This window comes from Pedobacter alpinus (assembly GCF_042684645.1).
GTDB lineage: Bacteria > Bacteroidota > Bacteroidia > Sphingobacteriales > Sphingobacteriaceae > Pseudopedobacter > Pseudopedobacter alpinus.
Window position 1 is genome coordinate 57,672 of record NZ_JBHULV010000045.1, and the last position, 46,068, is coordinate 103,739.

The 46,068-nt window shown below is 34.8% G+C and carries 28 protein-coding genes and 1 tRNA gene (1 of these 29 cut by a window edge); 7 read left to right on the forward strand and 22 right to left on the reverse strand.

The window, feature by feature from the left end:
• The 6 genes from cysS to mutL form a co-directional block, all read right to left on the reverse strand.
• Positions 1 to 704 carry the 5' end (the start) of a cysteine--tRNA ligase gene (cysS, locus tag ACFSSE_RS12875; RefSeq protein WP_379047197.1) on the reverse strand. 757 nt of this gene lie to the left of the window's left edge, so 704 of the gene's 1,461 nt are visible here — the first part of the coding sequence; the start codon lies at positions 702 to 704; its stop codon lies off the left edge, out of view.
• Between the two features lie 131 nt (positions 705 to 835).
• The gene (locus ACFSSE_RS12880; RefSeq protein ID WP_379047200.1) at positions 836 to 1,366 is read right to left on the reverse strand and encodes a plastocyanin/azurin family copper-binding protein; all 531 of its coding nucleotides are present in this window, start codon (positions 1,364 to 1,366) and stop codon (positions 836 to 838) included.
• A gap of 264 nt (positions 1,367 to 1,630) precedes the next feature.
• Positions 1,631 to 2,743, reverse strand: coding sequence for an endonuclease/exonuclease/phosphatase family protein (locus tag ACFSSE_RS12885; RefSeq protein WP_379047203.1), 1,113 nt, complete (start codon positions 2,741 to 2,743; stop codon positions 1,631 to 1,633).
• Positions 2,724 to 3,608, reverse strand: coding sequence for a rhomboid family intramembrane serine protease (locus ACFSSE_RS12890; RefSeq protein WP_379047206.1), 885 nt, complete (start codon positions 3,606 to 3,608; stop codon positions 2,724 to 2,726). The genes ACFSSE_RS12885 and ACFSSE_RS12890 overlap by 20 nt, the downstream gene beginning before the upstream one ends.
• A gap of 12 nt (positions 3,609 to 3,620) precedes the next feature.
• On the reverse strand, positions 3,621 to 4,445 hold the full coding sequence (locus ACFSSE_RS12895) for a rhomboid family intramembrane serine protease (protein ID WP_379047209.1): 825 nt from the start codon (positions 4,443 to 4,445) through the stop codon (positions 3,621 to 3,623).
• A gap of 15 nt (positions 4,446 to 4,460) precedes the next feature.
• On the reverse strand, positions 4,461 to 6,323 hold the full coding sequence (gene mutL, locus ACFSSE_RS12900; protein WP_379047213.1) for a DNA mismatch repair endonuclease MutL: 1,863 nt from the start codon (positions 6,321 to 6,323) through the stop codon (positions 4,461 to 4,463).
• 125 nt (positions 6,324 to 6,448) lie between these two features.
• On the opposite strand from mutL, the gene ACFSSE_RS12905 reads away from it, so the two are divergent.
• The 5 genes from ACFSSE_RS12905 to upp all read left to right on the forward strand — a co-directional run bounded on the left by ACFSSE_RS12905 (position 6,449) and on the right by upp (position 12,974).
• Positions 6,449 to 8,083 (forward strand): amidohydrolase, encoded by a 1,635-nt coding sequence (locus ACFSSE_RS12905; protein ID WP_379047216.1) that lies wholly within the window; start codon positions 6,449 to 6,451, stop codon positions 8,081 to 8,083.
• Positions 8,080 to 9,888, forward strand: a complete 1,809-nt coding sequence (locus tag ACFSSE_RS12910; protein ID WP_379047219.1) for a serine hydrolase domain-containing protein — start codon at positions 8,080 to 8,082, stop codon at positions 9,886 to 9,888. Before ACFSSE_RS12905 ends, ACFSSE_RS12910 begins: the two co-directional genes overlap by 4 nt.
• Positions 9,889 to 9,975: 87 nt before the next feature.
• Positions 9,976 to 10,797 carry an N-acetylmuramoyl-L-alanine amidase gene (locus tag ACFSSE_RS12915; protein WP_379047223.1) on the forward strand — a complete coding sequence of 274 codons (822 nt, stop codon included), beginning with the start codon at positions 9,976 to 9,978 and terminating at the stop codon, positions 10,795 to 10,797.
• Positions 10,798 to 10,976: 179 nt separating this feature from the next.
• Positions 10,977 to 12,230, forward strand: a complete 1,254-nt coding sequence (locus ACFSSE_RS12920; protein WP_379047225.1) for a polysaccharide deacetylase family protein — start codon at positions 10,977 to 10,979, stop codon at positions 12,228 to 12,230.
• A 102-nt stretch (positions 12,231 to 12,332) separates the two neighbouring features.
• A complete protein-coding gene (gene upp / locus ACFSSE_RS12925) occupies positions 12,333 to 12,974 on the forward strand; it encodes a uracil phosphoribosyltransferase (protein WP_379047228.1) in 642 nt (213 codons plus the stop codon).
• Positions 12,975 to 13,080: 106 nt separating this feature from the next.
• Here upp and ACFSSE_RS12930 read toward each other — a convergent pair whose 3' ends face one another.
• The 16 genes from ACFSSE_RS12930 to ACFSSE_RS13005 all read right to left on the reverse strand — a co-directional run bounded on the left by ACFSSE_RS12930 (position 13,081) and on the right by ACFSSE_RS13005 (position 44,293).
• Positions 13,081 to 13,404 (reverse strand): hypothetical protein, encoded by a 324-nt coding sequence (locus tag ACFSSE_RS12930; RefSeq protein WP_379047231.1) that lies wholly within the window; start codon positions 13,402 to 13,404, stop codon positions 13,081 to 13,083.
• Positions 13,405 to 13,848: 444 nt separating this feature from the next.
• Positions 13,849 to 17,874 (reverse strand): hybrid sensor histidine kinase/response regulator transcription factor, encoded by a 4,026-nt coding sequence (locus tag ACFSSE_RS12935; RefSeq protein WP_379100968.1) that lies wholly within the window; start codon positions 17,872 to 17,874, stop codon positions 13,849 to 13,851.
• 244 nt (positions 17,875 to 18,118) lie between these two features.
• Positions 18,119 to 20,968, reverse strand: a complete 2,850-nt coding sequence (locus ACFSSE_RS12940) for a glycosyl hydrolase 115 family protein (RefSeq protein WP_379047237.1) — start codon at positions 20,966 to 20,968, stop codon at positions 18,119 to 18,121.
• The gene (locus tag ACFSSE_RS12945) at positions 20,969 to 22,060 is read right to left on the reverse strand and encodes an endo-1,4-beta-xylanase (RefSeq protein WP_379047240.1); all 1,092 of its coding nucleotides are present in this window, start codon (positions 22,058 to 22,060) and stop codon (positions 20,969 to 20,971) included.
• Positions 22,061 to 22,184: 124 nt separating this feature from the next.
• Entirely contained in the window at positions 22,185 to 23,330 is a 1,146-nt protein-coding gene (locus ACFSSE_RS12950; RefSeq protein ID WP_379047243.1) for a T9SS type A sorting domain-containing protein, read from the reverse strand.
• Positions 23,331 to 23,377: 47 nt separating this feature from the next.
• A complete protein-coding gene (locus ACFSSE_RS12955) occupies positions 23,378 to 25,036 on the reverse strand; it encodes a glycoside hydrolase family 43 protein (protein ID WP_379047246.1) in 1,659 nt (552 codons plus the stop codon).
• Positions 25,037 to 26,371, reverse strand: coding sequence for a glucuronyl esterase domain-containing protein (locus tag ACFSSE_RS12960; RefSeq protein ID WP_379047249.1), 1,335 nt, complete (start codon positions 26,369 to 26,371; stop codon positions 25,037 to 25,039).
• A 170-nt stretch (positions 26,372 to 26,541) separates the two neighbouring features.
• Positions 26,542 to 28,140 carry an endo-1,4-beta-xylanase gene (locus ACFSSE_RS12965; protein WP_379047252.1) on the reverse strand — a complete coding sequence of 533 codons (1,599 nt, stop codon included), beginning with the start codon at positions 28,138 to 28,140 and terminating at the stop codon, positions 26,542 to 26,544.
• Positions 28,141 to 28,175: 35 nt separating this feature from the next.
• A complete protein-coding gene (locus tag ACFSSE_RS12970) occupies positions 28,176 to 29,924 on the reverse strand; it encodes a RagB/SusD family nutrient uptake outer membrane protein (protein WP_379047254.1) in 1,749 nt (582 codons plus the stop codon).
• A gap of 11 nt (positions 29,925 to 29,935) precedes the next feature.
• Entirely contained in the window at positions 29,936 to 33,088 is a 3,153-nt protein-coding gene (locus ACFSSE_RS12975) for a SusC/RagA family TonB-linked outer membrane protein (protein WP_379100971.1), read from the reverse strand.
• A 326-nt stretch (positions 33,089 to 33,414) separates the two neighbouring features.
• Positions 33,415 to 35,514 (reverse strand): alpha-glucuronidase, encoded by a 2,100-nt coding sequence (locus ACFSSE_RS12980; protein ID WP_379047260.1) that lies wholly within the window; start codon positions 35,512 to 35,514, stop codon positions 33,415 to 33,417.
• A 15-nt stretch (positions 35,515 to 35,529) separates the two neighbouring features.
• Positions 35,530 to 38,163 carry a beta-glucosidase gene (locus tag ACFSSE_RS12985; protein WP_379047263.1) on the reverse strand — a complete coding sequence of 878 codons (2,634 nt, stop codon included), beginning with the start codon at positions 38,161 to 38,163 and terminating at the stop codon, positions 35,530 to 35,532.
• Between the two features lie 49 nt (positions 38,164 to 38,212).
• Entirely contained in the window at positions 38,213 to 39,319 is a 1,107-nt protein-coding gene (locus ACFSSE_RS12990; RefSeq protein ID WP_379047266.1) for a glycoside hydrolase family 43 protein, read from the reverse strand.
• Between the two features lie 474 nt (positions 39,320 to 39,793).
• Positions 39,794 to 41,080 carry a sugar MFS transporter gene (locus ACFSSE_RS12995; protein WP_379047269.1) on the reverse strand — a complete coding sequence of 429 codons (1,287 nt, stop codon included), beginning with the start codon at positions 41,078 to 41,080 and terminating at the stop codon, positions 39,794 to 39,796.
• Positions 41,081 to 41,107: 27 nt separating this feature from the next.
• Positions 41,108 to 43,027, reverse strand: coding sequence for a glucosamine-6-phosphate deaminase (gene nagB / locus ACFSSE_RS13000; protein ID WP_379047272.1), 1,920 nt, complete (start codon positions 43,025 to 43,027; stop codon positions 41,108 to 41,110).
• A 147-nt stretch (positions 43,028 to 43,174) separates the two neighbouring features.
• Positions 43,175 to 44,293: an ROK family protein gene (locus ACFSSE_RS13005; RefSeq protein ID WP_379047275.1), complete on the reverse strand. Its 1,119-nt coding sequence runs from the start codon at positions 44,291 to 44,293 to the stop codon at positions 43,175 to 43,177.
• A gap of 351 nt (positions 44,294 to 44,644) precedes the next feature.
• Between ACFSSE_RS13005 and ACFSSE_RS13010 the strand changes: the two genes are divergently transcribed.
• Together ACFSSE_RS13010 and ACFSSE_RS13015 are read left to right on the forward strand one after the other, a co-directional pair.
• Complete coding sequence (locus ACFSSE_RS13010; RefSeq protein ID WP_379047278.1) at positions 44,645 to 45,481, forward strand: N-acetylglucosamine kinase; 837 nt, start codon at positions 44,645 to 44,647, stop codon at positions 45,479 to 45,481.
• 89 nt (positions 45,482 to 45,570) lie between these two features.
• A tRNA-Asp gene (locus ACFSSE_RS13015) sits at positions 45,571 to 45,647 on the forward strand.
• Positions 45,648 to 46,068 lie beyond the last annotated feature (421 nt).

Consider the following 46,068-nt stretch of genomic DNA (forward strand, 5'->3'; position numbering starts at 1 on the left):
CCTAAATATTTATTGCTCATGGCAGAGCATTCTAAATGCCAACCCGGAAAACCATTACCCCACGGAGAAGGCCATTGCATTAAATGTTCTGGTTTTGCTTTAATCCAAAGCGCAAAATCTAAAGGACCGCGTTTTTCATTTTGCCCGCCTAAATCGCGAGTATTGTTTAGTAAATCTTCTAATTTACGATTACTTAAAGCTCCGTAATTTTCTTTCTGATTGTACTTTTCTACATCAAAATAAACAGTTCCATTAACCTCATAAGCTAAACCAGTTGCTAAAATGGTTTTCACCATTTCTATTTGTTCTATAATATGGCCGGTTGCGGTAGGCTCAATACTTGGTGGCAAAGCATTAAATATTTGCATTACCTGATGAAAATCTACACTATACTTTTGCACAATTTCCATGGGCTCAACTTCTGCCAATTTTGCTTTCTTAGAAATTTTGTCCTCACCTACATCACCATCACTTTCTAAATGCCCGGCATCAGTAATGTTTCTTACATAGCGCACTTTATAACCCAAATAAGTGAGGTAGCGATAGATGATATCAAAAGAAATAAAAGTACGGCAATTACCTAAATGCACATCGCTGTAAACCGTTGGTCCGCAGACATACATACCCACAAATGGGGCGTTAATTGCTTTAAATTCTTCTTTTTTACGACTAAGTGTATTATATAATGATAATGTTTGTGACATGGCTGCAAATTATGAAATTTGATGCTATTAGAATAATTTGTTTAATACAATTTGCAAAAACCATTTACGCAAAAAAGGCAAGCTATTAAAACCTACCTTTTTAAAAATATTTGAAATTAAAATTGATGAACTTATTCTGCAATAATTCTACCCTTCATTACTCCGTAATGGCCAGGAAAGCTACAAAGGAAATTATGAGAACCTGGATTATTGATAGTAAAAGTAATTTCATCACTTTCGCCTGGTCCTAACAACTTTGTATGTTCTATTATAGAATTAACTAATGAAGCTGGAATGTAATCAGTATCCTGAGCAGACATAGCTTCAGTTGCGAAATTGGCAACATCTACATTTGATTTTAGCAATACGAAGTTATGGCCCATTGAACTTTTTGGCAACTTACCAACGTTTGACATCTTTAACGTTACCACCTCTCCCGCTTTTACCTTAAATAGGGTATCGCTATACTTCATTAAATCATTTCCAGTAATACTGATTTGATTGTTTGCCGCTAATGCAGCCACAGCTGGACTTTCTACAGCTAATTCTTCAGTTTGTGTTTCTGTTGTTTCTGATGTAGCTTGATTGGAAGTACTATCAGTTCCGCCGCAAGAAGCTAAAAATATAGATGCTGCAGCAATTGTTAATGTTAAAAATTTCATGATTTTTTTTATAAAGTTAACTATTGAATTATTTTAAAAAAATGACACTTGTCATAATACTAAAACAACAAAAAGATTTTAGAATAGTTTCTCGAAAATGATTTTTATTGTAATGATTTAGTCATGTTATAACGCCTTAAAAAGCTTTAAGCTAAACCGATTGACACCACTTACATTTGAGTTTAATAATGATTATAATTGTGAGTTTGAACTAGAAAACTACACAGATTAAATTTGTTTGGAGCACTTAGAGCCTGTTTAAACCTAATTACCTAAAACCACATTTGCCCTAACTGGGTAGTGATCTGATAAATCTTTTTTGATGATTTTATAAGAACTAAAATCTAAAGTTGGTGATGCTAAAATATAATCTATTTGAAAATTAGGGAATGCGCCATTATAAGTAACACCCAAGCCCGAACCTTTATCTTGAAAAGCATTTTTTAAGCCTTTGGTCATTTCTGCTAAAGCAAAAGAAACTGGAGTATCATTAAAATCGCCCATGATGATATAAGGCGTTGTACAACTTTCAATATGTTCTTTCAGTACCTTAACCTCGTTACTTCTTTTAACAAAAGCATTTTTTAACTTTTTTACAATACGCTTAGAAGAAACTACGTCTTCATTGGTGTTCAAATCTTTTTTAACCTCATTTATAAAAGAGTAATCTTCTGGTTGGAAAGAAATAGATGCTAAATGAACCACGTAAACTCTTAGTGTTTTATTTCCCTTTTGGATATCAATAAAAACAGCCTTATTACCTATTGCTATACTATCAAACTGTATTTCTGCACTGTTAACTATTGGGTATTTACTAAAAACAGCAATTCCTAAAGATTCATAATCATTAAAATCTGTTTTACTATAAAAGTACTGTTTGGTGTTTAAAACTTTTAGCAACGAATCTTTAAAGTCGAACTTACCTTTTGTTCTTGTAAAAAACTCCTGAAAACCAACAACATCTGGGTCTTCAGATTTTATCATGCTGTAGAAATTCTTACTTAGCGCTGTATCTAAAATACCTTCTTGAGTCCTAAAATTATGAACGTTGTATGTCATTAATTTTAACGTATTGCTATCAGTAACAAAATCGGTATTAGATAACCGAAAACCGAAAGTGCGAGTAAGTGGCTTAAAACCAATTAAAATAAATAATAACGAATAAATAAAATACCAACGTTTAAGTATTGCCCAAAAAATAATAAATAAAACGTTTGCTAACAAAATGAAAGGGTATGCTAAACCAAATAGTGTGAAATACCAAAATGTTAGCGGATTAATAATTGTTGCACAATAGCTAAGTAGTAAAGCAATTATTACTGCAAAATTGAAGAATAGTAATGTTTTAATAAAAAAACTATTTCCTCTTTTCTTCATTGTTAGTGCTTAATTTAAAAAGGGTTTCTTTTTCTTTGGCTGTTAAATTATCATATCCGTTTTTAGATATTTTATCTAATATGGCGTCAATAATTTCTTGGTTTGGCATATCCGTACGGATATTGAATGAAACTTTATGCTCTTGTTTAGATACTACTTTTAACTTTGCTTTTGGCTCAAAAACATTTTCAAAAGGTTTACACCAATCATTACCGCTTTGTAGGGCTTTTATAAACAAAAAGCCAAAAATAGCACCTCCCAAATGTGAAAGGTAACCGCCAGCATTACTTCCCGCTAAGCTTAAAATATCAATAATAATATAAACTATAGCTATCCAAACTAACCTAACAGCTCCAATAAACATCAAATGAATGGTGTAATTGGGTACAAGTGTGGCTGTTGCAACCAAAATGGCAGTAACAGAAGCAGATGCACCAACAGCTGCGGAACTTAAGCTTGCATCAGCGTAAGCGGGAATAATGTTATAGCATAAAATGTAAAAAAATGCACCAGATAAACCGCCAGCTAAATAAACAAATGTTAATTTTTTACTGTTTAAAAATCCTTCTAAAATTTTTCCCATCCAAAATAACCACAACATATTAAACAAAATATGGAAAAAACCATCGTGTAAAAACATGTAGGTAAAGGGTGTCCAGAAACGGTAAAGCAGTTTTGGTAAAAACGTAGGTACTGCCAAAAAATTAAAAACAAAATTGTTAATGTTACTCTGCTTGGTAAACAGGTACTCAAAAACACTTAGTAAGCTAAAAAATAAAAAAATTGCAACATTTATAGCAATTAATAAGTTTACCCTACTACCAGATGCAAAGATTTTGAATTTCAACTCGTTTAATACGTTCATGCTTTAAATTTATTAAAAAGAATCAACTCTTTTTATTCCCCAAAGTTTTATGAGGATAAAACCAACCAACATACCACCTAAATGTGCAAAATGAGCCACATTATCTCCTGGGTTATTAGCCATTCCGTTATAAAGTTCAAATAACCCATAAAGAATAACCAAATATTTGGCTTTCATAGGGAAAAAGAAATAAATATAAATTAATGTATTTGGAAACAACATTCCAAATGCTAATAAAATACCAAATACAGCTCCAGAAGCACCTAAAACTGGTGTATTTAATTTTGCGCTTAAATAACTGTTAACCATATTAACTGATGCTTTTTTTGCATCAACACTTTCGGGGTTTTGTTGCCAATACTCCGTAACTCTGTTAAAATCTGGTTGTATATTTTCTGGAACTTGATCTTGTACAAAGCTTTCATATTTACTAATGGAAGGAGCAGCAGTATAAACTTCGGCACTGCTTTGTAAAGGTGCTATTTCTAAAGCTTGCACTCCTAAAAAAAGAATAGAAGCACCAATACCAGTTAAAATATAATAGTTTATGAATTTTTTAGAGCCCATAAATTTCTCTAAAACAGAACCAAACATCCATAAAGCAAACATATTTGAAAAAATATGCCCAATATTGGCATGCATAAATAAATGGGTAAACAGTTGCCAAACCCTAAATTTATCTGAAGCAGGGTAAAACAAAGCTAAATGTTCTGACAAATCAAATCCAAAACTGCTTTGGAACACATAAGTTGCAAAAAACAAAATTCCGTTAATAATGAGAAGGTTTTTTACAATTGGCGGAAAAAGCGTATTACTTAAAGGGTTAAAATCTCTCATTTATTCAATAATATTTTAATGTTTGTTAAAACGCTCAAAAAGCTCTTCAAGTGTGATTTTAACTATAATTTGTTTGCCGTTTAAAGACGCATTGGGCATTGAACAAGCAAATAGCTGATCAATTAAATTATTCATCTCCTCGGTCTCTAATGTTGTGCCAGCTTTTATAGCCGAGTTTTTGGCTAATGTTCGGGCTAAATTATCTCTTTTATCTAACTTTAAAACGGTGTGGTTGTTTTTAAAACCTTCAATTAATTCTTCCAACATAGTGGCCAAATCATTGTTTTCGGGTAAATCTGCAGGTACACCTTCTATCACTAACGTATTTTTTCCAAAATCTCTGATATCAAAACCCAATGCCTGAAAATATGGCAGTAATTCGTTAGCCAAAGCAAAATCTGTAGTGTTTAATGTTACCGTTTGCGGAAATAAACTTTGCTGACTTAAGCCCTTATTTTGTTCTAATTGCACCAAAAAACGTTCATACAAAATACGCTCATGGGCTGCTTGTTGATCTACCAACATAAAACCCGATTTAATTTGGGTAATAATATAACGCTGGTGCAACTGAAAAACTTGTCGGCTACTTAAGTTTTCTAACTTGTCATCGCCAGTCGCAATATTTTTTTCGTGGTTTAATTCAAAGCTATTTTGTTCAAAAGTTCTTTTCTCGCTAATTTCATAAAGCGTATTCCAATTACTTGGAATGCTTTTAGATTCGCTCATGTTACGTAAAAAAGGCAGTTCTTTTGTTGCCGCTTTGCCATCATGAAAAGGGTTAAAGCTTGGATTAAAATTTACTGATGGGGCGCTTATTTCTTCTAACGGTTTTTGAGTTAACATTCCCTCAAAAGCGGTTTCTTGATTAAAATCTAAAGTGGGGGTAATGTTATACCGTCCTAAAGAACGTTTAACTGCCGAACGGATGATGGCATAGATTGCTTTTTCATCCTGATATTTAATTTCTGTTTTTGTGGGATGAACGTTGATGTCTATTTTTGCAGGGTCAATCTCAATAAATAATACATAAAGCGGAAAGCAATCTTCGGGTAAAAGCTGCTCATAAGCAATAGTTACGGCATGGTTTAAATAACCATCTTTAATAAACCTGTTGTTTACAAAAAAAAACTGATCGCCACGAGTTTTCTTAGCAAAAGAAGGCTTGCCAATAAATCCTTTTACTTGTATAATACTGGTTTCTTCATCTAAAGGCACTAAACGTTCGTTATAATTATTGCCTAATAAATGTACAATACGTTGTTTTAATTGTACCGCTGGTAAATGATAAACTTCTTGCCCATCATGGTGTAAGGTGAAATAAATTTCGGGATGTGCTAAAGAAACTCTTTGAAATTCATCAATAATGTGACGAAGTTCTACCGGGTTACTTTTTAAAAAATTACGCCTAGCCGGAATGTTATAGAAAAGATTTTTTACAGCAATTGAAGTTCCTGCTGCCGTTGCACAATGTTCTTGATGGGTAACAGTTGATGCTTCAATTTGCAAAAGCGAACCCAATTCGTCTTCATGCTTGCGAGTTTTAAGTTCCACTTGCGAAATTGCAGCAATAGATGCCATTGCTTCGCCCCTAAAACCCATGGTTCTTATCGCAAATAAATCTTCTGCTTTGTTAATTTTAGAAGTTGCATGACGTTCAAAACACATTCTTGCATCAGTTGCGCTCATTCCGCAACCATTGTCAATCACTTGTATTAAAGCCTTTCCAGCATCTTTTATTATAAGTTGTATTTTATCAGCACCTGCATCTATGGCGTTTTCTAAAAGCTCTTTTACTGCAGAAGCTGGTCTTTGTACCACTTCGCCAGCAGCTATTTGGTTGGCTACGGCATCTGGTAAAAGTTTAATTATATCTGACATGTTTGGCAAAAATATTAAAATTTTCAGGCATTATTTGCTCAAATAGCAAATTACACCTTTAAAAATGTTGGCATATCCATCAGCCTTAGCTATCTTTAATTTTTTAACATCAATTATCTTCAAAAATGAATAACAGGCTTGTCTTTTCAATTCTTTTACTTTTTGCATTATCTGCTTGTCAAATTAAAAAACACGCTGATTTCATCATCATTAATGCGAAAATTTACACACTAGATAGCAATTTTACTGTTGCACAAGCCCTTGCAGTATCTGACGGTAAAATAATTGCAACTGGCACAAATGAAGAAATGCAAGCGCTTTTTAAAGCAAATGAAGAAATTGATGCTGAAGGAAAAACAATAGTTCCGGGTTTTATTGATGCCCATGCTCATTTTTTACGCTATGGCGAAGGCTTACAAGAATTAAATTTACGTGGAACAAAAAGTTGGGCACAAATTGTAGCGCATATTAAAGCTTATACCGATAAAAATAAAGAAGGTTGGATAATTGGGAGAGGTTGGGATCAAAATGATTGGGACGTTAAAAATTTTCCTAATAAAGAAGTATTAGATTCTTTGTACCCAAACAGACCAATAATATTAACACGCATAGATGGGCATGCGGCTATTGCAAATCAGATAGCTTTGGACAGTGCAAAAATTACCATTGACACTAAATTAACAGGTGGAGATGTAATTGTAGAAAATGGAAAACTTACAGGTTTACTAATAGATAATGCTGTTGACTTAGTAAGTTCTAAAATTCCGAAGTTAAACAATCAACAAAAAACAAAATCTTTAATTGATGCTGCAAATAATTGCTTTGCAGTTGGTTTAACAACAGTTGATGATTGTGGTTTAGATTATAAAGATGTATTGTTGATAGACTCTTTACAAAAAACTGGCGATTTAAAAATGAGACTTTACGCCATGTTAAGCGATGCCCAAGATAATTACGACTTTTTAATTAAGAAGGGGAAAATAAAAACAAAACATTTAAATGTACGCTCTTTTAAAGTTTATGGCGATGGTGCTTTAGGTTCAAGAGGAGCTTGTTTATTAAAACCATATTCAGATAAAAAAGATCATTTAGGTTTTCTGTTATCTGATGAAAATCATTTTAAAGAGGTAGCACAAAAAATATATGATAACGATTTTCAAATGTGTACCCATGCTATTGGAGACTCGGCAAATAGAACCATTTTAAAAATTTACGAATCTGTTTTAAAAGGCAAAAACGATAAGCGTTGGAGAATAGAACATGCCCAAATTGTTAACCCGGCTGATTTTAAATTGTTTGGAGACAATAGCATTATTCCATCTGTACAACCAACCCACGCAACTTCAGATATGTATTGGGCAGCAAATAGGCTAGGAAACCAGCGTGTAAAATCTGCTTATGCTTATTTAGAGTTATTGAACCAGAATAATTGGTTGCCTTTAGGTACAGATTTTCCGGTTGAAGATATTAACCCAATAAACACTTTTTATGCAGCCGTATCTCGCAAAGATTTAGAAAACTATCCTAAAAACGGTTTTCAAATGGAAAATGCGCTAAGCAGAGAACAGGCTTTAAAAGGGATGACAATTTGGGCAGCTAAGTCGAATTTTGAAGAACATGAAAAAGGAAGTTTAGAGAAAGGGAAATTTGCAGATTTCATTATCCTTAATCAGGATATGATGACTATTGAAGACAATAAAATACCGCTTACAAAAGTTTTAACTACATACATTGCCGGAAAAAAAGTATATCAAAAATGATTAAAAGATTCATAATTAGCGCTTTATTTACAAGTGTGATTTTATTTGCATGCGGACAAGACCATTTAGAAGATAAAAACTGGTTAAATAATTTTAAAGATTCAGAAAAAAATACGGTTGTTTTAAACAACGCTGATGAAATTATTCCGTTAAAAAACCTAGAAAAAAGAAGCATTGCCAGTATAGATTTAGGCTTTAGCCATTCTATAACTTTTGATAGCTTGTTAAATAAATACAGCCAAGTTGATCCATTTAATGGAAACATTTACGCAAGTAACAACCAGTTTAAAAATTTAATAGACGATTTAAAGTTCTATAACACGGTTATTGTTTCTTTATCTGATGTTTCTGTTTTCAATACCGATGTTTTAAACTTTGTTAAAGAACTTCAAGAAAAAAAACAATTAATTATTACCCTTTTTGGCAATCCTAAAAGCTTAACACAACTTACCGAAATTACAGCACCAATTATTTGGTGCCCTAACCATACAGATGTTGGCGCAAATTTTACCGCTCAACTGGTTTTTGGTGGTGTTGGCACATCGGCCGTTTTACAGAAAACTTATACAGATAATTATAAAACAGGTACCGGAAGCATTATTAATAAAATAAGGTTTGCTTATACTGTGCCAGAAGAAGTGGGTATCAATATCAATGATTTAAAAGGAATTGATGTAGTAGCAGCAGAAGCAATAAAAGAAAAAGCAGCACCGGGTATGGTTGTTTTGGTGGCTAAAGACGGAAAAATCATTTTCAATAAAGCCTACGGAACACATACTTATGATAAAGATGCGCCTAAAGAAAGGGTTGATGATATTTTTGATTTAGCATCTATTACCAAAGTTAGTGCTACCACAATGGAAGTGATGCGACTTTACGAGCAAAAAAAATTAGATTTAGACACTACCATCAATACCTACATTGCTAAAACAAGAAATACTGCAAAAAGTGATATTAAAGTTAAAGAAGTACTATTACACCAAGCTGGTTTTATTCCCTTCATTCCTTTTTACAACAGCATTAAGCCAGAAGATTTTAGCAGAGATTCATCTGAGAATTATACCGTAAAAGTTGCCGATAGCTTTTTTATGAAGAAAGAGTACTTTAGAGATGTAATGTGGAAACAAATGCTTGAAAGTCCTTTAAAAACCAGAGGAAAATACGTTTACAGCGATTTGAGTATGTATTTTATGAAAGAAATTGTTGAAACTATTACTCAAGAACCAATGGCAGATTATGTGATGAACAATTTTTATAAACCTTTAGGCATGCACACCACAGGTTTTAATCCGCGTTATCGCTTCACAAAATCTCGTATCATACCTACAGAACAAGATAATTATTTTAGAAAAACTTTGCTTTGGGGTTATGTTCATGATCAAGGTGCAGCAATGGTAGGCGGAGTTTCTGGCCATGCCGGACTATTTTCTAACGCTACAGATTTAGCTATTTTATACCAAATGTTGCTAAATAAAGGAACTTACGGCGGTAAACGCTATTTTAAAGCTAGCACCATTGATTACTTTACAGCAAAACAATCAGAAATTAGCCGGCGGGGTTTAGGTTTCGATAGATTTGACGCTAACAGCAAAAATGGTTACCCATCTAAGTTAGCCTCAAGCCAAACTTACGGCCATACAGGTTATACTGGTACAGCTGTTTGGGTAGATGCTAAAGAAAATTTAGTTTACATATTCTTATCAAACAGGGTAAACCCAGAGGTAAGTAATAAATTATTAGATATGAATATTCGTCCTCGCATTCAGGATATTATATACCAAGCAATAGAAAAATCTAAGAAATAGTAATTTTAGCTAGCTACATAAAAGCATTATTATTTGATGCTAGCTTTTTTATTTTACTTTTACAATCTCAAATTAACATTTTCCATAATGACAACTATTAAGTTTTTTTTGTACGCCAATTTATTGGTTTTTTTAGCAGCTTGTTCTCCTAAACCTTACCAAGTAGCTCAAAAAATACAAGAAGAAAAAGTAAAAGAAGTAGTTACTAAAATGGATACCAATGTAGCACCTGTGCTTGTTGATTCTTTAGGGAATAGCTTAGTTACATCTTTTATCCCTACGGTTAATTTTAGTAGTAGAAAGCCAAACTTTGTTATTATACACCACACTGCACAAGATTCTTTAGCACAAACTATTAGAACTTTTACTTTAGAACGTACCCAAGTAAGTGCGCATTATATTGTTGGTAGAAATGGTGAAGTGGTACAAATGCTAAATGACGAGTTAAGGGCGTGGCATGCAGGCAATAGCAAATGGGGAAATAATTACGACATGAATTCAGCTTCTATTGGAATAGAATTAGACAATAATGGCTTTGAACCCTTTAGTGATAGCCAAATAAGTAGTCTTTTAATTTTATTAACGAAACTAAAAACTACATACAACATTCCAACACCTAATTTTATTGGTCACTCAGATATTGCTCCAAAACGTAAACCAGATCCTAGTATTCTTTTCCCTTGGAAAAAATTAGCGGATAACGGTTTTGGTTTATGGTACGATATTCCAAACCTGCCACCACCTGCAAATTTTGATGTAGAAAGTGCTTTAAGAATAATTGGTTACGATACCAGAGATTTACCTGCAGCAATCATCGCTTTTAAAAGACACTTTGTTAAGTTAGATTTAAACCCGGTAATGAACGAGTGGGATAAATGTGTGCTATACAATTTATACAAGAAGTATTAAAAAATTTTGGATTAAAGTTTTAATATTTCTAGAGAAGCTAAAGTAAAAAGGGATTTACCTATTCAGATAAATCCCTCATCATCAAACCTTATAATCGAACAAATGTTCAACTGTAAAGACGGTATTTTTTGTAATTTGGTTTGAGTATGTTCAGTTTATAATTGCATTTTTACTTTTCTATGGCTTTATTAATTTATACATTCAAATTAACTGAAAGAATAAAATATGCTGCCACGCATATTTTTGAGCATATTTTAGGTGTTGATATAGAATTTTCTAACAATCTTGAGGTTTTTAATAATCATCAAGAAGCTAAAATAGTTTATGATTATACCTGTTTAGAAAACACCATTAATTTTAAAAAACATGCTTTTATTGATGAAGAAAATATAGTCCCTCAATCTTTAGTATTTGCAAATTGGAAAGAATTACAAATTCCGTTTAGTGTTAAAAATTCTGTTTTTACCTTCGATGTATTTGCGGCTACTTTTTATTTTTTATCCAGGTATGAAGAATACCTTTCAACAGAAAAAGACGAACACCTACGTTTTGCTGGTAAATCCTCATTAGCTTACAAAAATGGCTTTATTAAAAGGCCTCTAGTTGACGAATGGGCTTATGAAATTGCTGAAATAATTAAACAAAAATATAAAGACTTTGAAATAAAGCATCGACAATTCAAGTTCATACCTACTTTAGATATTGACAGACCCTATTATTACCGCACTGATTCCTTTTTAAAAAAAACAGCTAAAATCATTTTATCAGGATTTAAAAATGATCCTTATGATGTTTATGAAATGGTAAAAAAATGGGATAAAGAATTTGGATTAAAAACAATTTATTTCTTTCTATTGAGCAATAAACATGTAAATGATGTGGCTCCTAATTCAAAAAATAAGCTATTTAAAAAACTAATTAACGAAACTTCGAAACACCATGATATCGGGATTCATCCCTCCTATTTTTCTTTTTTAAATTCTGATGATGTACTAAAAGAAAAATACGAATTAGAAAACATTGCAAATAAATCTATACTCAAAAGTAGGCAGCATTATTTACTCTTAAACCTACCAAAAACTTATCAAACATTAATTACAGCCGATATAACAGAAGATTACACCATGGCTTTCGCCGATGTTGCAGGTTTTAGAGCAACTACTTGTACACCTTTTTATTGGTTTGATTTAAGCTGTGATAAGGTCACAAATCTAAAAATTTATCCTACCGCAGTAATGGACCAAACATTAAAAAGATATATGTCATTATCGATTACTGAAGCTGAAATTTTACTTAAAGAAATTATAGATAACGTTAAAGAAGTTAACGGAACATTTATAAGTCTTTGGCACAATGAATCAATTAATAATTTTAAAACATGGAAAAATTGGCAACCAATCTATTTAACAATGCTTGCTAAAAGTAAATCGTAAATTAATTTGATCAAATGTTATCAAACTAAAATTTAGTATATTTAAAATCAATCAATTAAATATTTTAGTCTATTATTTTTTCAAACCTATAATTATATCATCATGTTTATACTTAACCAACAAAATAGCATTGCTAATAACTTTTTAGCCGAAATGCGTGATGCAGCGGTTCAGCAGGATTCAATGCGTTTTCGCAGAAATATGGAGCGCATGGGTGAGGTTTTTGCTTATGAGATAAGTAAAAAGTTGAAATTTGAAAAATTTGAAGTTCAAACTCCTTTAGGTTTATCCAATATAAATATGATTCCGCATTTTCCAGTGTTGGCAACAATATTAAGAGCAGGTTTACCCTTGCATCAAGGTATGTTAAATGTTTTTGACAAATCCGAATCTGCTTTTATTTCCGCCTATCGAAAAACAAAAAAATCAGGAGATTTCGTTATACAAATGGAATACATTTCTACACCAAATTTAGATGGTAAAACAGTTATTGTATCAGATCCTATGTTGGCAACAGGAAAAAGTATGGTTCTCTGTTGTAAAGAACTTTCAGCTCATTACAAAATTAAAGAGCTACATATTGTTTCTATTATAGCAAGTCAAGAAGGTATAGCTCATGTAAAAGCTAATTTACCCAAAGCAAATTTATGGATAGGGGCAATTGATGAAGAGATGACCACCAAAGCATACATAGTTCCCGGTTTAGGTGATGCTGGAGATTTAGCTTTTGGAGAAAAGGTATAAACCTTAATAAGGATTCAGCAGCATTTCAGGTGGGGTAGTGTTTTGAAAATTTCATTAATTTGTTTTGTGCAATAATAGAAAGTAACTGACTTAAAACTATCTAATGTTATGGTAGGTTATTCTGAAAATTTGCCAGTACAATATCATTTGCATAGCTGATGGCATGTAATTTCATTTGATGTTTCATATTTGATTGTCCAGAACATAACCGAACATCGCCCAATAATATTCCTTTTAATGTGACGCTATTTTTTCCCTCTAATTTCATTTGGTATGGCCCACCAGGTTTCATTGGAGGTCGTGTCATCATCCATTTACCATTTTTATCTGTTATTACTGATGCTCTTTTCCCGTTGAAAGTTACTTTTACCTTTTCCCCGATTGAGGTCCAACCCCAAATTTTTAAAGCAGCGTCTCTTTGTAAAACCATACTATCAGCAACGATATGGGGAAGCTTTAGTTGAGAAAAATAGGAGATGCAATGAATAATAAAAATGTAAAAAAAAGAAGTTTTTTATTCCGAATCATAAAATTTAAGTTAATCTGCTAGTGGTAAAAGTGAGCAACGAATTCAATAAATATACTTAATAAATTTAATCAGAAATAAATACCGGGAGAAACCAATACTCCCGATATTCTTTGATAATAACCCAACTAACTACTCATAAAAATTTCGAAACAATGATTCAGGTTTTTTTGTTTTACTAAGTAAAGGTTTAATAGATTTTTAAGGTGGCACATTTGTAAAAATTAATGTTCTATTTGTTTAAATGAGGGTTTTTGTAGTTTACTATTCTTTATCACAAGTAACAACAATCAATCTAATACGCTAAACATTTATTTTACTAATATTGCAGGTATTTTATGCAATTACTCATTTCAATTTTTCAAAATTTTTTTCGTTTCGCTTGGTATTAATATACTCAGAAGGGAGCATATTAAATTTGGCCTTAAATGCTCTGGCAAAATAATTTGGAGTTGCAAAACCAACAGAATAACCGATTTGTGATATGTTCATTTCACTTTTTTCTAATAAATTTGCAGCTTTATCTAATTTTATAGAGCGAATAAATTCCACAGGGGTTTCGCCAGTAAGTTCTAAAATTTTGGTGTACAAAGTACCTCTGCTCATCCCTATATGTTTACTTAAATCTTCTACAGAAAGCTGAGCACTTGTTAGGTTATCTTCAACATATTGGTTCACTTTATTTAATAATTTTTCATTGTCAGATTCTATTTCAACTTCTTGAGCGTCAACTTTTATCCGTTTGCTATATGCCGTCTTAAAGCTTTCGTTTAAAGTTAATAAATTGCGAATTTTAACATTCAAAATCTCGAAGTTAAATGGCTTTGACATGTATTCGTTAGCCCCTTTTTCCAAACCCAATAATTGGTCTTCTTCGCCTGCTAAAGCAGTTAAAAGTAATACCGGTATATGGCTTGTTCTTTTATCCGACTTTATTTTTTGGCAAAGCTCTATACCTGTTACGTGAGGCATACTAATATCACTTACCACCAAATCTGGATGTGCAGAAAGCACTTTTTGCCATCCATCTTTTCCGTTACTGGCCTCTATAATTTTGTAGTATTGTTTTAAATTATCTTTTAAATAAAACCTAAAGTCTTCATTGTCTTCCACCAAAAGTATCACCGGAAGATTACCCGTATTTTCAATGTTATAGCCAGGCGAGTATTTATCGTTTAAATTAAAATAAGAACTTTCTGAATACACTGCGTCTTCTTCTAAAACTAAAGTATCGTCAATTTTGCGGAAGGGAAAGTAGATAGTGAACACAGAGCCTTCATCTGCTATGCTTTCCACTTCAATATTCCCGCCATGTAACCTTACAAATTCTTTGGTTATTGATAAGCCAATACCGCTTCCTTGGTTCAGTATTTCATTTTTATTATTATTCTGGTAAAAACGGTCAAAAACCTTTTCTTTTACATCAGCTTCCATCCCAATGCCACTATCTTTCAAAGTTATTTTTAAACCACTTTCGTTAGGCATTTGGTCAATCTTAAGCATAATATCGCCATCTATTAAAGTAAATTTAAAAGCGTTTGATAGCAGGTTAAAAAGTATGCGCTCAATTTTATCGTGGTCAAAAATTGTAAAGTAAAACCTAACAGAACTTTTAAATTCAAAATTAATATGCTTCCTATCTGCCAAATCTTTAAAAGACTCTGCAACATCTTTGGAAAAAGAAACAAAATCGCCTTCGGTAGCGTTCAATTTTTGTTCTTTTAGTTTAATGTTTCTAAAATCAAGTAGTTGATTAACAAGATTTAATAAGCGACGAGCATTCCTTCGCACCATATTCAGTTGACCAGATTTTTCTGGACCAGTTTCATGCTGCAACAATTGTTCTACCGGCCCCATAATTAAAGAAATTGGGGTACGAAACTCATGGCTAATATTTGTCAAGAATTTAATTTTAAGTTGGTCAAACTCATGTTGACGTTCTGCTTCACGTCTTTCTTCTGCAATTAATTGCTGTGTTTTAATTCGTTCTTGTTCTAACGCAAATTTCGTTTCCAGTTTTTGTATTCCTAAGTATCTTATAAAAAATAAAATAGATACAATAACAAAAAGGTAAAGGGCATAAGCGTAATAGGTTAACCAAAAGGGTGGTTTTACGTAAATTTTAATTGTGGTTATTGGTGAATTCCATTCACCTGCATCACTTGACGCTCTTACTTTAAAAGTATATTCTCCGGGATATAAATTGGTGTAAACTGCCGTATTTATTGCTCCAACACTATTCCAGTCTTTATCAAAACCTTCTAGCTTATAGAAATACCTGTTCTCTTGCGGAGATGTATAATTGAGCGCCGCAAAACTTAATGAGAAATTCTGTTTGTAATCTAGATTTATTTCTTTCGCTACGGAAATATCTTCGGCTATTTGCCCTTCTTCAGAAGGTTTTATACTTTGATTAGATATTTTTAAATCTGTGAGTACCACAAAAGGGACATTTTTATTGGTATATAGTTGTGAAGGGTTGAAATAATTAAAGCCATCGGTTCCTCCAAAAAATAATCTACCGTCGGCCAGTTTTAAGCCTGATCCAGAAACAAACGGACTTTGTTGAATACCGTTATGATGAAAATAGTTTTTAAATTTCTTGCTTTGAGGATCAAAACTACTTATCCCACGGTTGGTGCTTACCCAAATTTTGCCAGCGTTATCCTCCAAGATTTTATAAATCACTCCATTTGCTATACCCGCCTGTTCGGAATAAGTAGCAAGCTTATTCGTTTTTTGGTTATAGAGACTTAGACCTCCGCCCACGGTACCAATGTAAACCAAACCGTCTTGTGTACAGTAAATACTGGTAACATTGTCATTTGGTAAAATACCGTTTGCTTTAGAAAACAGTTTTGATTTGCCGCTAACCGGATCATAGATTGCCACGCCAGACCCACTAGTACCTATCCAAATTTTTCCTTCGCTGTCTTCCTCAATGGCTCTTATATAACCGTTTATATCTATTTTTTGACTTCCTTTACCATTTTTATTAAAATGGAGAAATTCTTTATTCGATAAATCGTAGCAATCAACACCTTCGCCATTAGTGCCTACCCAAACGTTTCCACGACTATCTTTTCTAATACAGAAAATATCATTTCCGTTCAAATGCTCTGAGCCTAATCCTTTTTTAATCTGCCTGCTTTGCCCAGTTTCGGTGTTATAAATAAACAGTCCTTGCAAATATGTTCCAATCCAAATATCAGAACCCACCTTCTCCATTGCAAGTATTGAAAGTTTTTCATCCCCTTGCTTGGAAAGAGGAATTTGCTTAAAAATCCTATTTGGAATATTAAACAAGCTCAATCCGCCGCCATCTGTAGCTACGTAAACGTCTTTTTCTGTTGCTTGCACAAAAGACGTTACCACTGGTGCGTTTAATCCGTAAGGATCATACATGTTACTTTCTACTAAGTTAAAAAACGCTAAATTTTTATCGTACTTATTTACTCCACTTCTAAAAGTTGACACCCAATAAATGCCTTGTTTATCTATTAAAAGACCTTTGACAGCTTTTCCTCTTAAACTGTAATTATTACGCCCGTTGCGACCAATACGTACTACCCTTCTTGTTGCTGGATCAACAATATTTAAACCTTCTTCAGTTCCTACCCAAATTTTACCATCTTGCTCCCCGGCTATCGCATAAATAATATCACTACTCAGCGTATTTTTATCTAAATAACTAAACTTGTAATTGATAAAGCCTTTCCTATCAGACCGAAGCATGCTTAAACCGTTATTTGTACCCACCCAAATGTTAGCTTTGTTGTCTTCGTAAATTGCTTTAACAGAGTTATCAACTAAGTCTGCTGGGTTATTTCTGGAGTGTGCGTATTTAATAAAAGCTTTACGTTCACTTACATACATCAACAAACCGCTATCTGTGCCCAGCCATATCTGATTTCGCTTATCCCTAAACACCTTCAGTACAGATTCTTCTGTTAAATGCTTTTGACTTTTATCATTTATAATAAGGCGTTCTATTTTTTTTGTTTGTGGATTTAGGATAAAAATTCCATCGTACGAGGCAACCCAAATCATCCCAGAAGCATCACTACTTAATGAAGTGATAAACAGGGTTCTTCCTGCTGTATAATCTATAAATGAATCTAATTTACGATTGTACAACATCAAACTTGATGTAGTAGCTACCCACAAATTACCTCTTTCATCTTCATATAAATCCGATACTTCATTTGCAGATAGGCTGGTAGAGTCCTTAGCCGTATGGCGATAAACTGTAAAATGCTTTCCATCAAATTTATTTAGTCCATCAGCTGTTGCAAACCACACAAAACCATAACGATCTTTAAGCATGGCATTTACCGTATTTGAAGATAGTCCCTCTTTGGTGCTAATGTTCATGAAATTTAGATTAATCTCATCTGCAGAGCCATCAAAAGTATTGATGAGGAGCACAACAAAGAGGAATATAATTTTAAACATTTTCATGAAAAATCCTTTACGATTGTTATAAATATCCGTATTGAAAAGATATTTATAACAGATTCACTAATGGTGAACCTGTTAGCTAATTAAGAAGTTATTTATAACAGCTTTTTGGTTCTAATTGATGATTGTAATTTACCAAAATCATTTTAAATAAACTTTAATTGCTTTTATTTTTTTGGTACGGTGGAGGTCCTAAATAACTGGTTGCAAGTCCACCGTTATCAATAATTATTTTCTGTAAAACCACACCAGGGTCAACAAACCAAAATTTGAGTTGATGTTTACCTGTGGTTGTAAAAGTGTGAACAAAATATTTTTCTCTGATGCTGTTACCCACTGCTTTTTCCCAGGCTTGCAAATTCTCGTTTTCATGAATGTTGATGATTTTTGGGCTTTCTTTATCCCAAGATGTTGCGAAGCGTAATCCACCTTTATCTAAAAAATCTAAACTCGGCGAAAGCAAAAACTTAACTGTTACTTTTCCGGTGTTCTGTACGTTTATCTCGTAAGTCAAAAAATGCGAAGGCGTTTCTTCTTTCTTTAAACTTTGCGTTATCGGAATATGTGTGACGCCGGATTTTGTACGTCCGTAATGAGGTAAAACCTCCCAGTTTTTTATTGGGTTTGCACTTGTAAATTCATCAGCTTCTAAAGCCAAATATGAGTCTTTAGCTAAGAAATTAGGTTGTGATTCGAGTTGATTTGACGCTTTGTTAACTATAGCGTCAATCATTAAGGTTTTTCCTGCTCCCGCAATGCTTATCGAAACTTTATGTGAGCCAACAGGAATGTTATCCCAATCTGGTTGTAACAAGATGCGTTCTTGCTTTTCTATTTTTCCGCCTTCATTACTCAGTTTAAACCATGCTTGGTTGGCGCTAATTTTAAAATCAAACGCTTGTTTTCCTTTATTAAAAATCTCGATGTACCGTTTCTGATTGTTTGCATCAAATTGTAAAACACCGGCTTTATCTGCGGAAATTTCCAACACACTTCCTTCTACCGCTAAACCCATTTCTGCCTTTTGTGGAATACTAATAGATTCCACTTTTGGCATCATATCGCCATCGGGTTGGTTCCACCCAGTGTATCCAATGTGCGTTTGGTCCATCATGTGATTCCATTTTCCGCCAGCAGTTTCTTTGTTATACATAAATGAAATCGCTTGGTCTTTATCAAAAAGTTCTTGTGCTTTTTTGGCGAGGTCGTTTGTTGCTGTTCTTCCTTGTTTGGCGTACCACCGGTTTTTAGCGACTGTAAAATATAGTTCGTTAAGGTTCGCACAAGCCAAAACCGGATGCAACACCAACTGAAAATAAGCGTCGTGGTATTCTTTTGGCAATTCGTCCTCAATTTTTTGAGCTTTGGCGAGTAAGGCATTATATTCTTCAACCACAGTTTCAAACTCCCGATAATTTACCAAACTATAAGTATTTGACGATAACATCTCGGGTTTACGCCTGCCGTTAAAATTGCTGTAGTCCGTTATAATCTCAGCAATTTGTTTTGCATATTCTCTTCCAAATTGTTGTTCTACCCAATCACAAGTGTATTGCTGTAAATTATCAGCGGTCCATTTTTTAGGGTCGAGTGCATAATCCAAAAAAAACTCTGTTGGAAATTCCATTGGTTTTAAATCGCCCACGTTTACAATCCAAATTTTATCTGCACCATATTCATAAGCCAAATTCATCTGCTCCCTAATTTTCGAGATTGGATTGGTGTTTAACCATTTGTAGCTTCGTGGGCCACCCACATAATCAAAATGATAGTAAATTCCGTAACCGCCTTTTCTTGGTTTGGCATCTAAAGCAGGTAATTTTCGGATGTTTCCCCAATTGTCATCGCATAAAAGCAAGGTTACATCATCGGGTACACGCATCCCTTTATCGTAATAATCCTGCACTTCCTTATATAAAGCCCACAATTGCGGAGTTTCTGATGCAGGTTTTTTGGTTACATCCGCAATTATTTCTCTTTGGTCTTTTACAATTCTTTCTAGCAATACTGTTGCCGTTCCTTCCGTCATTGGCTCATCGCCATCTCCTCGCATTCCTATGGTTACAATACTTTCCTTAATGCCCATGTTTTTGATGCCATTGCGCCAAAAATCCTTCAAAACGGTTTCATTAGTTTGGTAATTCCACTCGCCTTTGCCAAACAGTTTCCACTCTTGTTGCGCTCTTTGCATAGGTTCATGGTGCGAAGTTCCTATCACAATTCCGTATTCATCGGCTAAAACCGGATTGAGTTTATCGTCAAAGTTGAAAGCATTTCCCCACATGGCCGGCCAAAGGTAGTTGCCTTTTAAACGTAGTATAAGTTCAAAAACCCGCTCATAAAATTGATGGTTTAAACCTCCGAATTTTTCAAATGCCCAGCCTTTTAATGCGGGAGCCTCATCATTCAAAAATATCCCACGATACTTAACTGCGGGCTCTTTGAATAAGTGTTTCCCTTCCGAAACGTAAATTTGCCCATGTTTTTTTACCGGAACATCTGCCCACCAGTTCCAAGGCGAAACCCCCATTTGTGCCGACAAAGTGTAAAGCCCGAAAATGGTTCCCCGTTTATCGCTTCCTGCAATCACTAAAGCACTCGGCACACCCGGAAAAGGATTGTTTACCACTTGCGTGATGGAGCTTTCCCACTTTCCTTTTACTCCATTTATATCGATTTTTTTTAGCCGAATGAGCTCATCAATTATTTTACTATGACCGATAGTCCCTACAATTACTACCGAACCTTTGGCTTTTTTAATATCGCTTAACCAAACAGGCTGTTTACCAGAAACCTGTTTTAAATCCTCAGCAAAACTTTTAAAAGCCCGGCTCACACCCGCCCATTCGTTTTCACTGATGTATAATGAAGGGATTTTACCGTTTTCATTCAACGGGAACGCTCCATTTTTTTTAGCGAAAGAAACATAGAAATCAGTCTCTACCGCTTTTGCACTATTTGTGGGAAATAAAAGAGTTAAAAATATACTTGCAAAAAAAATTTTCATTTATTTAAAATTTACGACTTCCCAGAAAGCCTTTTTCGGTTTAAAATCAGCATCAAATAACAATGGATAATTTTTTCTACCCTGTACCGGATAAGTATCTAGCCAGCTGTAACGGTCGGATAAATTCCAAAAAGTAACGCCTGTAATGCTTTTACTGTTTGCTCTAAAAATTCTAAAAACTTTGGCGTATTGTTCCACTTGTTTTTGCTCTAATTCTGGTGTAAGTGCATCAGATTCTCCCGGGCGTTTGGCTCTGCGTTCTTTTTCCCAAGGGTAAATGGACATGTCCAATTCTGTGATTTGAACATCCAAATCAAGTGATGCATATTGTTCTATCGCGTTGGTTAAATCTGCTTCTGAAGGTTCAAAAATTGACCAATGTGCTTGGATACCCACACCATTTATCGGCACTTTTGCATCTACCAGTTTTTTTACCAAACGATGAATTCGCTCAACTTTTCCTGGGCGCACAGCATTGTAATCATTGTAAAATAGTTTTGCATTTGGGTCGGCCTCGTGAGCATATTCAAAAGCTTTTATGATAAAGTCCTCGCCACAGATTTTGTACCATAACGAATTTCTTAAAAACTTGGAAGGGTCATCATCAATGGCTTCGTTAACCACATCCCAAGCATAAATTTTTCCTTTGTACCGATTAACGACCGTAAAGATATGGTCTTTCATACGTTGTAAAAGCACTTCTTTAGTCACTTCATTTCCGTTGGCGTCTTTAAAAAGCCAATCAGGAGTTTGCTCATGCCAAACCAAAGCATGTCCGCGTACTTTAAGGTTATTTTTGGTAGCGAAAGAAACGATGGAATCCGCATCTTTCCAATAGTAATAGTTTTTGCGAGGATGAATAGGTCCCATTTTCATGGCATTTTCTGGAGTTATACTTTGGTAATGTTTACGAATAAAATCGGCGGAAGCTCCGCTTAAATCGCGAGGAGCAACGGCAACTCCCATCGGGAAATAGGGTTTGTAATAGTCTTTTAAACCTTTGTTTTCATTTCTCTCATTTTTTTGAACAGAACATGATGAGAACATCAGTAAAAGCAATAGAAATAAGGAGTAGTGATTGAAATTTTTCATTTTGAATAAGTAGTTTGTTTTGTATTGTTTTGCCTTTATCTAATCTCTCTGGATTTATTTTGTAATGATTTGAGAAGAAAAAATGGATAGCATACACATGAATGCTATCCACCTAAATCCTCATCTATTTTATAACTAACCTTAAATTTTGATTCAATTCTTTACCGCTAAGCTGTACGATATATAGCCCCGGCATAACATTTCCGTTTAGAATTACCAAGTGATTTGATACCCCTGAGTTTGCGTCAACCGTTTCGGATTGAACAACTTTACCCTCGCTAGAGATTATTTTCAAACTAACTCGGTTTTGATGTAGAGAATTAAGCTGTAATGAAAATTGAGTGGTTGATGGATTTGGATAAATTAAGCTAACCGCCTGTTGCAAGTCAAAATTTACCGCTTTAACACCGTAATCTGTCCCTACACCATCATTATCGTATTGAATCAATTTGTAGTAATTTGTTCCTGATGCTGGATTTTTATCTTCAGTAGCATATTTTGATGCTTTATTAACGGAAAGTACACTAGCTAGCAATGTAAAATCAACTCCGTTTGTAGATTTTAGCACTTCAAACCGGTTACTGTTGTTTTCTGAGCTCGTTTCCCAACTTAAGTTTACTGATGTATTACTAATTGAAGCGTTATATGCTGATAGCGTTACTGGTAGGGTCGCTACATCTTCAATCGTTATATTATCCACAAGTGTTGTCCCTGCGTTAGCTCCAAACTGAACTTTAAGTCTTCCGTTATTTAGGGTAGTGGTATTCATCACAAAATTAAATGACTCAAAAGTCCAGATTGCTGCCGCTGTACTAATGTCAATCTGCTGTGTTGTGGCGAAACCTGTACCGTCAGAGTTTTCTATTGCTACTCTAAATGTATGACTAGCTGAATTTTGGTAGTAAAATGAAACTCTATAAGTTACGCCGTTTGTTAAAGCAGTGGTTAAATTTTGGCTATTAATAGCTTGAAGCGTACTAGGAGTGTTAAATGTGGCATCGTTTGGAGTTACGGCTTTAGCATAAAAAGTCCCGTTTTGAGCAGTTGGGGAAGCGGTTTCTCGATATAAAATATCTTGTACTGGAGTGGAATTACCAGTATTTATTCTTGCCCATGAACCACCGTTTAAACTGCTCCCAGGCCCAGTATTTGATCCGTCCTCAAAAGATGGGCTGGTTGTTAATAAATTTTGCGCACCGGCCTTTAGTGTTGTAAAAGCTGTTGCAAATCCTATCGCAACAATTAAAGCTTTAGTAAAGTTTTTCTTCATCTCTTTTAATTTAATATTGGGTTAATATTTGAGTTGATATTGAATCCTTATTTATCATGACCACTGTATTCTAAATAATTAAAAGTTGCTTTATTTGAAGAATCTTCCCCGACTGATGTAGCATAAACTCCGAATAAAGTTCCCACGAATCCGCCTGCCATGCTTGTGCTTAAAAATTTGCCGTCCACATCATCTTCTAAAAGCATCCATTTATTCTTTTTCTCCGAATAGTAAAAAGCGTATTTATCCTTATTTGCTGTTATTTTCAGTTGTAAGTTTTTGGAATTCTTTTTTAAAGTTTCGGAAGTCATTAATTCCATCTTGTTTGCTGATGGCGTTGCTTTATAAAGTTCCACTACATCTTTTCCGTTTTTTGAAGATTTGCAGATGTAGTAATAATGGTCTTGGTTATGAAAAGCCACCAAGCCAGCTTTCTCGTTCTCCTTTTCGGTTTTAAAATTCATTTGTGTAGCGACGGTTGATTTCATGTGTTGTTGCCTTCTGCCGACAAATGCTGGGTTACCGTATTCAGAGCAAGTAGTAGCCAGCAAATTCATGGTTATTTTACCTTTATTAAGTTTGTACCATGAAGAATCATGGGTTCTTAAAAAAAGAAAGTTGTTGTTAAACAGGTTTTCAAACTTATAGCGATAATTAAAATTACCGTTTAAGGGTGTTTGACCTTTCAATTGGATTTCAGGATAATTAACCGGATAGGAATATTGCACTTCTTCAAAACCTGGATTGATAACCGGCCAGTCATTTGTCCATTTTACAGGTGCAATAAAAGTCTCTCTACCGGTATTATAAAAGTTGCCTTCGTAAGGCCTAACCGCTAGAAATACCGCATAGTCATTGCCATCTGGACCTTTAAAAAGTTGTGCATGACCAGTAGAAGTTATGGGCTTTTCTCTATTTGCGTCTAAATTTCTTTGTGTTAAAATCGGGTTGTTTTCATAAGGAATAAATGGCCCAGTTGCGTTTTTGCTCCTAAAAATAACTTGCGAATGATTAACTGATGTACCTCCCTCAGCCGCTGATAAATAGTAAAATCCGTTCCTTTTAAATATATGTGGCCCTTCTATCCAAACTGGTTTTTCTGCAAGGTTAACTCCTCCGTTCACAATTTGGATTTCTTTACCAATTGTTTTTAAATTTTCTTTATCAAACTCGTACATTCTAATTGTTCGATGCCCTTGATATAGCGGTTTATTATCCGGAGCATCACTGTTGTAAACGATGTAAGTTTTTTCCTCATCAAAAAACAAGGAAGGATCTATTCCTCTAACATTTGGGATTAACACCGGGTTGCTCCATGGTCCAGCCGGATTAGTCGCTGTTATCACAAAATTACCATCATTGTCAATATCTGTACAAGTGATGTAAAAAATTCCTTTATGGTAATTGATTGCGGGTGCAAATAATCCTCGGGAAACCTCCTCACCTAAAAAATCCATTTGCGATGGACGCTCGATTCCGTTTCCAATCTGCTTCCAGTTGATTAAATCTTTACTGTGCATAATCGGAATGCCAGGGAAGTAAACAAATGTGGAATTGACCAAATAATAATCATCGTTAACCCTAACAATGCTTGGGTCTGGATAAAAACCCGGCAAAATTGGATTAGTTAATTTGGTTTGCGCAAAAGAAACGCTTGCAAAAAGTAATATGAATAGGATAAACTTGAATTTTATTTGATTGATCATTTAAAAATATTTTTTAGCGAATTGTATAAAGTAACTCCAGTTTGGTGCAGCGGTATGCCCTCCAATATGTTGCCTAAAGGCGATATCTCCATTTAAAAAAGTTTCTATCTCTGGGAATTTTGTTGTGTCTAAATCTTGCTTTCCCAACAATTTATAAACTGGTCCAGCGTGGACTGCTCCTAAAAACATTCCAACGTCATCCACCCAACTGCCCTCCACTTTTGGCGAACCACAACTAATAAATACTGGTCTTGGAGCACATAAGGCAATTAATTCATGAGCATCTACAGGCATATCGTTTGGGGTTAATGGTCCAGCGTATTTGATGTAATTACCAGCCATCCAATGGTATTCGCTAGATGAAGCCACGTTTTCCACTTGTTCTCCGTAAACTCTTCTTGCTATTTTTGCTCCACCTTGCCCGGAAGAAGCAATAAAGCCAATTGCAAAACGCTGATCAAAAGCCATGGTTACCAATGCTGCTTTCCCGTAACGGGACACCCCTTCAATTCCTACTTTTTTAGCATCAACAGAGGGGTCGGTTTCAAAATAGTCTAAAGCTTTGCTTGCCCCCCAGGCCCATGCTTTTAAAGCACCCCAGTCATCAACTTTTCTGGCTTGCCCTTTGTTGCTTAAACCTATAATCCCTTCTTTTAAACCAGCTCCGTTATCCGCCTGAATGGTGTTGGGATAAATAATGGCGTATCCCCAACCCTCGTTAATTAATTGTTGTTTCCAATCTGGTGGAGAGTTTGCGGGCCTTTCTGGTCTGTTAAAATTTGCAGGAAATTTAAAGCCAAACTCCATTATTACCGGTACCGCAACTTTTGCATTGGCCGGGGTTGTGAGTGTAAGTTCAATATTTACCTCTATAGTCGGAAAGCTTGAATTATCAACCCGACCAATTAATTGTTTGGTAATTACTAGTATTTCGCCTTCAAAACCTTTCGTTTCTGAAACTATTTCCCAAATTACTTTGGGTAAATTTTTTGGCGTTCTGCCGTAAATTTCTCTATCGAAATCTTCCACTATTTGTGGTCGACGTTTATCCCACCAAACTTCTGCGGTGTTTACAGGTTCGCCATTATTTAATGTAAGCGGATCCGGCAGACTGGCGTAAGGTGTAGCTTTTGACTCATCAACATTGGCTACGTTTTCTGCGGTGGGGCTACCGGAAGGCCCGGGTCTTAAGGATTCTATACCTAGAAGATTTAGCATTTGTTGATAATCAATTTGGTTGAAATGATTAATACTATCTCTGCTGCTTTTAAATGTTTGAGCGCTAGCGCTGCTTAGATAAAAAATTACCTGAATAAAAATTAAAAGCTTTCTCATTTCATTGATCTTTATACACTTACGGACAAAGGAACTTAATTGATGAAATTACAGATTGGCAATAGACTGTGAAAACATACAAGGTTCAAATTTTGATGCTGGCTTTAAAAAAGCGATAGGTAAACAAACCTATCGCTATTAGAAATTTATCTCAATTGCTGTCAAGGAGTTTACTTAACACTTTTTAAAGCTTGCAAAACACCAGCAAAAGCCGGTTTCTTAGTATAATCTGCATTAAATAAAAGTGCAAACTCTGGTCTAGTAGCTGTATTTAACCACCCTCTAGGGTCATCAACTCCCCAAAACGTAATACCAGCCCTTTGTGCAGCTGGCACATACTTAACATATTGATCTACCACAAACTTGTACATCTCTGCTTGTAATGCAAGTGAAAACTCTGTTGGCGTAAATGTGGTTGCATTTGCAACATTAATTCTCACATCTAATTCGGTTATTTTAACTTTCAAACCTGTAGCACCCAACTTTCTAAGGGAATTTATAATTCCTGCTCTTGAAGAGTTGACGTTGATGTGCATTTGTGTGCCAATACCATCAATTGGAACTCCTTGCGCCCTTAATCTAGTGACTAAAGCAATAGTAGAGTCAACTTTTACTTGGTTGCCTTGTTCTAAGTTATAATCATTAATGTAAAGCTCGGCAGTTGCATCTGCTTCCCTAGCATATTTAAAAGCATTACCAATATAATCTTTACCTAAAACCGCAAACCAGTGGTAAGTGTTACCTGTATTTGCACCAGTACGTAGTTTGCCGTCATCGGCCAATACTTCATTAACCACGTCCCAGCTTTTAACACCTCTTGTCTTGTAACGGTTAATCATTCCTTGCACATAGGCTTTCATGGCGGCATCAACCCTAACTTTTACTTGTCCTAAATCTACTGCTGGTGCAGGAGTTGCATCTACAAAAGAAGCATCATCAATAAAGTAAGTATTTGCAACAGCTCCTAAATCTAGTAACACTCTTGTTTCTGAGGTATTTGCAGCAAACTCGTAACTTACCAATTGCCAATCAGTCCCTATAGTTTGATCTCCTTGATACTGGGCTGTTGGGCCTGTAGAAACTCTCATTCTACCGCCTGGTGCTGTAGCTTTGATATAAAATGAAAATTTATACCTCACACCAATAGTTGTTGGCATTAAATCACTAGCCATCTGAACGTTGAACTGTTGTCCGGCTGCAGCCACCACTGCTTTTAATGATCTAGAACCAGTTCTAACTTCGCCACCAGTACCCGCAGAAAATGAAGCAGCACCATTGTATTTTGACCAATTTGTAAAATCAACACCCGTACCTAATTCAAAACCTGGATTTTTTAGTAAATTAACTACAACTGGTGCCGGGCTACCGCCCAAACTATTAAGGTAAGACACGTTTGCTTGTGAATGCCAAACCAACGTATGCCCATGTATAGCTAGGCCTGCGCTTTGTGCAGCCGCTGCTAATGCATCCGCATTAGTAAAGTTAAATGTCCCATCATCTCTTACAATACTTCCATATTTCATAGAATTTTCAAAAGTGATAATAGTACCGTTTTGCGAAACAGCGTCTCTGTATGCTGCATTATTTGAAAATGCAGGATTATCAACGGCAAAACCGATTTGAAAAGGCGATGCTGCTTTTAAAGTTCCTTCCGTATCTGTAAAGTTTCCTTTATTTAAACTATTAAACTCTACATCTGGCTTACAAGATGTTACCGCTACCGCTATAAAAGACAGGATAACGATACATTGGATTGATATTTTTTTCATTTTATTTTTTTTATCGATAAGAACCAATTATTAACTTAGTTATAACCATCATTCTGAGGGTATTTTGGACCACTAGTCACCAAATCAATTTGTCTTTGTGGTATCGGTCTCAGGATATGAAAATCTTGGATATTTGGAGCTGCTTGTTCGTTATATGTTTTAACCCTTTGAATTAAACTTTTGGTACGGGCTAAATCCCACCATCTTAAATGTTCGCCATAAAACTCGCGAGTACGTTCATTTAAAATAAAATCTAAAGTGACATCTGCAGCAGTAATCTGATTTGCTAATGCGGCGGCGGCATTTTGCACAGCTGTTCTTGTTGTGCTAAAAGCAGCTCTTCTTCTTAAAACATTTATCATATCCGCAGCTCTGCTATTATTGTTTGATTTGTGATAAGCCTCTGCTGCTATTAAATAAACATCTGCAAATCTAAACATCACAAATGGGCGGGTTGAAGGGTCATTTACTCCAGGTCGGCTTGGGTCATCATATTTTTTCATTGATGGAAAAAAAACATTGGTGTAAGCATTAGCCCCATTAGCTCCAGTTGGCGTAAAAATCACACCCTTAAAAGCAGTTCTTCTCGCAGCAGTTACCTCAAAAGGTGGCATCCATATAGCAGTATCAACTCCAACAGTTAATGTACCTCTAGGAGTAGTTATACCTGCAGTGTTAGCTCTCCATACGGTTTGAAAAGTTTTATCATAACGAGTATCATTAGTTCTATTATTAAATGCTGTGTTGATTACATAATTGGTATTAGGACGCATTCTGATAAATGGGCGACCATTGGCAACGTCCCTTGTCATTACAGCAGCGCCTCCGCTTGCTGGGTAATTTGCATTTACGGTTGGATAGTTTGGACGCTGGAAGTAAGCAGTTCCGTTAATTCTACCGCCCGAAGCACCAGGTTGAAACTCGCCAAATCTTGGGTCGTTATTATAATCAACTACAAATAGTGTTTCTTTACCATACTCATTGCCGGGTTTATGGGCATCTGCATAATCTTCCCATAAATCTACGCCGTAACTTGCTTTATTATCAATTAAAGTTTGAGCGGTTGAAGCAGCCATCTGAAAATCTGTTGGCTGCGCCACATCAGAAAAACCTCTAGTTGAATAAACCTTAGCTAACAAATACATAGCAGTGGCTCTAGTGGCTGCTTTACCTAAAAATGGCGCTGTAGGTACATTTTGCAACTCTGTAGAAGCCTCTGTTAAATCTTTGATAATAAAGTTGTAAATATCAGCCCTTGGAGAAGGTGCGGCCGCCGTTGTTGGGATAGTAATAAACGATGTGTTTAGTGGGATATTACCAAAAGTAATTAACAAATTATAATATAAAAACGCTCGCATAAACTTAGCTTGCGCTAAAGCCTGTGTTTTTTCTAAATCTGTTGGGAAACTTGCAGCTGGACCAAATTGTAAAACACCATTTAAAGTGTTGATATCTTGGTATGAAAGCTGAAATGTTGGTGCATAATCGTTTGACAAACTAGCGAGGTTAGTATAGATCATTGTATTTGTTGATCCTCCAGCGCTAGCACCAGCTAACACTTCATCAGTACCTCCTTGTGTTTGAATAGAAAAACCTTCTGTTCCCCACAAAAATCGCATATCAGAATAAGCACCTGTAATACCTGCAACAATACCTGCAGGAGATGCTAAATAATCTTGACTAAGAGCTGTTCTTTGCTCTTCTACTAGTAATTTTTTACAGCTAGAAACACTTAACGTTGCTAATGCTGTTGTAACAATGAATATTTTATTATATAATTTCATATTGATAAATATTAAAATTTAACATTAACACCTAATTGCAAGGTACGTGTAGGCGGATTATTTAAATTCACCGTAATCGCTCTTCCCGTAACGTTTTGCCCAGTGGCTGACCCGTTTGAGGATGCAACACCACCATAACCATTGCCTTCTGGATCTATTGCTAAACCACTTTTAACTAATGGAGACCATAATATAAACGGATTAACTGCCGTAGCATAAACTCTAACTGAACTTAAACCTGTTTTTGTTAATAAATTTGATGGTAAGTTGTAACCTAAATTGATACTTCTAATTTTAATAAAAGAGCCATCTCTGTAAGCTAAAGTTGATGCATAAATAAATCTATCAGCACTTGCGTCTGGAGCAGGAAAATCATTTGTTGGATTTAAAGGAGTCCAATAATTAACTTTATATTGGTTAACTCTGGAATTATTAAAAAATGGATATCCTTGGGCACTACCATCAGCAGTTAAATAAGGCAAAGCAACCGTTTGGCCTATCCTTGCAAAAGTTACTATAGATAAATCAAATGCTTTATAGCTAAACCTATTGGTAAAACCAGCATCAAAATCTGGCTGAAAGTTTCCAATAATTTGTAAATCAGCAGCACTAATAGTTCCATCCTTATTTACATCCTCAACTTTTATTTGGCCTGGAACTTGGCTGTATATTGCGGCTTCTGCAGCTTCGTCTGTTTGCCAAATACCAATTTTTCTAAAATCGCGAATAATGTTAAAAGGTTGTCCAACTATCCATCCTCTACCAAAATCTTCTAATAAACCTTCTCTTAGAAAAGTAATTTCATTACTGAATTTAGAAATGTAAAAATCTGTTGACCAGTTGATACCTTTTTGGCTAACAACATTTTTACTGCTCACGCTAAATTCAAATCCTTTTCCTTTGGTTCTACCAGAATTTACATTTGTTGTTCCGGCCCCTCCACTTAATGGTAAAGGCAGGCTTTGTAATATGTCTTTAGTTTCTTGTGTGTAAACTTCAATAGCGCCTGTTATTCTATTATTAAATAATCCAAAATCTAAACCTACATTGTAGTTAGATGTTTCTTCCCAACCTAAAGAAGAATTTGCTAAACTTGTAACTAAGGCTCCTAATTGGCCAGTTGCACCAAAATTATATGGATAGCTTGTTCCGCTACTTAATAAACCTTGTGTAGAATACGGCGCAATAGATTGGTTAGCTGTAATACCCCACCCTCCTCTTAGCTTCAAACTAGAAACAACATTAACATTCTTCATAAATCCTTCGTCAGAAATATTCCACCCTAAACCCAAAGCCGGATAATTGTAGTATTGGAAGCCTGGAGACAATACGGAAGAACCATCTCTTCTTAAAGTAGCTGTAAATAGGTATTTTCCTTTAAAGCTATAATTTAAACGACCCATGTATGAAATCAAACCTCGCTCTGTGAAACCACCATTATCAGCATTTAAGGTTGCCCCTTGCGCCAAATTATAATTTTGGATATAATCTGCTGGTATTCCATTAGCTCTAAAACCACTGCTTTGGTTATGGTTTTTTTCCATACTAAATAAACCGGTGAAGGTTACATTGTGGTCTTCGGCAAATACCTTGTTATAAATTAACAAGTTTTCCCATAGGGCCGCCCAGTTTTCTGAATTATTAACAGAAGCATTTGATTGAGAAGCCAATCTACTTGAGTTATAATAAGTGTTTGGAGCTGTATATGCACCACCTTGTACCTGACCGTAAGTTAAACCAATATTGGTTCTATACTTTAAACCTTTTATAATCTCAAATTCACCATATAAACTATTAAATGTTGATAATCTTCTACTTGGATTAGTATTTACATCATCTCTAATGGTTAAGGGGCTAACTTGTTCAACATCTAAAGTACCTTCTTGAGGTCTTAAATTTACCGAGCCATCTGCATTGTATGGTGAGAATAAAGGACTAATTCTTAACGATCCGCCAACGGGGAAACGACCTCCATCCTGACTAATTCCAACACTATTTAAAGAATTAAGACCAATTTTTAACCTTTTATTTACCTGATGGTCTAAAGTTGTACGAAGCGTTATACGGTTATAATCTTGACCGTAAACAATGCCTTCTTCTTTTCTATAACCTGCACCCATAGAAAATTTAGTAGCTTCATTTCCGCCAGAAATTCCTAATTGATGATCTGTTACAAAACCCTGTCTAAATATAATGTCTTGCCAATTGGTATTAACACCGGCAGCCAAATTTGTACTTTCAACAGGGCTTATTGCGTAAGGATTTGTATTAGGCGAAATAGAGTTTCCTCTTGCTGCGGCTAATTTAAATTCTGCAAATTCTTCTCCATTAAAAAAATCATACTCTGCAAATCTGTTGTTTAAGCCATAAAATGCATCGTAACTAATTACTGCTTTACCAGCTTTTCCACGTTTTGTGGTGATTAAAATAACACCACTTGCACCTCTAGATCCATAAATTGCTGTTGCAGAAGCATCCTTTAAAATATCTAAACTTTCAATATCATTAGGATTGATTTCGTTAATACCACCAGTAAATGGGATACCATCTAATATGATAAGGGGTGAGTTCTGACGATCAGCATCACCTTGTCCTGCACCTAAAGATCTTTCTCCTCTAATACGAATTTGACCACTAGAACCCAGTTGTGTAGAATTGCTTTGAATATCTACCCCTGCAGCTCTACCTTTTAACTGATCTATAACGTTAGTTGTTGGCACTTCTCTAAGTGCATCTCCACTTACCGATACAACAGAACCTGTAACATCGCTCTTTTTTTGTGTACCGTAACCAACAACAACTACCTGTTCTAATGCTTTGGCATCAGAAACCAAATTTACATTGATGGTTGACTGTTCTCCAACCGTTCTTTCAAGTGTAGAATAACCCACAAAAGAAAAAACCAAAACTGCAACTTTACTTGGTGATATAATTGTATAGTTACCGTTAACATCACTTTGTGTACCCGTAGTGGTGCCTTTAACTTTCACACTTACTCCTGGAAGTCCAAGACCAGTTTGGTCTATTATTTTCCCTTTAACCGTTACCTGGGCAACAGAAGTTAATGCAGATAATAGAAATACCGTTAACATTAAAATTAGACGGGTTTCCCGAAGGGTTATCCAATTTTTGTTAAAATAGAATTGTAAAATTTCTTTTCTCATAAAATTTAGTTTATAATAATTTAGGTTAATTACAAGCATATAGCAATTTCCAAATTTCACCTACACCAGCAAATGGTTTAGTTTTTTTTAATAAGAATACTTTGATGACAAAGTAGGTTTGTATTTGGTTAAAGCTTAATGCTTAAATGTAAAACTATTTAAATTACCCGGGTAGCAATGTTACAAATGTTCAATTTAAGACACTAAATGTTCAAAGCCGCAATTTCCTAAAAAACACTGTTTAAATATGATCTGAGGCGTTTTTGTGTCACTAATATTACAGAAACAACTTAGGAAGGCTATTTTTAGCGCTTTAATTAAGAGAATTAGTGTTTAGAATTAAGAATTTTACTTGTATTAAAATTTCCACCTTCTTGATATATTAAACGCGGGTCAATCGATTGCAAAAACTCTATGTTATACACAGGTCTTTCAAGTTCAAAAGGAATGGGTCTTTTGCTAAATTGCTGAAAATACATTACACAGGCATCACTATAAACCTTAGCATCAAATGCTTGGTGTTTCAATAGTTTTTGCATTTCTACAAAACTTGTACTATCAACGTAATTTTCTATTTTATCCCAAGTTTTTTGAAAATCTCTGACTTGATTTACACCCTTATCATAACTGTAACAAAGCTCATCCCATAATTTACGTCCACTTTTGGTCTTATAATCCCAAGATAAGTGATGAAACCATAGTAAATAAATTTCTGGTGTTGTAGCTGCATTATTAAGTTGTGATGTTAAAGGCTCGTGGTATTGACTTACCGCATTACTACCGGTTTTTGTTCTATTAAAACCAAGCCCTGTGCTATCTGCTTGATGGTAATAGGGTGGTGTCCAATCTGGTCTGGCATTTTTAGGTGCCCACCAAGGGCCAGGACCATAATGATGATGTGCTGCAAAAATATGATGCAAACCTAATGGCATAGAATAATTAACTACTGCTTCTCGGCTTTCTAACATCATTTTCTTAACAGGCTCTAAAAACCCCACTGTCCAATTATCAGCATTTTCTTTTTCTGATTTAAAAGTGAGTTTTAACCATTCATCAGCAATTTGGCTGCTTTTTAACTTATCATTCCAAGCTAATCTGCCGTAAGCATACCAGTTTGCTTGGGCAAAATTATATCCGCACCAGTTGCTATCTAAGCCAATATTTGCAACACCTGCAATAGCGGTATATTTTTGATTATAAATACTTCCGTTAGTCACTTTTGCTACAGTACTGCCTTCGCCATTTTGGTAGGTATCACTATTTAAAGTTTCTTCCCACATTGGTGCTAAAAAAGCTAACTGATTAGAGTGACCCAAATATTCTTGCGTAATTTGAAATTCGGGCATTACCGAAGTTTTTTTCATAGCACCAAATAAAGCGCTAAAAGGTTCGCGAGGTTGAAAATCAATTGGGCCGTTTTTAACCTGTATAATCACATTATCACGGAATTTCCCGTCAAAAGGCATAAACTCAAGATAAGCCTGTAATGCTCGGTCTTTGTTAGAAGGACTGTAAACAAAAGCCCTCCACATCACAATTCCGCCATAAGGCTTTAAGATATCTGCCATCATGTTGGCACCATCTGCATGGTTCCGCCCAAAATCCTGTGGGCCAGGTTCGCCTTCACTATTGGCTTTTACCAAAAAACCACCAAAATCTGGAACCAATTTGTATATCTCATCTGCTTTCGCCTTCCACCATTTTATTACATCAGCGTTAAGCGGGTCCGAAGTTTTTAAACCACCTAATACAGCTGGCGATGCAAAATTTACAGATAAATAGGTTTTAATTCCGAAAGGACGGAGAACATCTGCAATGCTTTTTACCCGTTGCAAAACAGCACTCGAAAGCATTTTAGGAGAAGCATTTACGTTATTTATTGCACTTCCGTTAATCCCAATAGATGCATTTGCTATAGCATATTGTTTCCAGAGTTCAAGGTCATTAGCGGTAACAGCAAGGTCCTTTTCTCCTCTCCAAAAAATAGAATTCCCGGCATAACCCCGTTCTACAGAGCCGTCTAAATTATCCCAATGGTTTAAAATACGGTTTTGATAAGATGGATTTGAAAGTATTGAATTTGTATTTTCGCCAGTTTGTTGGCGACGTAAAAGTTCATAAACCCCATACAAAATACCGGATGGTGTGTTGGCCTTTATTTGATTATTATCTAATTTAAAGCCGTCGTTATTAATGGCTTTATCTTTAACAATCCTTAATTTTAATCGAGCATTGTTTTCGCCTTGCCAGCCATTTTTTAAAGCTTCAATTGCATTGTTTACAATAACAGATTTGTTGTTTGATGATATTACAACACTTTTTGCAGGCTGTTTTTTTAACCATAATTCATGTGCATCATTTCCATATCCTTTTATGGCTAAAAAGATTATCAATAGTATAACTGAGGTACTTCTTATAATCTTCATATTTAATTTTTTTATTTAATCAATAGAAATGGTTTTGGTTAATATGTTTCCGCTTAACACATTTTTTTCATCTGGTTGGCTTCCACCGATGCTGATTTCAATATTACCTGTAAGTGGTTTCATTGTGCCATCAGCATGTACATAGGATAAATCTTCTGGCGTTAATAAAAATTTTAGTTCTTTACTTTCACCAGCTTTAAGCTCAAATCTTTGGAAACCTTTAAGTGCTTTTAAGGCTGTTTTAATTGTTAAGTTTTCATTAACTAAATATAGTTGTGCAACTTCCTCACCGGCTAATTTACCGGTATTGGTTACCCTTACAGAAAGCGGAACGGCAGCACCTTTTTTAATACCACTAGAAATGTTTAGTTTATCATACTTAAAAGATGTATAGCTTAAGCCATAACCAAAACCGTATAATGGCTTCCCACCAAAATAACGGTAGGTACGGTTATCCATATTGTAATTATTAAAAGAATCTAAATCTGCATCGCTGGCGTAAAATGTAACTGGTAACCGCCCTGCTGGGTTGTAGTCTCCAAAAAGAACATCGGCAACAGCAGTACCCGCTGCTTGGCCACCGTACCAAGCATTTATAATTGCGGGAATATTTTCCGATTCCCAAGGCGTGGCAATTGCACTACCCGTCATCATTACAAAAACAACTGGCTTGCCTGTGTTTTGTAAAGCTTTCATTATACGAGTTTGCACTTCTGGCAGCATAATAGAAGTACGATCGCCCCCTTCAAAACCAGGGAAATTCACTTTCATTTCTTCGCCCTCTAACTGCGGAGAAATACCGCCAGCAAATATAAATGCGTCTGCATCTTTATGCTTGTTGGCCAAATTTAACATATTGGTAGCTTCAAAATTTCCGGTACTTAACCTTACATTTCCTTTTCCGCCCCCTTGCCAGTATTCTAAAACCAAATTATAAACCGCATCTTTTTGGGTTTTTAACTGATAGATACGAGCGCCCCACCTGTTTCTTTCCCAAGCATTTAATACTTCTTTTCCGTTCACTAAAAAACGATATCCGTCATCTCCTTCTACTTCAAAAGTGATAGTGCCTGTTGTTGAGGATTTAAAATTTGTGGTATAACGAGCAGAAAAATCATTAGCCGTCATTGTTCCTAACTTCTGTCCTTCTTGCCAAAAATGGTTTAAATCTTTATCATTAGTTACCATTTTTGGACTACCTTCTAATTTTGTATTGTCAAAATACTCGGCTTTAAAACCCGGTTTACCTTCAAAAGAATATTGTTTAGTTAAATCCTGATAAACCAACAAAGTATCATTGGTATAATTAACCGCTTTCTCGTAAATTATTTCGGTGTTTTTGCCTACTTTATCTTTTATGCCTTGTAAAATAGTAGTCAATTGAGATGGTGTTCCGTTGTAATTACCTAAAATAGAAATCGGATTATCTGCGTTTGGACCAAGTACTATAATTTTTTTAAGATTTTTCTTTAATGGTAAAGTCTGTTTCTCGTTTTTCAGTAATACGATAGACTGTTGAGCCATTTTTAAAGCTTGTGCTTTATGCGCTGCACTTTCAAGTACTGAAAAAGGTGTTTGTGCGTATTTTACAATTGATGGTGGATCAAACATTCCTAATTTAAAACGAATCATGTATAACCTTTTAACAGAAACATCAATTTGCTTTTCAGTAATTTTCCCTTCCTTTACGGCTTGTACTAAAGAAAGAAAAGCTTCTGTTCCACAGTCAACATCAGTACCATGGTGTACAGCATCAGCAGAAGCTGAAGCAGCATCTGGGTGAGTTTTATGATTTTTATAAAAATCATCAATTGCCCAACAATCAGAAGTTACGTAACCTGTAAAGTTCCATTGTTTACGCAAAATATCCGTCATTAAAATATCGCTTGCACAACAAGGTTGCGTTCTAAAAGCATTATAAGCGCACATTACACCTGCAACTTTAGAATCTACCACCAACTTTTTAAAAGCAGGTAAATAGGTGTCCCACAAATCGTAAGCGCTTACATCTACATCAAAAACATGGCGCAAAGGCTCAGGACCGCTATGTACGGCATAATGTTTTGCACAGGCTGCGGCTAATAAATATTTAGAATCGTTGCCTTGTAAACCACGTACAAAAGCATCGCCCATGTTTGCGGTTAAGAACGGGTCTTCCCCATAAGTTTCTTGCCCACGTCCCCATCTTGGGTCCCTAAAAATATTGATGTTTGGTGTCCAGTAAGTTAAACCTAAATACCTTTCATTGGTTCTTCCGGTTTCAACGGCTTTATTATAAATTGCCCTACCTTCTAAAGCAGAAAATTGTGCCATTTTAAATAAAGAAGTGGTATCAAAAGTTGCTGCCATTGCAATTGCTTGCGGATAAACTGTTACTTTAAACGGCGTTCTTGCTACTCCATGCAAAGTTTCATTCCACCAATCGTAAGCCGGAATCCCTAAACGTGTTATAGCCGGGGAAGAATTCATCATTTGTGAAACCTTTTCTTCAAGGGTTAAACGCCCCACCAAATCATCAACACGGCTTTCAAAAGATTTGGAGTAATCATTAAAAAGATAATTTTGATTTTGGGCTTTTGCAAATATTGATGATACCACAAGAAAAGCAGTTAAACTCAATATTTTTGCAAAATTTAAACTTTTAAGCATAAGAAGAATTAGTTTTTAAATGAAGATAATTTTTGATGTTAAGCTCATATTATTTTGCTGATTTACCATAAGGATCAATTGGTAAAATTTTCCCTTCAACGTCGTATTTTAGCTCTATAACTTTAACATTTCTTAAATGAGTTTTTCCTCCAGAAACTTGCGTATCATGATAGAACAAATACCATTTACCTTTAAATTCTACAATAGAATGATGAGAAGTCCAGCCTACAACAGGATTAAGTATAACTCCATGATAAGTAAACGGACCGTAAGGATTGTCTCCAGTAGCATAAACTATTTTATGGGTATCACCTGTAGAATAAGAAAAATAATATTTTCCATTGTATTTATGCATCCATGAAGCTTCGAAGAAACGTTTTTCGTGGTTTCCACCTAAGAATTCTTTCCCGTTTTCATCTAATATTTTAATATCTTTTGGTGTTTCAGCAAACTCCTTCATATCACCTGCAAGCATTGCCATTTTAGGAGATAATGCCGGTTGATCATCTTTTTCTAAATCTGTAGCCGAACCTTTAGCATCAAACTTTCCTGTCGCCCATTTTTGTAATTGCCCACCCCATATTCCACCAAAATACATATAGCTTTTACCATCTGTATCTGTAAAAACAGCTGGATCTATACTAAAACTGTTTTTTATAGCTTGTGTTTCTGCTTTAAAAGGGCCTTGCGGTTTATCGCTTTCGGCAACACCAATTCTAAATACACCATCTTTATCACGGGCAGGAAAATAGAAATAATATTTTCCGTTTTTAAACGCAATATCTGGCGCCCACATTTGCGAAACTGCCCATGGCACATCTTCAACCGTTAAGGCCATCGGATAATCGGTTACTTTTCCGCCTACGCTATCTAATGAATAAACATAGTAATCTTTCATTGCAAAATGATCGCCGTTATCATTTTCTGGCATACCAGCATCATAATCATGAGATGGATAAATGAAAATTTTACCATCAAAAACATGGGCAGATGGATCTGCGCTAAATCTTTCTGTAATTAAAGGTTGAGAAACTGCACCTTCAAATAAATTTTCAGTTTTAGATGTGCTATCTGCACTGTTGGTGGTTTTTGTGTTTTGTGTACAAGCTGATGTGGCTAAAACAATAGCCGATAGAATGATCTGTTCAATCTTCATATTTATCTCTTAAATTTAGGTTATCCTTTATTTTACTGCTGTGCAAAACGTATGTAATGCAAGTTCGGGTTAATTGGCTGTAATGATAAGCTCAAGTTTATACTTAAGAAAACCATCACAAGCAGTAAAAGTAGCCTCAATTAAATAAGTGGGATGTCAGAATTGTAAAAATATGTGGGATAAATGTTCAAAAAGATAGCTTAGGTAATAAACTATCACATGAAATGCCTTACAATAGAAGATGGAGTTTGAAAACGGGACTAACAAAGCAGAGGTTTTTTCAATAAAAATTCAACCTCATCATTAAATCTGATATGATTTTTTAGTATGATAAAAACCTATCAACAGCCATAAAAGGTTTTCTTTAAAAAAGATAATCTTTTGATTTAGTTAATGCAGCTGAAAGTTGATGATAATAAAAAAAATGAAGGCATTTCCCCACGAAAACACCTTCAAATTAATGTAAAATTTTTTTTAAGCTTTTACAGTTTTATGTCCTTCTACGGCATAAAATAAAATGTATAAATAAGCTGGAAACATACAAACTAAAAAGCCTGTTTGTGGCCCAAGTGATGTTTCTAAGCTAGCATAAATTTGAGGTAAAATTGCTCCTCCAGAAATACCCATTACTAACAATGCCGAGCCTATTTTTGTGAATTTACCCAAACCTTTAATTGCTAATGGGAATATAGCGGGCCACATAATAGAATTTGCTAAGCCCAATAAAGCAATAAAAACAATACTTGTATAACCAGTTGTTAAATATGAAGCAAGGGTAAACAACAAACCTATAATGGCAGCAACCATTAATGCTGTTTCTTGTTTTATATATTTTGGAATTAAAGCTATTCCTAAAATATAGCCCAAAACCATGGTTGCTAAAGTGTAAGAGGTGAAAATTTTAGTTTGATCTAACCCCATGCCTAATGAACTTCCATAAGTACCTATTACGTCGCCAGCCATAACTTCGGCCCCAACATATAAAAAAAGACATATTACGCCTAAATTTAAGTTCCTGTAACTAAAAACGCTCGCTCTTGAGGCAACTACTTTCCCGTCGGTATCTACTTCATCTTCATCTGTATTTATTTCTGGTAAAGATGATAACCTAATTAATATAGCCAAAATCACTAATACTATTGCAATAATGATATAAGGTAAAATTACACGATTTGCTAACGCATCTAATAATCCTTCTTTTTCTAATGGATCTGTAATTATTTTTATTTTTTCTTCTATTTCTGTTGCGCCTTTAAGTACCATTGCACTTAAAATAAGCGGACTTAAAACACCTGCAACTTTATTACAGATACCCATAATGCTGATTCTTTTTGCAGCACTTTCTATGGGCCCAACTACAGTAATATATGGGTTTGATGCAGTTTGAAGTAATGAAAGTCCCATCCCTTGAACAAATAAGCCTATCAAAAATAATGGAAAAGCCCTCATCATTGCTGCTGGAACAAATATTAAAGCACCAATAGCCATTACAAAAAGACCTAAAGACATTCCGTTTTTAAAGCCGCTCCATTTTAAAATATAGGAGGAAGGTATAGCCAAAAAGAAATAGGCCATATAAAAAGCAAATGTTACCAAAAGTGCTTGCGATGTGTTTAATTCGCAGGCTAATTGAAGAAATGGAATTAATGTACCATTTAACCATGTAATAAACCCGAAAATAAAGAACAAGGCGCCTATTATAATGATAGGATTGATTCCGTTTTTTGTATTAACAGCAGTGTCTTTTGATGTTTGTGTCATGTATTTTATAGCGTTAAAAATTTGCAATTAAAACTCCCATCTCACAAATGCTTCCATAGCTTCGTACTCTGCCAAACCTAATTTATCATAAGCTCTTGCCGTTTCGCTTGTTCTTTCCTCTGCTCTTACCCAAAATTCTCTAGCATCATCTCCAGGGAAAACTGGCATATCTTTTTGCGACTGATGCTTGAAAATTGCTAATCTTTTTCTTTTTACTTCTTGTGGCGAAAGTGGAACTGCCATTTGTATTTCATGAATTTCAAATTCATGCCATGCACCTCTGTATAGCCATAACCAACAATCTTTAACCCAATCATCAGTTACTTTTAATCTTTGTAAAGCTGTTAAAATGATATTGAAACATACTTTGTGTGTACCATGTGGATCAGCAAAATCGCCGGCTGCAAATACCTGTTGAGGTTTTACTTTACGCAGCAATTCCATTGTTTCCACAATATCGTCTTCAAAATCTACCTTATTGGTAACTTTTAATCTATCGTAAAAAGGTAAAGCCATAAAATGGATGTTTTCATCAGCTAAACCAGCAAATCTCGCTCCTGCCGTTGCTTCTCCTTTTCTAATTAAACCTTTAACTGTTAATAGCTCTGGAATATCTGGCTGGTTTGGAGATTTATTCTCCAAAAACTGCTTCATCTTCTCGTAAGTAGCTTCTAAACCAGAGGCATCTGTATTTTGTGATTTAGCAAAATCTATATTGAACTCCATAAAACGCAAAGCTTCATCGTCCCAAACTGCGGTATTTCCAGAAGTTTGGTACGCTACATGCACATCATGACCTTGGTCTGCCAATCTAATAAATGTACCACCCATAGAGATCACATCATCATCTGGGTGTGGAGAAAATATGATTGAACTTTTTATTGACGGTTCTGCTCTTTCTGGTCTTTGGCTATCATCAGCATTTGGTTTACCACCTGGCCAACCTGTAATGGTATGCTGTAATTTATTAAATACATCAATGTTAAGATTATAAACTGGCCCTTTCTCGGTAGCTAACTGAGCCATACCATTATTGTTGTAATCCTCTTCTGTAAGTTTTAAAATAGGTTTATCGGTTTTTTTAGCTAACCAGATAACCGCCTTTTTTATAGTTTTTTCTGCCCAAGCGCAATCTCTTACTAACCATGGTGTATCAAAACGAGTAAGTTCTGAAGCTGCTTCTTTATCTAAAATAAATTCTACATGATCTGATAATTGCAAAAATGTAGCAGGTACATCAGAAGAAATTTCTCCTTCAACGGCTTTTTTTATAATGGAAGCTTTTTTCTGATTCCAAGCCATTAAAATAATTTCGCGGGCTTTAAATATGGTACCTACTCCCATAGTGATAGCTTTGGTTGGCACATTTTCTTTACCCCCAAAATCTCTTGAAGCATCCCTTCTTGTTAAATCGTCTAAAGTAACTAACCTTGTACCAGAGTTGGGTGCTGATCCTGGTTCGTTAAAACCAATGTGCCCTGTTCTACCGATACCTAATAATTGAAAATCTAAACCTCCGTAAGCACTAATTTTACGTTCGTACTCTAAACAAAATGCAGCAACGTCATTTTCTGCCAATGTACCATCTGGTATATTGATATTTTCTTTTTTAATATCAATATGGTTAAATAACTGCTCGTTCATAAAGGTTACATAACTTTGAGCAGCATTTGGCTTCATAGGAAAGTACTCATCCAAATTGAAAGTGACTACGTTGCTAAAACTCAAACCTTCTTCTTTATGCATCCTAATTAACTCTGCATAAACACCAACAGGGGTAGCCCCAGTTGCTAACCCTAAGATTGCTTTTTCACCAGCTTCTTGTTTTGCTTTTATTAATGTAGCAATACGCTGAGCAACTTTTTTTGAAGCTATATCTTGATTATCATAAACAGTAACTGGAAGTTTTTCAAAACGGGTTTCTTCTAAGAGGTTTAAACGAGACATAATATTTTTATATTAAAGACCAACATTGATAAACAAACTTAAATAAAATTTAGATTAAAACATTAAATCTTATTAAAAAAATTATTAAGTTGTTGTAATTATTTGAAATAAAGCAATTTGAAATCTTTTTTTTGGAATGTAATTCATCTAATTAGCGTCTTTACCTAAGCTTTCCATAACCAAAATAGCGGAGCCAATTAATTCTGCATCAAAACCAATTTCTGATATATAAATTTCCGTTTCGGCAGCTAAGCGAGGAATACAATACTTGTTTAAAGCTTGTTGAATAGGGGCTAAAAGTAATTTTCCCACTTTTACTCCTCTTCCACTTAATACGATAGCTTTTGGGTTAATGATATGAATAAGGATTGAAAGACCCCTTCCAATTTTGTAGGCAGCATCAGAAAGTAGCTCAATCGCAAATTGATCTCCTTTATTAGCTATATCCATAACCGCATCACCAATATCTAATTTAGAAGTTGATGAATCATATTTTAACCCTGTTTTTCTTCCGGAGTTTATGCCTTCAATAGCTTTATCTGCTACCGCTAATAATGAAGCTTCGGCTTCTAAACATCCTTGTTTTCCGCAAGAACATAATAATCCTTCTTCAGAAATTGGGATATGACTTAACTCGCCAGCAAAACCACTATGGCCTCTAAATAGCTGTCCGTTTACAATCATACCTAAACCTATACCCCAGCTAAGGTTAATAATCATAGCGTCGTTAATAGTTTTTGCCAAGCCAAATTTTAATTCTGATAAAGCAATTAAACTAGAGTCATTATCTATAAAAACAGGTAAATTTAATTCGTCAGTTATATGCTGGCTCACACTTTTTTTACCAGATTCTAAATAAGTATAGTTAATGCCTTCTTTGGCATTTACAAAACCAGGCATGCCTATTCCAACTCCAATTAATTTATCTTTTTTGATGCCCGAATTTTGGATATGATTGGCGATTAATGCCGTGAGTTCTCTTAAAGAATTTGGATTATTTTTAAGCTTTAAATCAACAATTTCTACAGGTGTAACGTAATTATTTAACATATCAATAGTTACTATTCTTGTAGATAGCTGATCCATTGCAACGGCTACAATATTAATTTGACTTGCATTTAAAGCATACATTAAAGGCCTACGACCTCCGGTTGATGCTGCATAACCTTTCTCTATAACAAAGCCCTTTTCAATAAGATTACCAATGGCTTTTGTTACTAATGGAATGCTTTTATCTATTTGCAAGCTAACGTCTGCACAAGACATAGTCTTGTTATAGAAGATTTGTTTAATTATTTCGAAATAAAGCTTTGAGTTCTTTTTATTGGCGTTAAACATATTTGCAATTATAATAAAGCATTTTTTCTACAACAGATTAATAGCATGTAAACATCCATAAATATTCTTAAAATTAAAATAATACAGCATCCCAATAGCTCTTTAAATAATTAAGGATAATTATATGTATATCTTTTCACGAAAATAAAGAATAATAAATCAAATCTTTTTAATTTTTTTTAAAAGATTAATCAACTTTTTATATATTTGGTTTTACAATTTATAAACCGCTTTACAATTATTAACTGTTAAAGCAATTATCCTTAAAATATTTTTAACATGATTCTTTTAGCAGATAGTGGCTCTACCAAAACAAGTTGGTGTTTAAAAAGTATTAATAATACAGATTTTCATTTTGCTACCGAGGGTTATAACCCTTATTATTTAGACAGTTCTTATATTGCTAATTCTATTAAAGCAGGGTTACCTAATGAAATAAAACCAGAATTAATTACAGAAGTTAATTTTTATGGTGCCGGCTGCAGTGAAGATAAAGGTTTTATTATTAAGGATGCCTTAAAAGATACTTTTAAAAATGCTGTAAGTTATGTGGATATTGATTTATTGGCTGCGGCCAGATCTGTACTTGGTAACACAGCAGGTTTTGTAGGTATTTTAGGAACGGGTACCAACAGTTGCTTATATAACGGAAAAAAGATAACACACATTGTAAATTCATTAGGTTTTTTAATGGGAGATGAAGGAAGCGGTGGATACTTAGGGAAAAAGTTACTTACGGCTTACTCAAGAGCTTATCTTCCTGAAAGTTTAGTGCTAGATTTTTTTGAAAACTATCACTTAACAGCAAATGACATTGTAAACGAAGTATATGCTACTAAAATGCCTAATACTTATTGCGCAAGCTTTTGTCCGTTTATTAGTAAGCACATTACACATCCTTTTATAGATGAAATGGTTAAATCATCTTTTAGAGATTTTTTTACAAACATTGTTAATTACTACCCTAATTATAAAGATGAAACTTTTAACTGTGTAGGCTCTATTGCTCACAATTTCTTACCTCAATTAAATGCGGTAGCTAATGAATTTGAAATGAAAATAGGAAACATTATAAGAAACCCAATGGACGGATTGATTGAATACCATAGGGTTTAGGCTTTTAATCACTATTAATTTTAAATTTAAGTAGCTTTTTGAATAAATAACCTATATTTGCACTCCCGAACAGAAATGAACGGACTAACGGAGTGGTAGTTCAGCTGGTTAGAATGCCTGCCTGTCACGCAGGAGGTCGCGGGTTCGAGTCCCGTCCATTCCGCCAATTACATTTTAAAAATGTGCAAAAGCCTTCGAATGATATGATTTGAAGGCTTTTTTGGTTTTAAGCCCTGCCAAATTATATAATAAAACCCAATATTTATGAGCGTCATTCATGACGTCTTTTAAAACTAGAAAAAAAGACGCGTTGAAAGTGACGCTTATAGCTGTGAATCAAGGTGTTCAACCATTAAACATCTTGATTTGATGAGACTACATTTCGACATTTGTTTAATCTAATAATGATGTTGTTATGTTAGAAAAAAGCTTCGTGCTAATCTTCTTTCTGAAGAAACCCAAAAATGAAAAAGGAAATTTAAGGTATATCTACCTACGTGTGACAGTCGATGGTGGAGTTCCTACCTTTGACTAGAGGGATTTTATTGTCAGATTTAATTTAAACACATTAAATTTGAAACTATGAA

Coding starts and splice junctions, on each gene's coding strand:
- ACFSSE_RS12985 (WP_379047263.1), bottom strand. CDS start 38,163: ATGCTTAAAAGTTTAAATTTTGCAAAAATATTGAGTTTAACTGCTTTT.
- ACFSSE_RS12885 (WP_379047203.1), bottom strand. CDS start 2,743: ATGAAGAAAAGAGGAAATAGTTTTTTTATTAAAACATTACTATTCTTC.
- ACFSSE_RS12930 (WP_379047231.1), bottom strand. CDS start 13,404: ATGGTTTTACAAAGAGACGCTGCTTTAAAAATTTGGGGTTGGACCTCA.
- ACFSSE_RS12915 (WP_379047223.1), top strand. CDS start 9,976: ATGACAACTATTAAGTTTTTTTTGTACGCCAATTTATTGGTTTTTTTA.
- ACFSSE_RS13010 (WP_379047278.1), top strand. CDS start 44,645: ATGATTCTTTTAGCAGATAGTGGCTCTACCAAAACAAGTTGGTGTTTA.
- ACFSSE_RS12890 (WP_379047206.1), bottom strand. CDS start 3,608: ATGAACGTATTAAACGAGTTGAAATTCAAAATCTTTGCATCTGGTAGT.
- ACFSSE_RS12910 (WP_379047219.1), top strand. CDS start 8,080: ATGATTAAAAGATTCATAATTAGCGCTTTATTTACAAGTGTGATTTTA.
- ACFSSE_RS12990 (WP_379047266.1), bottom strand. CDS start 39,319: ATGAAGATTGAACAGATCATTCTATCGGCTATTGTTTTAGCCACATCA.
- ACFSSE_RS12905 (WP_379047216.1), top strand. CDS start 6,449: ATGAATAACAGGCTTGTCTTTTCAATTCTTTTACTTTTTGCATTATCT.
- ACFSSE_RS12935 (WP_379100968.1), bottom strand. CDS start 17,874: ATGAACATTAGCACCAAAGAGGGACTATCTTCAAATACGGTAAATGCC.
- ACFSSE_RS12995 (WP_379047269.1), bottom strand. CDS start 41,080: ATGACACAAACATCAAAAGACACTGCTGTTAATACAAAAAACGGAATC.
- ACFSSE_RS12965 (WP_379047252.1), bottom strand. CDS start 28,140: ATGAAAAAAATATCAATCCAATGTATCGTTATCCTGTCTTTTATAGCG.
- nagB (WP_379047272.1), bottom strand. CDS start 43,027: ATGTCTCGTTTAAACCTCTTAGAAGAAACCCGTTTTGAAAAACTTCCA.
- ACFSSE_RS12895 (WP_379047209.1), bottom strand. CDS start 4,445: ATGAGAGATTTTAACCCTTTAAGTAATACGCTTTTTCCGCCAATTGTA.
- ACFSSE_RS12960 (WP_379047249.1), bottom strand. CDS start 26,371: ATGAGAAAGCTTTTAATTTTTATTCAGGTAATTTTTTATCTAAGCAGC.
- ACFSSE_RS12970 (WP_379047254.1), bottom strand. CDS start 29,924: ATGAAATTATATAATAAAATATTCATTGTTACAACAGCATTAGCAACG.
- ACFSSE_RS12945 (WP_379047240.1), bottom strand. CDS start 22,060: ATGAAAAATTTCAATCACTACTCCTTATTTCTATTGCTTTTACTGATG.
- upp (WP_379047228.1), top strand. CDS start 12,333: ATGTTTATACTTAACCAACAAAATAGCATTGCTAATAACTTTTTAGCC.
- ACFSSE_RS12980 (WP_379047260.1), bottom strand. CDS start 35,514: ATGAAGATTATAAGAAGTACCTCAGTTATACTATTGATAATCTTTTTA.
- ACFSSE_RS13005 (WP_379047275.1), bottom strand. CDS start 44,293: ATGTCTTGTGCAGACGTTAGCTTGCAAATAGATAAAAGCATTCCATTA.
- ACFSSE_RS12940 (WP_379047237.1), bottom strand. CDS start 20,968: ATGAAAATTTTTTTTGCAAGTATATTTTTAACTCTTTTATTTCCCACA.
- ACFSSE_RS12920 (WP_379047225.1), top strand. CDS start 10,977: ATGGCTTTATTAATTTATACATTCAAATTAACTGAAAGAATAAAATAT.
- ACFSSE_RS12880 (WP_379047200.1), bottom strand. CDS start 1,366: ATGAAATTTTTAACATTAACAATTGCTGCAGCATCTATATTTTTAGCT.
- ACFSSE_RS12955 (WP_379047246.1), bottom strand. CDS start 25,036: ATGATCAATCAAATAAAATTCAAGTTTATCCTATTCATATTACTTTTT.
- ACFSSE_RS12950 (WP_379047243.1), bottom strand. CDS start 23,330: ATGAAGAAAAACTTTACTAAAGCTTTAATTGTTGCGATAGGATTTGCA.
- ACFSSE_RS12975 (WP_379100971.1), bottom strand. CDS start 33,088: ATGAGAAAAGAAATTTTACAATTCTATTTTAACAAAAATTGGATAACC.
- mutL (WP_379047213.1), bottom strand. CDS start 6,323: ATGTCAGATATAATTAAACTTTTACCAGATGCCGTAGCCAACCAAATA.